The 41,166-nt window shown below is 61.6% G+C and carries 35 protein-coding genes (1 of these 35 only partly in view); 11 read left to right on the top strand and 24 right to left on the bottom strand.

The annotated features are described in order from the left end of the window. Nucleotides 1-145: 145 nt before the first annotated feature. From M0954_RS01595 to M0954_RS01585, 3 genes are all read left to right on the top strand, one after another. Nucleotides 146-439: a hypothetical protein gene (locus M0954_RS01595; RefSeq protein ID WP_297351254.1), complete on the top strand. Its 294-nt coding sequence runs from the start codon at nt 146-148 to the stop codon at nt 437-439. A gap of 143 nt (nt 440-582) precedes the next feature. Next, complete coding sequence (locus M0954_RS01590; protein WP_297351253.1) at nt 583-2,442, top strand: recombinase family protein; 1,860 nt, start codon at nt 583-585, stop codon at nt 2,440-2,442. Nucleotides 2,443-2,813: 371 nt separating this feature from the next. Then, complete coding sequence (locus M0954_RS01585) at nt 2,814-3,758, top strand: cupin domain-containing protein (protein WP_122156372.1); 945 nt, start codon at nt 2,814-2,816, stop codon at nt 3,756-3,758. Here M0954_RS01585 and M0954_RS01580 read toward each other — a convergent pair. The 7 genes from M0954_RS01580 to M0954_RS01550 all read right to left on the bottom strand — a co-directional run bounded on the left by M0954_RS01580 (nt 3,755) and on the right by M0954_RS01550 (nt 12,450). After that, nucleotides 3,755-4,708, bottom strand: a complete 954-nt coding sequence (locus tag M0954_RS01580; protein WP_297351250.1) for a LysR family transcriptional regulator — start codon at nt 4,706-4,708, stop codon at nt 3,755-3,757. The two genes, M0954_RS01585 and M0954_RS01580, sit on opposite strands and share 4 nt — an antisense overlap. A 123-nt stretch (nt 4,709-4,831) precedes the next feature. Then, entirely contained in the window at nt 4,832-5,446 is a 615-nt protein-coding gene (locus M0954_RS01575; protein WP_122156371.1) for an ankyrin repeat domain-containing protein, read from the bottom strand. 63 nt (nt 5,447-5,509) lie between these two features. After that, nucleotides 5,510-6,964 (bottom strand): catalase, encoded by a 1,455-nt coding sequence (locus tag M0954_RS01570; protein WP_297351258.1) that lies wholly within the window; start codon nt 6,962-6,964, stop codon nt 5,510-5,512. Between the two features lie 315 nt (nt 6,965-7,279). Beyond that, nucleotides 7,280-8,503, bottom strand: coding sequence for an MFS transporter (locus M0954_RS01565; protein ID WP_297351249.1), 1,224 nt, complete (start codon nt 8,501-8,503; stop codon nt 7,280-7,282). A 20-nt stretch (nt 8,504-8,523) separates the two neighbouring features. Next, a complete protein-coding gene (locus tag M0954_RS01560) occupies nt 8,524-9,837 on the bottom strand; it encodes an MFS transporter (RefSeq protein ID WP_297351247.1) in 1,314 nt (437 codons plus the stop codon). A gap of 189 nt (nt 9,838-10,026) precedes the next feature. Next, nucleotides 10,027-11,274: an MFS transporter gene (locus M0954_RS01555; protein ID WP_297351245.1), complete on the bottom strand. Its 1,248-nt coding sequence runs from the start codon at nt 11,272-11,274 to the stop codon at nt 10,027-10,029. A 195-nt stretch (nt 11,275-11,469) separates the two neighbouring features. Continuing rightward, the gene (locus M0954_RS01550) at nt 11,470-12,450 is read right to left on the bottom strand and encodes an oxidoreductase (protein WP_297351243.1); all 981 of its coding nucleotides are present in this window, start codon (nt 12,448-12,450) and stop codon (nt 11,470-11,472) included. Between the two features lie 166 nt (nt 12,451-12,616). Here M0954_RS01550 and M0954_RS01545 point away from each other — a divergent pair, with 166 nt between their 5' ends. Beyond that, nucleotides 12,617-12,925 (top strand): putative quinol monooxygenase, encoded by a 309-nt coding sequence (locus tag M0954_RS01545; protein WP_123385993.1) that lies wholly within the window; start codon nt 12,617-12,619, stop codon nt 12,923-12,925. A gap of 19 nt (nt 12,926-12,944) precedes the next feature. Here M0954_RS01545 and M0954_RS01540 read toward each other — a convergent pair whose 3' ends face one another. From M0954_RS01540 to M0954_RS01530, 3 genes are read right to left on the bottom strand one after another with little or no spacing between them, the layout of a single operon-like run. Next, a complete protein-coding gene (locus M0954_RS01540) occupies nt 12,945-13,637 on the bottom strand; it encodes a c-type cytochrome (RefSeq protein ID WP_297351241.1) in 693 nt (230 codons plus the stop codon). Nucleotides 13,638-13,658: 21 nt separating this feature from the next. Then, nucleotides 13,659-14,378 carry a ribonuclease activity regulator RraA gene (locus M0954_RS01535; RefSeq protein ID WP_123385992.1) on the bottom strand — a complete coding sequence of 240 codons (720 nt, stop codon included), beginning with the start codon at nt 14,376-14,378 and terminating at the stop codon, nt 13,659-13,661. Nucleotides 14,379-14,412: 34 nt separating this feature from the next. After that, nucleotides 14,413-15,198, bottom strand: a complete 786-nt coding sequence (locus M0954_RS01530; RefSeq protein ID WP_122156364.1) for an SDR family oxidoreductase — start codon at nt 15,196-15,198, stop codon at nt 14,413-14,415. 136 nt (nt 15,199-15,334) lie between these two features. Between M0954_RS01530 and M0954_RS01525 the strand changes: the two genes are divergently transcribed. After that, complete coding sequence (locus M0954_RS01525; RefSeq protein ID WP_122156363.1) at nt 15,335-16,216, top strand: LysR family transcriptional regulator; 882 nt, start codon at nt 15,335-15,337, stop codon at nt 16,214-16,216. Nucleotides 16,217-16,273: 57 nt separating this feature from the next. Here the strand turns inward: M0954_RS01525 and M0954_RS01520 are convergent, their stop codons facing one another. From M0954_RS01520 to M0954_RS01505, 4 genes are all read right to left on the bottom strand, one after another. After that, nucleotides 16,274-17,782: an efflux transporter outer membrane subunit gene (locus M0954_RS01520; RefSeq protein ID WP_297351239.1), complete on the bottom strand. Its 1,509-nt coding sequence runs from the start codon at nt 17,780-17,782 to the stop codon at nt 16,274-16,276. After that, nucleotides 17,775-18,962 carry an efflux RND transporter periplasmic adaptor subunit gene (locus tag M0954_RS01515; protein ID WP_133894563.1) on the bottom strand — a complete coding sequence of 396 codons (1,188 nt, stop codon included), beginning with the start codon at nt 18,960-18,962 and terminating at the stop codon, nt 17,775-17,777. The genes M0954_RS01520 and M0954_RS01515 overlap by 8 nt, the downstream gene beginning before the upstream one ends. Next, on the bottom strand, nt 18,952-22,143 hold the full coding sequence (locus M0954_RS01510; protein ID WP_297351238.1) for an efflux RND transporter permease subunit: 3,192 nt from the start codon (nt 22,141-22,143) through the stop codon (nt 18,952-18,954). The genes M0954_RS01515 and M0954_RS01510 overlap by 11 nt, the downstream gene beginning before the upstream one ends. A gap of 314 nt (nt 22,144-22,457) precedes the next feature. After that, on the bottom strand, nt 22,458-23,234 hold the full coding sequence (locus tag M0954_RS01505; protein ID WP_122156359.1) for a DeoR/GlpR family DNA-binding transcription regulator: 777 nt from the start codon (nt 23,232-23,234) through the stop codon (nt 22,458-22,460). Nucleotides 23,235-23,428: 194 nt separating this feature from the next. Between M0954_RS01505 and M0954_RS01500 the strand changes: the two genes are divergently transcribed. The 4 genes from M0954_RS01500 to M0954_RS01485 all read left to right on the top strand — a co-directional run bounded on the left by M0954_RS01500 (nt 23,429) and on the right by M0954_RS01485 (nt 29,361). Continuing rightward, the gene (locus M0954_RS01500) at nt 23,429-24,433 is read left to right on the top strand and encodes a 2-keto-3-deoxygluconate permease (RefSeq protein ID WP_297351236.1); all 1,005 of its coding nucleotides are present in this window, start codon (nt 23,429-23,431) and stop codon (nt 24,431-24,433) included. After that, a complete protein-coding gene (locus M0954_RS01495; RefSeq protein ID WP_297351234.1) occupies nt 24,430-25,692 on the top strand; it encodes a four-carbon acid sugar kinase family protein in 1,263 nt (420 codons plus the stop codon). Before M0954_RS01500 ends, M0954_RS01495 begins: the two co-directional genes overlap by 4 nt. 53 nt (nt 25,693-25,745) lie before the next feature. Then, a complete protein-coding gene (gene pdxA, locus M0954_RS01490; protein WP_122156356.1) occupies nt 25,746-26,747 on the top strand; it encodes a 4-hydroxythreonine-4-phosphate dehydrogenase PdxA in 1,002 nt (333 codons plus the stop codon). Nucleotides 26,748-27,072: 325 nt separating this feature from the next. Then, nucleotides 27,073-29,361, top strand: coding sequence for an LPS-assembly protein LptD (locus M0954_RS01485; protein ID WP_297351256.1), 2,289 nt, complete (start codon nt 27,073-27,075; stop codon nt 29,359-29,361). 111 nt (nt 29,362-29,472) lie between these two features. Here the strand turns inward: M0954_RS01485 and M0954_RS01480 are convergent, their stop codons facing one another. The 3 genes from M0954_RS01480 to M0954_RS01470 form a co-directional block, all read right to left on the bottom strand. Further along, complete coding sequence (locus M0954_RS01480) at nt 29,473-30,099, bottom strand: LysE family transporter (protein WP_297351232.1); 627 nt, start codon at nt 30,097-30,099, stop codon at nt 29,473-29,475. A 111-nt stretch (nt 30,100-30,210) separates the two neighbouring features. After that, on the bottom strand, nt 30,211-31,413 hold the full coding sequence (locus M0954_RS01475; RefSeq protein WP_123388356.1) for an EAL domain-containing protein: 1,203 nt from the start codon (nt 31,411-31,413) through the stop codon (nt 30,211-30,213). A gap of 85 nt (nt 31,414-31,498) precedes the next feature. Continuing rightward, the gene (locus M0954_RS01470; RefSeq protein WP_297351230.1) at nt 31,499-32,986 is read right to left on the bottom strand and encodes a diguanylate cyclase; all 1,488 of its coding nucleotides are present in this window, start codon (nt 32,984-32,986) and stop codon (nt 31,499-31,501) included. A 500-nt stretch (nt 32,987-33,486) separates the two neighbouring features. Here M0954_RS01470 and M0954_RS01465 point away from each other — a divergent pair, with 500 nt between their 5' ends. Together M0954_RS01465 and M0954_RS01460 are read left to right on the top strand one after the other, a co-directional pair. Next, nucleotides 33,487-34,008, top strand: a complete 522-nt coding sequence (locus M0954_RS01465) for a dihydrofolate reductase family protein (RefSeq protein WP_297351228.1) — start codon at nt 33,487-33,489, stop codon at nt 34,006-34,008. Nucleotides 34,009-34,179: 171 nt separating this feature from the next. After that, nucleotides 34,180-35,379 (top strand): MFS transporter, encoded by a 1,200-nt coding sequence (locus M0954_RS01460; protein WP_297351226.1) that lies wholly within the window; start codon nt 34,180-34,182, stop codon nt 35,377-35,379. Here M0954_RS01460 and M0954_RS01455 read toward each other — a convergent pair. The 7 genes from M0954_RS01455 to M0954_RS01425 form a co-directional block, all read right to left on the bottom strand. Then, nucleotides 35,376-36,701: a type II toxin-antitoxin system HipA family toxin gene (locus M0954_RS01455; RefSeq protein WP_297351224.1), complete on the bottom strand. Its 1,326-nt coding sequence runs from the start codon at nt 36,699-36,701 to the stop codon at nt 35,376-35,378. The two genes, M0954_RS01460 and M0954_RS01455, sit on opposite strands and share 4 nt — an antisense overlap. A gap of 2 nt (nt 36,702-36,703) precedes the next feature. After that, nucleotides 36,704-37,141 carry a helix-turn-helix transcriptional regulator gene (locus M0954_RS01450; protein WP_297351222.1) on the bottom strand — a complete coding sequence of 146 codons (438 nt, stop codon included), beginning with the start codon at nt 37,139-37,141 and terminating at the stop codon, nt 36,704-36,706. Nucleotides 37,142-37,290: 149 nt separating this feature from the next. Further along, a complete protein-coding gene (locus M0954_RS01445) occupies nt 37,291-38,547 on the bottom strand; it encodes an MFS transporter (RefSeq protein WP_133894567.1) in 1,257 nt (418 codons plus the stop codon). 135 nt (nt 38,548-38,682) lie between these two features. Beyond that, a complete protein-coding gene (locus M0954_RS01440; RefSeq protein WP_122156348.1) occupies nt 38,683-39,609 on the bottom strand; it encodes a LysR family transcriptional regulator in 927 nt (308 codons plus the stop codon). Between the two features lie 65 nt (nt 39,610-39,674). After that, on the bottom strand, nt 39,675-39,905 hold the full coding sequence (locus M0954_RS01435; RefSeq protein ID WP_122156347.1) for a 4-oxalocrotonate tautomerase family protein: 231 nt from the start codon (nt 39,903-39,905) through the stop codon (nt 39,675-39,677). 76 nt (nt 39,906-39,981) lie between these two features. Continuing rightward, a complete protein-coding gene (locus tag M0954_RS01430; protein WP_074268093.1) occupies nt 39,982-40,692 on the bottom strand; it encodes an SDR family NAD(P)-dependent oxidoreductase in 711 nt (236 codons plus the stop codon). A 171-nt stretch (nt 40,693-40,863) separates the two neighbouring features. Beyond that, nucleotides 40,864-41,166: the 3' portion of a LysR family transcriptional regulator gene (locus M0954_RS01425; RefSeq protein WP_297351220.1), read on the bottom strand. Its footprint extends 639 nt past the window's final position; 303 of the gene's 942 nt are visible here — the last part of the coding sequence; its start codon lies beyond the right edge, outside the window; the stop codon is at nt 40,864-40,866.

Raw genomic sequence — 41,166 nt, 5'->3', positions numbered from 1 at the left:
CTCACGCCATGGACGCAAAAGATAACTTTGAGTTTGAGCGGCAGATTCCGTTGTGCCGCTCCGATTCAGTCCTTGATTTGCGTCACAAGAAGTAATATAAAAATGTCATATGTCGCGCTCAACTCTCTCCGAAAGGGCTCAGCGTTTGAATGCCGCCTTTCATCTGCTTGCCGACGGTCGCAGCCTCAACGAGGCCGCCGAAGCCATGGCCGGGCAGCACAGGATTTCGCGGCGCCAGGCCTACCGTTACCTGCGAGAGGCGCAGCACATGTCGTCTCCGGTAGCCGTGGCGGAGCCCACCATTCCCATCACGCTCAAGGTTCCTGCGGCCGTTGCTGTCACATTGCGGGCGTACGCGCAGGCCCATGACTTAACCATGGGCGAGACGCTCACGCGTGCCGTCTGTGCTTTGCTAGCGACGGCAGGCGGGCGTGGCTGATCGACGTCCACGCAGTCGGCACGTTGACCTGGAATATACGTTTGACCGCCTGCTGGCAAGGAAGCTCGAGCAGGCCTATGACATCCTGGTGCCGGATCGCGTCCGCCGCGCGGGCGAGCAAACTGGACTGAGTGGAGAGACTGATGAAGGTTGCCGCGATCTACGCCCGGGTGTCGTCCGATCAACAGAGGGAGGAGAAGACCATCGCCAGTCAGACGGCGGCGCTGGTGGAGTTTGCCCGAAGCGAAGGCTACAGCGTTCCGGATGAGTGGGTCTTCCAGGACGAAGGCTACAGCGGCGCAAGCCTGGTGAGGCCCGGACTGGAGCGGGTGCGTGACCTGGCGGCGGGCGGTGAGATTCAGGCGGTGCTGGCGCTCGCCCCCGATCGCCTGAGCCGCAAATATGCTTACCAGGTTCTGCTCATTGAGGAATTGGCCCGCCACGGTGTGGCGATGGTATTCATCAAGGCGCCGCACTCGGGTACGCCGGAAGATCAATTGCTGTTGCAGTTCCAGGGCATGATCGCCGAGTACGAACGGGCCCAGATCCTCGAGCGCTCGCGGCGAGGCAAGCGGCACCGTGCGAAGCAAGGCGAGGTCAGCGTGCTGAGTGGCGCGCCCTACGGTTACCGCTACGAACGCAAGAGTGACGAGCAGGCAGCGGGCTATGCGGTGATCGACGCTGAGGCGCAGGTAGTCCGCCAGGTCTACGAGCTGTACACGGTGGCCGGTTTAAGCATCAATGCGATCGCCCGCCGGTTGAGCGAACTGGGCGTTCCCACCAGGAAGGGTGCGGCATGCTGGGAGCACTCCACTGTCTGGGCCATCCTTCGCAATCCTGCCTATCGAGGTATCGCCTGCTTCGGCAAGACCCAACTGGCCACGCGGGAACGCACCAACAACCGGACGTTGCGCCAGCGCGGCGGCCTGCCGGCCCGCAACAGTGCCAGTCACGAACTGCCGCGTGATCAATGGATCGAAATTCCGGTTCCTGCCTTGATCGACCCGGATACGTTCGCCCTGGCGCAGGAGCGCCTGGAAAGCAACAGGAAGCACGCTTCGCGTCGAACGCTCGAACCCAGCATTCTCCAGGGCCTGGTGCACTGCCGCCAGTGCGGCTACGCCTTGTACCGGACCTCGACACGCAGTAGCGCGCGCAAGATCTCCTACTACCGCTGCCTGGGCGCTGACGCCTGGCGCTACGACGGCCACGCCAGGTGTGAGCAGCGCCCCATCCGGCTGGATCTGCTGGAGCACATCGTGTGGTCCGAAGTTGTGCGCCTGCTGGAGGATCCCGCGCTCATCCAGACCGAATTGGACCGGCGCCTTGAGACAGCGCGTAATTCAAGTCCGGCCAGGCGGCAGCAGGACCGCGTCACGCAGGATCTGGCGCAAGCGCAGAAACGTATGGACCGGTTGCTCACCGCTTACCAGGAGGACCTGCTTTCTCTGAACGAGTTGCGGCGGCGCATGCCTGCGCTGCGGCAACGCGAGCAGAGTCTTCAGGAGGAGTTGCGCGGGCTCAGTGCCCGGTTGGTCGACCAGGCGGCTTACCTACGCCTGGCGGAAACGCTAACGGCGTTCCTGGGGCGCTTGCATAGCAGTGCCGCGACCCTCGATGTTCAGGACCGCCAGCGCATCACGAGACTGCTCGTGAAGGAGGTGGTGGTCGCCGATGACCGCATCACCATTCGCCATTCGATTCCCACCGCCACGCGACCAGCCGGCGGAAGCGGAGGGCCGCCCCGCCTGCCCGGATCCCCGCAAACCGCTCACGCTGACCAAAGTTATCTTTTGCGTCCATGGCGTGATCTCGCCGCTGTGTGGCGGGCCGGCTGTCCACGGCTTGAAAGTGATCTGTTCTCGCGGCAGCACGAATGTCTCATGGGCGTCGATCGGACTGGCATGCGCCATCTCAGGTGCGAATGCGCTGACCATGGACGTCAGCAGAATCAGGCGGCGGTTCAGATCAATGGGTTCCATGGAGAACTTTTCCTTGAGTAGTGATTTGTCACGGACGTTATGAGCGTCGCGGAACGGACAGGGCTAACCGATTCGTCGACATCCGAGGGATGTCCAATCACACTAAAGGATCCTAAGAAGGGGATGAAGATCCCGATGCGCAAAAGATCGTTTCTAAAAAGGGGATGTGCCGCCCGCGATTCGGCTCCCCGTTTCCGCCGTGCACCACGGACGGGTCGCAGGTGTATCGCGGAAGCGGACGCAGGGCACACCCTTTTGTGCAAAGGTGATATCGATGCCGGGCACTTCTGCCGTCAGCGCCCCGCACCTATAGTCAGACCAGCTCTCGAACGCACGTCACATCGCTTCGATCGGACCTGCGCGAAGCTTCCCTCACTTTTTAGGAGCAGACCATGTTAACCAAAACGCTCTCACCGGACCTTGTCGAAACCGCAGCCGCAAACCAGGACGCCGAATACTTCGAGTACACGTCATCAGCCAATCCGATTGGCGCGAAGCTGATCTCGCGCGTGCCATTCCGCAATTTCCCGCCTTCGCTGTACGCAGAGGGCGCCACTCGAGTCGTGCCGCTCGACCTTTCCGCGGAACTGGGTTGCCCCAGTCCTGCGACCGGTCCAGGCTTGAGCGCCAATTTCCTGCGCATCAACGCAGGCGACGCATTGACGCTCGCCCCGAACGCCACCTCGCAGCTTTGCTACGTCATCAGCGGGACGGGCAGCGTGACGCAGGGCGAGACCCGCTTCCCGTTTGCGAAGGGCGATTTCTTCACGCTGCCGGGTGGCGATGACACTGTGCTGTCCGCCAACGCGACGGCCACGCTCTATTACGTCAACGACGCCCCGCTGCTCACCTATCTGGGTACGACCGGCGTCCAGGCGCGCTTTGCGCCGACGCTCTATCCGGCCGCCCAGGCGCAGGCGGAATTGCGCAAGGTCGCAGAAGAAGCCAATGCGGGGCGCCGCAACCGCATCAGCGTGCTGATGGGCAATGTCAACTTCCCGCAAACGCGGACGGTCACGCACGTGCTGTGGGCCATGTTCGGCATAGTTCCGCCCAACTCGATTCAGAAGCCGCACCGCCACCAGTCGATCGCACTCGACTTCATCGCTGGGGGCGCCCCCGGCGTCTATACGCTGGTGGGTACCGAACTGGACGAGAACGGCAATATCGCGGATCCGACACGCGTCGATTGGGAAGCGGGGATGGCGTTTGTCACGCCGCCGGGATACTGGCATGCGCATTTCAATGAAACGAACGAAAACGCTTATGTGATTCCGATCCAGGATGCCGGCTTGCAGACCTGGCTGCGCACGCTCGACATCCGCTTCGCGCGTTAAGGCTGAAGCTCCAGTGCGAGTCCGTCGTCCCAGTACGGCGGCTCGCCGATCACCTCTGCATAGAAGTCGACAAACGAACGCACCTTCGACGACACGATCTTCTTCGGCGGATAAACCGCCCAGATAGCTGGTTCGGCCTTGCCTGTGCGTGCTTCCCATTCGGGGAGGGCGTGGATCAGGTGCCCTTCGCGTAGGGCTGTGCCCGCGAGCCAGGTCGGCAGGAGGGCGATACCGCATCCCGAAAGCGCGAGGTCGAGCACAGCCTCGGAGTCGTTTCCACGCAACCGGCCTTTCAATCCGATGAGTGTCTGCTCCAAGGCAGCTTTGGGATTTCCCGCGCGGGTGAGAAACCACTTGTCAGCGGGCGGCAGCGACAGGCGCAGTGATTCATGAGCCTCAAGATCAGCAGGGACAGACGGCATACCGTTTCGATCGAAATATTTCGGACTGCCGCAGACGATGCGCCGATGGGGTGCGAGACGTCTGGCCATTAATGATGAGTCGGACAAGACGCCGATGCGAATGGCTAAGTCAATCCCAGCATCAATCATGTTCAGGGTCTCGCCGGTCAGCACGAGGTCGAGGTCAATGTCCGGGTACCGGGTCATGAATGCTGGAAGGTGCGGCACGACGTGCCGGCGCCCGAATGCGGATGGCATCGTCACGCGCAGCAGGCCCTGCGGCGTGCTATTCAGGGACGACGTGGCCTGCCTGGCGTCATCGAGTGCCTCGAGTGCCAGGATCGCGCGCTCACGAAACACCCTGCCGCCCTCTGTCAGCACGAGACCCCGTGTCGAGCGATTGAAGAGGGCGATGCCAAGATCTTTTTCAAGGTCGCTCACATACCGCGAGATGGTTGAGGTCTTGACCGTCATCTCACGTGCAGCTTTGCTGAAGCTCTGCAGTTCCGCTGCACGAACGAAAGCGTGTACCGCCGAAAAATAGTCCATTGTTTCTGGTGCAAATCTAATTTGCTGAAACGGGCTCGGTTCGCTGCCACTGCGCGGCGCGAAGAAACGGGCGCGGTTCGCTGGCACTGCGCCACGCGACGCGCTCCGGTACGGCAAGTGCGTTCATTGTATCGCGCCCGCCAGGCGTAGTGCGTCCGCTGCAGACGTGTTGCGTTGCGCGAGGGCCATTTGCAGCGCGGTCCCTCCGCGCGCATCGACGTGGTTGACGTTCGCGCCGTGTGCCACGAGCACCGGAATCATATCGAGGCGGCCGAACAGCGCGGCAAACGAAAGTGCCGTTTCCCCTGCGTTGTTGGTTTGATCGATATTGCAATGCGTGTCGATCAGCATGTTCGCAATGTTCGTCTCCCCTTTAAAAAGCGCGCCCATGAGAGCCGTATTGCCGTGCTGATCGGCAGCGCATGCATTGGCACCCGCAGCGAGCAGCGCCTTTAGCGTGTCCGGATGATTGTCATAAGCGCTGAGAATGAGCGCCGTGTAGCCCTCAGACGTCTTCGTCTCGAGGGGAAAATGGGCGTCGACCAACAACTGCACGATATCGGTACGCCCGGCACGCGCAGCGGCAAACCAGTCGTCGGTATACCTTGGCGCGTCAGCTGCGCCCGAGTACGTTCCCGACAGATACATGTGCTGCGCACAACTGGCCATCAACAGCACGGCTATGGCTGCAACCGCTGCGGTGCGAACCATCCGCTGCACGGTAGAAAAACCTCGCATTGCATTCTCCATCGGGAATCATATTCAGGAAGCGGAAGCCTGCTCGCGCAGGCCCGGTACGCCTCAGTTATCGCTCAGATGGGACGCGAGATCGCGCACGCGGGCCACGTCCGCGTTCGTTGCGCGCGCAAGGCGAGCACCGTAGTCCGAATCGGCCTTATAGAAGTACGACAGCATCGTGTACTTGTTCGTGTCGTTGGTCACGCGGCCAAGGTCGCCCGACAATGCAGTGATCAGGTCCGCCTTGTCGGTGTCGGACAAGCTCCGGTAGTACTCTCCAGCCTGACGGAAATCGAGTGTCTTGTGGATCGCCGTTTGCTGGGTCGTGCCACTGACCGGCGTCTGCACGTACTTGTACCTGGCCTGCTGGGAGATTTCGCCGACGCTGGAGGGCTCGTAGTTCACTTCACCCTTGCGATCGCCGTAGTTCATCTTGCCGTCCTGGTTGTTGTTGTTCACCGGGGCGAGCGGACGGTTAATCGGCAGATCGTTGTAGTTCGCTCCCAGGCGATACATTTGCGTGTCGGCGTAGGCAAACAGGCGTCCCTGCAGCATCTTGTCCTCGGAAGGCTCGATTCCTGGCACGAGGCGCGACGGTGCGAACGCCGACTCTTCCGTGGATTCGAAGTAGTTGTCCGGAATGCGGTTGAGCGTCATGGTTCCGACCTTCTCCTCTGGGATCGTCGACGGCCATTCCTTCGTGTCATCAAGTGGATCGAAGTCGAACTTGTTCAGATCCTTCGGCGAAAGCACCTGGATGTAGAGGTCCCACTGAGGATACGAATGTGCCTTCACTGAGTTATACAGATCGTCCGTCATCAGATTCCAGTCCGCACCGATTGAATGCGGAATATCCTGGGGGCGAATGCCTTCAATACCCTGACGGCTCTTCCAATGGAATTTCACGTAGTGAACTTCCCCTTGGGCATTGACGAACTTAAACGCATGCACGCCAAAGCCGTCCATGTGGCGGTATGAATCAGGCATCCCCTCATCGGTGTAGAGGTGCGTCAACATGTTCGTTGCTTCCGGCGTGTGGGCGAAGAAGTCAAAGGCCAGGTTCGGATCCTGCACACCTGTCACAGCTGACGGCTTGTTCGCATGCACGAAGTCCGGGAACTTGATCGCGTCGCGGATGAAGAAGACCGGCCAGTTGATACCGACCATGTCCCAGTTACCTTGCTGCGTGTAGAACTTGATGGCGAAACCGCGGGGGTCGCGGGCTTGCTCGGGCGATCCGCGATAACCCATCACGGTCGAGAAGCGAACAAAGACCGGGGTCTTTGTCCCTGGCGTGAACACCTTCGCGGTGGTCAGCGAACTGATGTCGGTGGTGGGAACGAACTCGCCGAAGAGGCCGGTGCCGCGTGCATGGACGACGCGCTCCGGAATGCGCTCGCGATCGAAGCGCTGCAGTTTCTCGATGAGATTCGAGTCCTGCAGAAGGACGGGTCCGTCAGGACCCGCGGTCTGGGAATTCTGGTTGTCGCCGATAGGCGCGCCACTGTCCCGCGACATGTCTTCGGCATGTCCAGGTTGAGCGATACCGATGGCCGAAACGATGGAGAAAATGCCCGCTGCGATCTTTGTCTTCAGTAATTTCATGTCGTAAGCCTGAGTCAGGAGGAAACCGTCGTTATCCTATGGTTCAGGCGTTGAAATCACCAATCTCCATTTTCTATCATTTCGATAGACGTGGAATTTAGTTCAGTAATCCTATGTGATTAAAGAAATGAAATGAACTTGGCGAGAAGAACGTGATATACATGGCGCGAGAGGCGACGTGCTTGATGGTGCGGTCCATCCGTTGGGCTGGGCGCCTTGCTATCGGCTTCACGGCTGACCGCCCACTGTGCCGGTCTTTGGAATCCCGCGAGGCTCGCCTCGCACGAGGAGAAACAGCGCGATCAGGACAAGCGGGATTGTCAAGCCGGCGAAGAGCAGGGTGGCGCGTTGAATGCCGGCGACCTGCACAGCGACGCCTAGCCCGATCACCGGAAGCGAGATTGCGACATAAAGCACGACGAAAAAGCTCGATATCACCTCGGCACGGCGTTGTGGGGGGCTCTTTGTCGTCAGTTCGCCCAGTCCCGCACGGAGGCTGATTCCTTGTCCGATTCCAGCCAGCGCCGTACCCATCAGCAGCGCGGCCAGCGAGCGTTCCGGGACGCACAGTGCAACGCCCAGCAAGCCGGCAAGCAACCCGATACAGCCGAGCGGCTGCCGCCAGTGGGCCGCAATGTGCGTCTCTACGATTTGCCCAAGCGCCGAACATGCAAACAGCAAAAACACAATCGCGCCGATCACCACGCCACTGTGATAGCCGAGCACGACCCGGATCAGTTGCGGCGCGACGGCCGCAAAGAAGCCCACCACGACGAAACCTGCAAAGCCGGCTAACGCGGCTGGCATGAATACGCCGCGTACCTCGGCGGGCAACGAGATTCTTTGAACTCTGAGTTTCACCCGTTCCGGAAGCTTTGCTGTTTCTGGCGCACTCCATACGCCGAGCATCGCAAGCACCACGAGCAGCAGATGCGCGACGTAAGGGGTTTGCATTGGATGTGGCAGAAGCTCGACGAGTACGCCGCTCAACAATGGGCCGCTGCCCAAACCCAGCATGTTGGAGGCGGTCGCCGCGAGGGTGGCGTGCTTGCGCCACGCCGGAGGCGCCAGTTCAATCACCGCGACGGTCGCAGTTCCGGTAAAGATCCCCGCCGAGACGCCCGATAGCAGTCGAGCCAGCATGAGACCGGACAGCCCGTTGCTCAGCAGGAACGTGACCGCCGCCGCCGCCGATGCACATAAGCCGGCCAACAGCATGCGCCGGCGGCCAAGTTGATCCGACCAGTTGCCGACGATTAGCAGCGCACCGAGCACACCAATCGCATAGCAGGCGTAGATCACCGTGATGACGGTTGCCGTGAAGCCGTACTGCAGTTGATAGTATCGATAGACCGCTGTCGGTAAGGTGGTCCCCATCATGTTGATCAGGAACGCCATGACGACCGCCAGGAAGGCGGTAACCGATTGCTGCCCGGGGGTGTGCGTTTTCATCGAACTGTCCATTCTGGCGCTTAACGGTTGACCATCCGCTTAGGCAGCGTCAGGGCAAGCGCGCCTACTACAAACATGCTGATTGCGAGTGCCACTACGGCCAGCAGCGTCGAATGAGTCGCGTCGATGATCCCACCGATCAGGTACGGACTGACAAACCCGGCAAGATTGCCCACCGAATTGATCACTGCGATTCCTGAAGCGGCCGCGGCACCGGTCAGCATTGCGGTCGGCAGCACCCAGAACTGTGTCATGGTGACTAGCACAGCTGCCGTCGCTACCGCAAGCGCGATTGTGGCGAGCATTGCCTCGTGCATGAATACGGCGCTTGCGATCCAGCCTAGCGTGCCTGCCAATGCCGGGATCGTGATATGCCAACGCCGTTCCTGGTGTGCATCGGAGTGGCGGCTCACAAGCAGCATGGCAACCACCGCAACGGCATAGGGCAGCGCGGTAAGCAGCCCTACGCTGAGTGGATTGCTGACGCCGGTGTTCCTGATCAGCGTCGGCAAATAGAACCCCACGCCGTATAAGCCCATCATGATGAAAAAATACAGCACGCACATCAACCAGACACGCGGGTTGGTGAAGCCGTCGCGCATCCGGTGCGACTGTGCGCCTTGGCGGTCGTCTGCCAGGTTGCGCGCAAGCAGCGCTTTTTCATTGGCGCTGAGCCAGCGTGCGCTCTCGACGTTGTTATCCAGAAAGAGAAGCACGACAATCCCCATCACCAGTGATGGAATCGCTTCTATCAGGAACAGCCACTGCCAGCCGGCCAGATTGTGTGCGCCGGAAACTGAATTCATGATCCAGCCGGACAGGGGAGCACCCACCACTCCAGCAATGGGGATTCCGGTGATGAATAGCGCGAGGATGTTTGCACGCCGGCGCGCCGGGTACCAGTACGTCAGATACAGGATCACGCCAGGGAACAGCCCCGCTTCAGCGAGACCCAACACGAAGCGCAGCGCGTAGAACATCGTCGGCGTTTTGACGAACAGGGTCACTGCCGAGACGATCGACCAGGTGATCATCACACGCGCAATCCAGAGTCGCGCGCCGACGCGATGCAACAGTATGTTGCTCGGCACCTCGAAAAGGAAATATCCGAGAAAGAAAATTCCGGCGCCCAGCCCATAAACCGTTTCGCTAAACTTCAGATCCGCGAGCATCTGGATCTTCGCAAAGCCGACGTTGACGCGGTCGAGATAGGCAACCACATAGCACATGAACAATAACGGTACGATACGCCGCGTCACCTTTTCGTATATCGAATCGTCACCCACGGCCGAAGATGCTGCGTCTGACGCGAGTATCCCGTTAGCCCGTACCATGCTGTTTCCTTGAACCGAGTAATGCCATTGATAGGTATAGATGCTCCGACCGAATTGCCAAGCATGCACCGCGCTAAAACAAAGCAGAGTAGCGGTTGACGAAGCATTGCGAAAGTTACTCGTTACGCAAAACAGTTGTGCGTAAAGGGGTTCGCGTCATTTCGATCAACCTCGGATAGCGACGCGGGATCATTCAGGCGTCGCCTGACTTGCGATGCAATCGTTGCCAGCATCGGCGGTGCTTCGCCCAAAGCTTGCAAGCGCGGCCAGACCGAGCAGGGCGAGTGCACTGCCAAGCAGGAAATCGTCCGGGACACCGACCGAGTCGACGATGGTCCCACCCACCAGAGAACCCACCGCAATGGCGACCTGAATGATGCTGACAAATAGCGCCGAGCCCGCCTCCGGCAGATCGGGGGTCGCGCGCTGAATCCACACGCTGAAACAAAGCGGCAGCGCGCCGAATGAAATTCCCCACGCGAGCACGTCAACCGTTATCGCCAGTTGCGAGTGCCTTAGCAAAGGCATCGACAAAAGCGCGAACATCAACAGTGACACCATGGTCGCGAGAGATGCCTTCAGACTTCGGTTAACCGTGCTCGAAACGACGAAGTTGGAGAAGAAGCCAATGATGCCGAAACCCAGCAGCAACCAGGTAATGGTCGACATGCTGAAACTGGCGTTATGCAGCAGAAACGGCGTGATGTAGGTATAAGAGCAGAAGTGAGCGCCGAACACGAGCGCCACCATCAGCATGCTTCTACGCGGATAAGGGCGCCGTATCAGCGAGACCAGGTCTGCAAACCGCAGCGCCGCACCCGAGGGCAAGGACGGTACCAGCAACAGTTGTGCGACGAACGCGACGGCAACCAGCACACCGGTGGCCATGAAGGAAAAACGCCAGGAGGAGAAGCCGGCGATGAACGTGCCAAGAGGCACGCCAATCACCGTAGCGCACGTCACGCCGGTCAATATCATCGCGGTTGCCCTGGCCGCGTCTTTGGGCTGTACGAGCCGCCCAGCAGCGGCAATCGCCAGCGTCCAGAAGCCTCCCAATGCTGCCCCCAGCAGCGCGCGACCTACCAGCATGACGGCGAAATTGGGTGCGAACGCCGATAACAGATTGGACGCCAGCAACAGTCCCGTTAGCAACAGGAAGACATGACGACGGTCCATACGTCCCGCTCCCAGCATGAGTCCCGGCGCGGACACCGCAGCAATGACACCAGGTACGGTGACCATCAGGCCAGCGGTGCCTGGCAGGACGTCCATTTCCTTGGCGACGTGCGGCAATAACCCGACCGGCAGAAACTCCGTAGTCACAAACGCAAATGCACCAAGCGCTACTGCACCGACGGAAAGCCATTGGCGTAAAGACGACGAATCACCGTTCTCTGGCGCAGGCGTGCCCGCCGGCAGATTGCTTTCTACCAACATAGTATTGTTTGTCCCTTGCGGACACTGATTGAAGTGATGCGGATTTGCGGTGCAAATTCAACCGCATCATCGGGTTGGTGATGAAAACGCCTGGCGTCAAGCGTCTGCGGTGCTGTCTTGAACGACACACCACCATACCATTGCATTATTTCCCTTGCCGACGCGCTGCCAAAGGCATGGCTTGGCGTAGGGGTACTAGAGGGTGAAGCGAGTGTGGGTGAGGTCCTCGCAGACCTGCCACAAGCGCGCGGCGTTGGCGGTATCTCTCGCCTGGCCGGCAACGTTCGCTTCGCCGACGCTGCTGCCGCGTGCTTCCAGCCATCCTTGCGGACCATAGTAGCCGCCGTCGCGGACATCGGCTGAAGTGGCTGCATAGAGAGTTGGCAGGGCGCCTGCGTCATCGGTGTTGAACATGGCGCCGATGACTACCCCCAAAAGGTCTCGCGCCGCTCTCGAGATGGCGGAGCGATCGCCGCCGCGAAACAGATTCGTCTTCGCGACGCCAGGATGAGCGGCAACCGACATCACACGCGAGTTTGCCGCGCGCAAACGGCGGTCGAGTTCAAAAGCAAACATCAGATCCGCGAGCTTGGACTGCCGATAGGCCCGCATCGGCGAGTACTGCCTTGTGGATTGCAGGTCATTGAAGTCGATCTGCCCTTGTTTGTGCGCGATCGAAGCGATCGTGACCACGCGCGGCCGCTCGGTCGATCCGGTCGCCGCACGTTCCAGCGCCGGCATCAGGAACGCGGTCAACGCGAAGTGGCCGAGCACATTGGTGCCAAACTGCAGCTCGAAACCGTCGGCGGTTTCGAGGCGTTTTGGCGGCGCCATGACCCCCGCGTTGTTGACGAGAATATGAAGCGGGCGTTGCGCGGCGAGTTCCTGCTGCGCGAACTGATGCACGGACGCGAGGCTGGCGAGATCGACAAGCGCCAGTTCGGCGTGCGTTCCGGGTGCGTCGGCGTTCAGACGGGATAACGCATCCTCGCCGCGCTGTTTGTCGCGGCATGCCAATATCACTTGCGCGCCTTTGCGTGCCAGCATCAATGCTGCGTGGTAGCCAACTCCACTGTTGGCTCCAGTGATGAGAATTCGTTTGCCGGCCTGCGATGCAATGTCGGCGGTGGTCCACGGTGTGTTCATGTCGATCCGGCGCAGGGTAGTGGGACTCAAGATTGAGACTACCACTAGTCGGACATAAAGAAGTCCCGCGTAAGACGGGCGGGGTAAATCGATACCAAGGCACTCTGCACGATGCACGTGTGCCGGCAAATCTCGCCAATCGCGGCTATGATTTGATGCGGCGATCGGCGCCGAAACCCTCCAGGAGACTACCCACATGATCCATGTCTTTGCTACGATCACCGCCCAGCCTGGCCAGCGCGAAGCCGTGCTGGCACTCTTCAACGCGAACCGTCCGGCGGTGCTGGCGGAAGCAGGATGCATCAGTTACGAGGCGGTCGTCGACGTCCCGGAATTCGGCGGATTTCAGACGCCGCTCGGCGCCGACACGTTTGCTGTCGTCGAACGATGGGAAAGCGCCGAAGCGTTGAAGGCGCACGCAGCCGCCCCGCACATGGCCGAATATGCAGGCAAGACTCGCTCGCTGCTCGCGAGCCGCGTTATCAACGTGCTGCACGCGTATTGATTGCACGGTTGACCTGCACTTAACGAGGCAGCGTCGACAGATAGGCGGCTGCGGCTTCGATTTGCGTATCGGTCAATTGCGCCGCGACCGCAGTCATTGACCCAGGCTTGACGGCGCCGCTCTTCGCGCGCGCCTGAAACTCATGCAACCGCGCTACTGTGAAACTCGCAGGCTGACCCGCAATGCTGGGAAAGCGCGCGCCATTGCCGGTTCCGCCGGCTGCGTGGCAAGAGAAACAGGCGGCGAGGCCAGTGCCGCTACCCATTTGCGCGAGTTGCCGTCCAGCTTCCACCTGCGCGGCTTGTGGAGGCTCTGCAGCATGCGCGAGTGGTGGCTTCTGTGTGGCAAAGTATTGGGCCAGGTCGTGTATGTCGCTGTCGGACAGATTGTGTGCGACCGCTTGCATGACCGGGCTTGCACGGGTGCCATCCTTGAACATCGATAACGCGTGCGCCATGTAGTCGGCGTTCTGTCCTGCGAGCCTGGGGATCGCAGATGCGGGCGAGCCTTCTCCCGCGGCGCCGTGGCACGCGGCACATGTCGCTACGAGGCCGCTGTGGGGATCGGAAGGGGGCGGAGATGCTGCGAAGGCGCGTGAGGCGCCGAGCAGATTCAGGCCTGCGACTAGCGTGATCGCAGCAAACGCGCGAGCGGATACTGCACGTGTCTTGCGGATTGACCGGGCATGCGGCCGGATAGTATGAGAAAGCACTTTTGATTGAATCTCAGTGTGTCACTGTCCGGCGATTTCCGCTTCGTAGCGCGCCTTCGTTTCGACGTTGGGCGGATAGAGGCCGGGTAGCGTGGCGCCGCTTTTGACTTCTTGCAGCACCCATTCCTCAAAGCGTTCCTTGCGCGCAGCGAGTTCGACGACTTCTTCGAGCAATGCCGCGGGAATCAGAACGGCGCCGTCGGTATCGGCCACCACGACGTCATTGGGAAATACCGCTACGCCGCCGCAAGCGACCGGGTCTTGCCAGCCGACAAAGGTCAGCGCGGCTACCGACGCAGGGGCCGCCGTGCCGCGACACCAGACCGGCAGGCCGGTGTCGATCACGCCGACCACGTCGCGCACCACGCCATCTGTGATCAGCGCCGCGACCCCGCGCTTGTGCATCCGGGCGCACAGGATGTCGCCAAAAATTCCCGCATCCGTGACGCCCATTGCGTCGACGACGGTAATGCACCCCGCCGGCATCGCTTCAATGGCGGCACGCGTCGAAATCGGCGAGGCCCACGATGCGGGTGTCGCGAGGTCTTCGCGCGCCGGCACGAAACGCAGCGTGAACGCGCGTCCCACCTGGCGCTGCTGGTTGCCGGTCAGCGGTGCGGGACCGCGCATCCAGATCTTGCGTATGCCTTTTTCCAGCAGGACCGTCGACAGGGTCGCGGTGGTGATGCCGGCTAGCGCGCTGGCAATGTCGGGATGTAGAGGGAGTGTTTCGGTAGTCATGGAAACTAGTCCTTAATCAGGTTCGTGAGGCGGGTTAGATGCTGGCGATCAGGCCACCATCGACGCGAATCACCGAACCGGTGACGTAAGCGGCTTGCACGCTCGCGAGAAACGTCACTACCGCGGCATACTCGCGGGGATCGCCGTAGCGTCCAACGGGGATCGATGCCACGCTCTCGGCACTCACTTCGTCGACGCTGCGGCCTTCGCGCTTCGCTTTCTGCTCGTCGAGGAAGGTGATGCGCGGCGTGGCGATACGGCCCGGCAACACGATGTTCGTGGTGATGCCGTCGCGGCCCACTTCGCGTGCCAGCGTCTTCGACCAGCCCACCAGCGACATGCGCAGCGCGTTCGAAATACCAAGCCCGGCAATCGGTGCAACCACGCCGGACGAAGTGCTGGTGATCACGCGTCCCCATTTGCGATGGCGCATGCCGGGCAACACCTTGTCCGTGATCGCGATCACCGACAGCACCATCGATTCGAAGCTTTTGCTCCACAACTCCACCGGCTGTCCGGCCGCCGGCGTGGGCGGCGGCCCGCCGGTGTTGTTGACGAGAATGTCGACGCCGCCAAACGTGTCGTCAATGGCCTGCATCCGGCTCTCGATGACGCTCAGGTCGGACAGGTCCCATTGCAGGGGCAGTGCCGTGGCGCCTGCCGCCTCGATGTCCGCCACGGTTTGCGACAACGCGTCTGCATTGATATCGGCGACGGCGATACGGGCGCCTTCAGCGGCAAGCGCTCGCGCAATGCCGCCACCCAACCCACCTGCCGCGCCGAACACGAGCGCGGTTTTTCCAGCAATTCCCAGATCCAAAATTCGACTCCAAAAGAGAGGCAGTGATGGAGCAGTCGGCTTGAGAGCGGACAGCCCGATGTCGGGTTAGTATAGGTAACTAGAAGTTCGATATGAAACGGAGAATTTTTGACCTGAGCATGGAAAAGTTTGATACATGATTCGCTACCTCCGAACCTTCGTTGTTGCGGCGGAAACCGAATCGTTTTCGGCGGCCGGCAACCGGCTTGGCCTGACGCAATCGGCTGTCAGCACGCAGATCCGGCGCCTCGAGGAGGAGCTGGGCTATGCGCTGTTCGATCGCACGGGCAAGTCGGTCACGCTTAGCAACGAGGGCCGCGAGGTGCTCGAACAGGCAGCGCACATTCTTGAATCGTTCGAGGGCCTGAAGCAGAACCCGCGCAGTGCGGGAAGAGGGGCCGTCAGCCTTGGGGCGATCGCTACGGTTCAACACAGCTTCCTGCCGAAGGCCTTGCTGCGTTTCCGACACGAGCAACCGGTGGCTCAGATCAATATCATTCCCGGCACCTCGATCCAGTTGCTGACGCGGATCGACTCGCACGAACTGGATGTCGCGGTGATGGTCAAGCCCCGGCTCGGCTTGCCCGCTGACCTGAAGTGGCTTCCGTTGATACAGGAGCGCTACGTGGGCGTGGCGCCAGAAGGCTCGCCGGACGACCTGGCCAAGCTCTTTCGCGAACGGCCCTTCATCCGCTATGACCGCCGTTCGCACGGCGGCCATCTGGTGGACCAGTTTCTGAAGCGTCACGGTTTGTGGACCATGGACAGCATGGAAGTGGATGAACCAGCCGCAATCCTGAAGATGGTGAGCGAAGGATTGGGGTGCTCGATCATTCCGGGCGAACTGGTCCCCGTGGCGCACACCGCCGGGATCATGGTGATTCCCCTGCCGGGCAAGCCGCTCGCGCGCGAGATTGGCATTCTCGTCAGGCTGGCGGCGATGAGCCGACAGGCGACCGCGACGCTGATCGACAGCCTGGCTGCCGAAGCGCAGGCTATCGAGCGGGATCGGGGCTGATCACAGCGGTGCGACGCGGCATCGAAGCAGCAAGGGGCTGCCGTTGGTCCGCGGTTTTTACTGCGTTTTGCCGGGTTGCCCTGTCGTTGCGACGAGTTCCGGCGTAGCAGCCACTTGAGCGAGTTCATCACTCGTCCATCCGCCGCCGAGCGCGTCGAGCAGTTGCACGTTGGCGCTTAGCTGGCGCGTCTGGATGTCGAGCACGCTGCTCTGTGCGTCGAGCTGAACCGTCTGTGCCTGCACCACGTCCAGGTAGCCGACGGTGCCCTGCTTGTACTGTTGCAGTGCGAGGTCGACCGAGGTCTGCGCGGCAGCCGCGGCGTCCCGTTGCTGGCCGAGCGCCGTACCCAGATACGACAGCAGCGCCAGGTTGTCCTCGACCTGCTGGAAGGCGGTCAGCACGACGCCGCGATAACGGTCTCCGGCCTCATCGGTGGCGGCCTTGGCGGCATCCAGTTGCGCACGGCGCAAGCCGCCGTCGAAGACGTATTGCACGAGCTGCGGACCGATGGCCCAGAACAGATTCGGTGCACTAACCAGCCCCGAGTAGGCGGCACTTTGTACACCGCCCTGCAGGGTCAGCCCGATGTTCGGGAAGTAGGCCGCACGCGCGACGCCAATTTTCGCGTTGGCCTCGGCGACCCGGCGTTCTGCGGCGGCCACATCGGGGCGCCGCTGCAACAGCGTGGAGGGCAGGTCGGTTGGGATTGCCGGCAAGGCAATGGCGGTGGTCTCTTGCGGCAGGCTGAATTCGGCCGCGGAGGTGCCCACCAGCACCGCGATCGCATGCTCCATCAGCGCCCGTTGGGCGAGGTTCTGCGATAACTGCGACTGTGCTGAGGACAACTGCGTTTGCGCGCGCGAAACATCGAGACCCGAGACAATGCCGTGGCTGTGCAAGGTCTGCGTGAGCTGCAGGGCCTTCGCGAAAGCCGTCTCGGTGGCGTTCAGCAGATCGGTTTGCTGGTCGAGACCACGCAGGCGGATAAAGCTATCCGCCAGTTCGACCTCGAGGCTCAGCTTCACCGACGCCAGATCGGCCTTGGTCGCCTGCGCCTCGTCCTTGCCGGCCAGCACGGAGTCGCGCACACGGCCCCAGAGATCGAGGTTGTAGTTGACCTGCGCACCAAGCGTCACAGAGTTGTAGTCAGCGGGCCCGTTGCCGCGCAATGGCGCGGTGTTGGACTGGCGTTCGCGCAACGGTACGGCGCTCGCGCTGACGGTCGGGTACAGCCCGGACTCGACTTGCGCCACGAATGCCTGCGCCTGCGCGTAGTGCGCGTACGCAGCGCGCAAGTCCGTGTTGTTGGCGAGCAGGCGCGTTTCCAGATCGTCGAGCTGCGTGTCGCCGTACATCTTCCACCAGCCGTTGCGGTCTATCTGGTCGGCGGGCTGCGCACTGGTCCACGGCCCATACGTCTTGTACTGCGCGGCGACCGGGGTGGCTGGAACATCGTACTTCGGCGCGAGCGAGCAGGCGGCGAGCGCGGCGACGCTCGCCAGTACCGCGGGAAGACGCATCGGAGGAAGCGCTGAAAGCCGGACGCTGCGTCGAACCTTAACCATGTGCTGCCGCCTTCTTGTCCGCGACCGTCACGACCTGCACGCTGTCGCCGTCGCTGAGGCCGTCGGGCGGGGTATCGATGATGCGGTCGGTCGCCGCGAGACCCGAGCCGATTTCTACGGAGTCGCCCAGATCGCGGGCGATCTTCACCGGCTTGAAGTGCACGTGATTGTCCTGGTCGAGCGTAGCGATAACTACACCGCGGCTATCGAAGACCACTGCGCTGGCCGGTACGCGGACCGAGTCCGAAGCAACCGGCAAAGTGAATTTGAGGCTGGCGAACCCGCCCGGCAGCAGCTTGCCGCCGGAATTGTCGACCAGCAGCTGAACCAGCGTCGTGCCGGAAGTCGAGTTGACTGAGTCCGCCGCGGCGATCACGCGCGCGGTGAACTGCTGGTCCGGATATTCGGGAACGGTCAGCGTTGCAGTGGTGCCGTTGTGGATGGCGGGTGCATAGTTCTGCGGCACCTGCACATACACGCGCAACTGCTTGACTTCGGAAACCTCGAACAGCTCCTGGCCCACGCCGCTGCTGCCCGCATTGATCAGCGCGCCGACGTCGGTGTCGCGCGCGGTCACCACGCCGTCGAACGGCGCCACGATGCGTCCGAAGGCCTTGGTGGCGACTAGGCGATCGACGTTGGCCTTCGCCGCGGCGACAATCGCTGCTTTCGCCGTGTAGTCGGCCGTGCGTTGATCGACGTCCTGTTGCGCAACGGAATCCGTGCCGCGCAGCGCTTCCCAGCGCTTCGCCGTGGTGCCGGCTACGACGGCATTCGCTTGCGCGCTTTGCAGATCCGCACGCGCCTGCAGCAACTGCTGATCGAGCTCAGGCGTTTCGATTTCGGCGAGCTGTTGGCCCGCTTTGACCGGTGTGCCGATATCGGCATTCCACGACTTCAGATAGCCGCTCACCTGCGCGAAAATCGGCGCCCGAGTAAACGCTTCGAGGCGCGAGGGCAGTTGCAGCGACGGACCGCTGGCATCGCGGATTGGCTGGATGACGCTCACGCTCGGCACGGCCTGGGCATCGGTCCAGGTTTTCAGCTTGTGAGCGTCGTCCGCTCTCAGCACGAGACCTGCGGCGACAATACCGACGGCAATTAGCAGCGCTACCACACCGGCTATGCGCAGCGGACGACGCGACGGCGGAGTAACGGGGAAAGCGGATTCAGACGACATGAGCAGGATCTCCCGAGGCGGGTGCCGGGTTGGACGCACGCCCAGGGCGTGCGTGCACGATACAAAAAATGACGGGGACGAGGAACAGCGATGCGGTGGTGGCGAACAGCAGCCCGCCGATCACAGCGCGGCCAAGCGGTGCGTTTTGTTCGCCGCCTTCGCCGAGTGCGAGTGCCATCGGCGCCATGCCGATGATCATCGAGAGTGCGGTCATCAGCACCGGACGGAAACGCGTGAAGCCTGCTTCAAGCGCAGCCTTGAACGGATCGCCGTGCTCGGCGAGACGTTCGCGGCAGAAACTGACCACGAGAATCGAGTTGGCTGTTGCCACCCCCATACACATGATGGCGCCGGTCAGGGCGGGCACCGAGAGCGTGGTGTGGGTCGCAAACAGCATCCAGACAATGCCGGCCAGTGCGGCCGGCAATGCGGTCACGATCACGAACGGATCGGCCCACGACTGGAAGTTGACGACGATCAGCAGGTAGATCAGCACCACCGCCCCCAGCAGGCCGAACAGCATGCCGGTGAAGGCGCTGTTCATGGTCTGCACCTGACCGAGTAGCGCGACCGTCGAGCCCTTGGGCAGGGTGCTGGCGTTGTCGTGCACGATCTTCTGGATGTCGGCGGCCACCGCGCCGAGATCGCGGTCCTGGGTGGTCGCAAAGATCTCGACCATCGGCTGGATGTTGTACTGGCTGACTACTTCGTTGGTGCTGGTGCGCTGCACCGTCGCCAGGCCGCCAAGGATCTGCGAGGTGCTGCCGCCGCGCGCGGTGATCGGCAGGTTTTGCAGCGCGGCGAGCGAATCGAGGCTGTATTGCGGCGTTTGCATCACGATCGGATACGAAATCCCGTTCGCATTGTTCAACCAGAACGTCGGCGCCACCTGGCTCGAACCGGCGAGGTTCACCACCATGCTGTTAGTTACGTCGCTTTCGCTGATGCCGACCAGTTGCGCGCGCGTGCGGTCCACGTCGACATTGAAGGTCGGATTGGCATGCGACTGCGCAATGTGTGCATCGACCACGCCCGGCACGTCGCGAACCAGGCGCAGCAGATGGTCCGCGTACGCGAAGTTGGCGTCCAGGTTGTTGCCGCGGACCTGCAGATCGATCGGCGCGGGCGAGCCGAAGTTCAGAATCTGGCTGATGATGTCGGCCGGCGGGAACGAGAACGTCACGCCGGGAAATTCGCGCGGCAGGCGCTCGCGCATGAGGCGGACATACTCGGCGGTCGGCGCGTGGCCTTCGTTGAGCGCGATCTGGATGTCGCCGTCCTGCGAGCCGACCGTGCCGGTGTTGTTGTACGCGGTATTGATACCGCTCACCGGCAGGCCCATGTTGTCGACGACGGCGCCGAGGTCAGCCGGCGGAATGATCTGGCGGACGGCCCCTTCGACATTGGCAAAGATCTGCGCGGTCTTCTCGACCCGAACCCCGACCGGCGCGCGCACGTGCATCAGGATCTGTCCGGCATCCACCGACGGGAAAAAATTGCGGCCGAGAAACGGCACCAGCGCGAACGACACCAGCACAAAGCCAAGGAAGCCGATGACGAACGGACGCCGATGGTTCAGCGCGAGTTCGAGCAGGCCGTGATAACCGGAACGCACCTTTTCGAAGCGTGCTTCGAAGCCGCGCTGGAAACGTCCGAGTGGGCCCGGACTCTTCGACTCATGGCCATGCTCGCCTTGCACGTGCTGCTTGAGCAGGTACTTGGCCATGGTGGGCACCAGCGTTCTCGACAGGATGAACGACGAGATCATCGCGAAGATCACTGCTTCGGCCATCGGCACGAACAGGAAGCGTGCGACACCATCGAGGAAGAACATCGGCACGAACACAATGCAGATACACAGCAGCGAGACGAACGCCGGCGTCACGATCTGCGCGGCGCCGTCGAGAATCGCGGTCTCTACCTCCTTGCCATGCTCGAGGTGCCAGTTGATGTTTTCGATGGTGACGGTCGCATCGTCGACCAGAATCCCCACCGCGAGCGCGAGGCCGCCGAGCGTCATGATGTTCAGCGTCTCGCCGAGCGCGGACAGGGTGGCGATGGAACCGAGAATGGCGAGCGGAATCGAGGTCGCGATGATGATCGTGGAGCGCCAGCTGCCGAGAAACAGCAGAATCATCAGGCTCGTCAGCACGGCGGCAATCACGCCTTCGCGCGCCACGCCGCTGATGGCGGCGCGCACGAAGATCGACTGGTCGCCGATCGCATCGATCTGCAGGTTGTCGGGCCACGAGGCCTTGCCGGCGGCGACCTGCGCCTTGATGCCGGAGATGATCCCGAGCGTCGACACCGAGCCGTTCTTGAGCACCGACATCAGCACCGAACGCTTGCCGTTCACGTGCACGATGTTGGTCTGCGGCGGGCTGCCGTCGCGCACGTTCGCCACATCGCGGATATAGACGGTCGTGCCGTTGACGGCCTTGATCGGCAAATCGCCCAGGGCCTTGATTTGCGATGGGGCATCGTTCAGTTGCAGCGTGTATTCGTAGTCGCCGATTTTCTCCGTGCCAACCGGCGTGATCAGATTCTGGCCAGCGAGCGCATTGGCGACGTCCTGGGCAGACAGGCCGCGCGCCTGCATGGCGGCCGGGTCGACGTCGATCTGCACCTCACGTGTCTTGCCGCCGAACGGGTAGGGGATGGCGGCCCCTGCAACGGTGGTGAGAACCGGACGCACCGCGTTCAAACCGAGGTCGCCGAGGTTCTGTTCGGTCAGTCCTTTACCGGACAGCGCGAGCTGGATGATCGGCACCGTCGAGGCGTTGTAGTTCAGGATCAGTGGTGGCGTGGTGCCTGGCGGCAGCTGCCGCAACTGGGTTTGCGCAACCGCGGTCACCTGCGCATTTGCCGTACTGATATTGACGCCCGGCTGGAAGAAGATCTTGATGATCTCGAAGCCTGCGACCGATTCCGCCTCGATATGCTGGACGTCGTTCACGGTGGTCGTCAGCGTGCGTTCGAATGGCGAGGTGATGCGGCCGACCATCTGGTCCGGCGGCAGGCCCGTGTATTGCCACACCACGCTGATGACCGGAATTCTGATGTCGGGGAAGATGTCGGTTGGCGTTCTGACGGCCGACAAGGGGCCGATGATCAGGATGAAGATCGCGAGTACGACGAAAGTGTAGGGTCGCCTAAGGGCAATGCGGACTAGGCCGAGCATGACAATTCCAGGGCTTGGAAAAACGTAGAGGTGGTTTGCAATTTATTAAGCGCTTGCGCAATGAAACCCAAAGCGCGAATGTACACAAGGCCCGGAAATTCTGCTGAACGTCAAAAACGCTTTGCAGGTTTCTGAATGCTGCTAACCGGCAATTGCTCTCGCCGGCCTCTCGCGCAAAAATGCCACGATGACCGGCGCAAACCGGCACCTTTCCCCCTGCGCGCCGGAGAGCCGACGCAGAGTACCGGTCGAGAGGGCGTTATATAAGGGATGGTTTGCGCAAAACAGTCATGCACAAAACGGCAAGAAAACGCTTACCGTTTTTGCTGTGTCACTGTTTCGATGGTCACTTCGCCGCGTAACGCGAACTGTTCCATCGCCGGTGCGTCGAGCAGGGCGTCGGTGACGAGCGTCCAGTCGCGCTCGAGCGGAGTCCAGTGCTGTTGGTTCGCGCGGTCCAGTTTGTTCGACGTCACCAGCACGAAGACATGGGCGGCCTGCCTGATGATGCACTCCTTCAGATAAGCCTGCTCGGCGCTCGCCTCGCACAGGCCGCGACCGGCGACCACGCCGTCGGCTCCGAGAAACGCTTTGTCTACCGAGACGCGGCTCAAGGCGAGCTGCGCAAGCGGCCCTAGCGTGCTCATGCTGGTGGGACGCAGATCGCCGCCGATCAGCGTGACAGACACTTCGCTTGACGCCAGCAGGTTGACCGCCAGCAGGTTATTGGTCACGACGCGGATGTTGCGGCGGCCGGCCAGCAGCCGTGCCACTTCGGCGGTGGTGGTGCCGCCGTCGAGAAAAATCGTGTCGCCGTCGTGGACGTGGCTCGCCGCGAGCTGGGCGATCGCGGCCTTTTGCTCGCGGAAACTCTCGCGCCGGCTGTCGAGCGATTCCTCCGGCTCGTGCATGCCAATCGATGCGGCAGCCCCGCCGTACGTCCGCACGATGCGCCGCTCCTCCGCAAGCGCGCGCAGGTCGCGTCGCACCGTTGCTTCGGACATCCCGAAGTGTTCGCACAGCGCGCCGACATCGGTCATGCCGGACAGGACGGCCTGCAGCATCGCCTCGCGGCGGTTGGTAACTTTCATGTTTTAGCCACAAAATTGATCGATTCGGTCATTCTAGTCTTTGCCCGATCATACGGGCGCATCAGCAAAATATTACTGAATTGAAGGGTTATTTGCATCCGGATTGCAGACGATGGAGCTGTGCCGTACACTCTGACTGATCGATGTAGTCAAAATAAATGATTGAATCGGTCAAAAACGGACAGGAGACACCCATGGCCCAGATACCTATCAAGCGCGCAATTGAACGCGTCCCCGGCGGGATGATGATCGTCCCGCTGCTGCTCGGCGCAGTCGTCGCGACCTTTATGCCAGGCATGCCGAAGTTCTTCGGCTCGTTCACCAATGCCTTGTTTACCGGTGCGTTGCCTATCCTTGCAGTGTTCTACGTGTGCATGGGCGCCGCGATCGACATCAAGGCGACACCCTACCTGCTCAAGAAGGGCGGTGCGCTATTTGTGGCGAAGGTGGGGTCGGCGATCGTGGTAGGTATGGTACTGGGGCATTTCCTCGGCGAACAGCCGGTGCCGTCCGGATTGTTCGCCGGCATGTCGACTCTTGCCGTGGTCGCGGCAATGAACGACACGAACGGCGGCCTCTATATGGCGCTAATGGGCCAATATGGCAAATCTGAAGACGTTGGCGCGTACACCATCATGTCGCTCGAATCGGGGCCGTTCCTCACCATGGTCACCCTGGGCGTGGCGGGACTCGCGGCGTTTCCATGGCAAACGCTGGTGGGCAGCATCCTGCCGCTCGTGGTGGGCATGCTGCTTGGCAATCTCGATCGCGAAATGCGCGAATTTCTCGGGCGTGCGGTGCCGGTCATGATCCCGTTTTTTGCGCTCGCGTTAGGCGCCAGTCTCGATCTGCACAAGGTCTGGCAGGCCGGGTTGCTGGGCCTTGGCCTGGGCGTCGCCGTGGTGGTCGTAACGGGTATTCCGCTGTACCTGACTGACCGTCTGACGGGAGGCACGGGTGTGGCGGGCGTCGCGGCTGCGAATACGGCCGGCAATGGCGCGGCGGTGCCGGCCTTGATCGCCGCGGCCAATCCGGTCTACGCGGAGGCCGCAAAAAGCGCGACGCTGCTGGTTGCTGCCTGCGTGGTGGTGACGGCCATCCTCTCGCCGATCCTGACCGCGGCGGTCGCCAAGCGCGTGGCAAAGCGCACGAGCGAGAGCAAGGACACGAGCCATGCGAAAGCAGGAGCCAGGCAGTGAGTCATACGAGTCTTCTGATCCTTGCTGATGACCTGTCAGGCGCCGCTGACTGCGCGATCGCCTTTGCGGGCGCAGGAAGGCACACGGCTGTCACGCTGACGGCCACGCGTGCGATGAACGGCGCGGACGTGATCGCGGTGGACACCGACACGCGCCGGATGTCGCCGGCTGAGGCCGCGCGTTGCGCCGGCGCGGCCTGGCAGGCGCAGCGCGCGCCGGGGCGACGTTTGTACAAGAAGATCGATTCGACCTTGCGCGGCAACTGGGCCGCCGAAGTCGCGGCCTTGCAGCCGCTCGCCGGTCTCGCGATCGTCGCGCCGGCTTTTCCGGCCACCGGCCGCACAGTAGACGATGGAAGAGTTTTCGTGCGCGGCGTGCCGCTCGGCGACACCGAGACGTGGAAACTCGAACACGCCGGCCAGTCGGCGGATCTATGGGTGATGCTGGAGTCGGCGGGCCTCACTACCGCATTGCTAGGCGTCGATGGGCTGCGCGGTGAGCAGGAGTCGTTGCGTACTGCGATCGCCAGTGTGGCGCAGAGTGGCACGAAGGCGCTCATCGTCGATGCGCATACCGAAGCGGACCTGAGGGCGCTTGCGCAAGCAACGCTCGCGCTGGAAGCACCATGCTTCTGGGTTGGCTCAGGTGGTCTTGCGCGTGAGCTTGCCGCATTAGACGAGCTGTTCTCTGCTGTACCCCTTGGCGGCGCCGAGGCGCGCCCCGCGCACGCTCATGATGGCGCCGTGCTGATTCTGGTCGGCAGCCTGTCGGCGGTGTCCGCGCAACAGTGCGCGATGTTGCGCGAACGCGCGGGCGTCGACGAGGTGATCGTGCCGCCCGCGGTGTTGCGCGATGGCGCGCTTCATCCGCAGTGGGCCGCCTGGCAGAGCCGGATTGCCGGATACCTCGCGGGCCGCACTGATCTGCTGGCGCGAATCGGCCGCGACGACGCGTTTGATCCGGCCGAAGGCGCGCAGTTGTCCGCGGCCCTCGCGGCACTCGTCGCTCCGTGCTTCGAGCATCTCGGCGGACTGATCGTCACCGGCGGCGAGACGGCGCGCGCCATGCTCGGCGCGGCCGGTATCGAAAGCCTTCGCTTGCTGTCGGAAATCGAGCCCGGTGTTGCGGTCGCGCGTCCGCATGGACATGAGCATCTCACGGTCGTCACCAAGGCCGGCGCGTTTGGCACCGAACATGCGCTGTATGGCGCGTACCTTCACCTTCGAGGCCTCGCGGAAGTCGCGCGCACGGACTCATGAATCATGGGCCTGGCGGCCCACCAACGAACCCACTGAAATTCAGGCGGAACATGATGAGCAACTACCTTCCAGTCATCGGCATCACGATGGGCGATGCAGCCGGCGTGGGCCCAGAAGTCGTCGTCAAGAGCTTGACGCACGAGTCGCTCTACCGGCAGTGCCGACCGCTTGTGATCGGCGATGCGGGACGCCTCGAAGAGGCCAACCGGATTGTCGGTGGCACGGCAAGCGTGCACCGCATCGAGAAGGCGTCGGAGGCGCGCTATGAGCCTGGCATCATCAACTGCATCGATCTCGGCCTGATTCCCGCCGGCCTGCCGTTCGGCATCTTGTCTGCCGTCGCCGGCGACGCGGCCTATCGATACATTGCGCGCGCCGTCGAGCTGGCCAAAAGCGGTGAGATCGACGCGATCTGCACGGCGCCGCTGAACAAGGAGGCCTTGCACGCCGGCGGTCACAAGTATCCTGGTCACACGGAGATGCTTGCGCATCTCACCGGCATCGACGAAGTGTCGATGATGCTCGTCGCGCCGCAATTGCGGGTGATTCACGTGACGACGCATATCGGCATCATCGACGCGATTCGCAAGATCGAACCGGGCCTTGTACAGCGCACGATCGAGCGGGGTCATGCCACGCTCGTCAAGGCGGGCATCGCCAATCCACGCATTGCCGTGTGCGGCATCAATCCGCATGCCGGAGAGAACGGCCTGTTTGGCTACGGCGAGGAAGAAGAAAAGATTGTCCCCGCAGTGCAGCTTCTGCGCGAGCGCGGCTGGGACATCGAAGGACCGCTGCCTGCGGATACGCTGTTTTACCGCGCCGGCCGCGGCGACTTCGATCTGGTGGTCGCGATGTACCACGACCAGGGGCATGGTCCGGTGAAGGTGCTGGGTCTCGAGGCGGGCGTCAACGTGACGGTTGGCCTCGATGTGATACGTACTTCGGTCGATCACGGCACCGCGTTCGATATTGCCGGTAAAGGCATCGCAGACGAACGCAGTCTGCTCGAAGCATTGCGCCAGGGAGCAGAACTGGCTACCCGGCGCGGCTGAGATGACAGGCAGGATGAACGGTCGGCTCAATCGAGCGCTGTAGCGCAGATAAGGATCTGTATCGAACCGGTAACCTGTGAAAGGGTGGTGCACGCTAACGTGATTATCTACGCAGCGCGTCGCGCCCCCACGGACTTTTAGGCCCGCGAGGGGGACCGCGCGTATGCGACGGATAAACCCTTGAGCGAAGCCAGAATCATTGTCTGATAGCAGGAAGTTGATCTACCGGCCGCGTATCCGGCCCGGCAGGGCGGCGCGGTTGCTGCGAAAGTGTCTGCGACGTGCGTCGATCGTCTGGGTGGAGCGTGCGCCGCGGCTTGCGGCCATCGCCGCGGCGGTAGCCAGTCTTACCTGGTCCCAAGCACACGCCCAGTTGAGGGGGGCAGCCGCCCAACCTCAATCGCTCGATGGCCCTTGGGGCCTGCACTTTGCGCCGCAACTCGAAGAGCATCTGCTGCGGGTCGGCCAGGCGGCGGTCGAATTCGGTCTTGGCGATATGGTCTACGGCGTGTCGGCCACCGGCATTGCGCTAAAGGGCCACGGCGAAATACGCCTGAACGCCACCGTCGTGAAGGGCGATGCCATCTATTACGACGAGGACACGGACGTGGCCGATGCATACGGCAACGTACATGTCGTAAGGAATGGCGATGTGTTAGTCGGCCCCGAGGCACATCTGAGGATCGATGCGTCGGAGGGTTACATGACGGCGCCGAAATATCGCTTCAACCTGACGAACGGTTCCGGTAGCGCGGAGCGTATCGACATTGTCGACAACGATCGCTCCGTGATTCACCGCGGTACTTATACGGGCTGCCAGTGCGTTGACGATCCCGCCTGGTACGTCAAAGCCTCACGCTTCGATATCGACAATGCGACGAACGTAGGCGTAGCACGAAACGGCGTGATTTTTTTCGAGGGCGTGCCCATCTTCGCCAGCCCGTGGTTATCGTTTCCGCTCAACAACGACCGCCGCAGCGGCGTGCTTCCGCCCACCTTCTCGGTGAGCTCGACGAATGGCGAGGATATCGAGCTTCCGTATTATTTCAACCTCGCACCGAACTACGATTTGACGCTGACACCGCGCTTTCTCTCGAAGCGCGGCGACATGCTGTCCGAGAACTTTCGCTATCTTTCGCCCGACTACTCGGGAAGCCTGAGCGCTTCGTTTCTGCCGGACGATGCGATCACCAAAACCAATCGTTACGCGATCACCTTCATCCACAACCAGAATCTTGCCAACGGTTTTGGCGCGTATGTGAACTACAACCGTGTGTCGGATTCGAACGTGACCACCGACCTTGCCGAAGGCAGTGCAGTTCCGCTCGCGGCTACTACGGAGTTCCAGCAGGAAGCGGGCTTGACCTATAACGACGGACCGTGGTCGATGCTGTTCCGCGATCAGCACTGGCAGTCGTTTACGGCCAGTCCGTCGTACAACCGCGAACCGGAAATCGACGTCAAGTACGCGAAATACAATGTCGCCGGCTTCGATTTCGGCGCTGAGGCCGACGCGACGCGCTTTACCATTGACACTGCGGGCGCCACGGAGGGCAGCCGTTTTGTGTTCGACCCGTACGTCAGCTACCCGATCGTGCATCCGGGGTGGTTTTTTACGCCGAAGCTGCAATGGCATTTCGCGGCTTACGATCTGTCTTCGATCAGCAGCTCCGCGCCGACCGGTCAACCCAAGACCTTTAGCTATAACGTACCCACGCTCACGCTTGATTCGGGAATGGTCTTCGAGCGCAGCGTCAATCTGTTCGGCACGGACTACATCCAGACGCTGGAACCACGGTTCTATTACGTCTACACACCGTATCGCAACCAGACATTCGCGCCGATCTTCGATACCGCTCAGGCGGACTTTGGTCTCGCGGAGATTTTCACCAGCAACACGTTTATTGGCGGCGATCGTGTGGCCGATCTGAATCGCCTGACCAGCGGCTTGACGACGCGGTTTATCGACCCTTCGACGGGCGACGAACGGGCCCGCTTCACCATCGCGCAGGAATACTATTTCACCAATCCCGAGGTGACGTTAGTGGAGGATGAACCGGAAACCGATCTGCGCGGCGCTTCCGTGGCGATGGGGACTTCGTTCAAGGTGGGGCGTGATGTCTCGGCAGAGCAGTCGATGGAATACGACGAACGGTACAACCGCATCGACGCCGCGACCGTGGGTTTTACATGGAAGCCCGCGGACGGTGAAATCGTGAATTTTGGGTATCGCTACATTCGCGATAACACGACAATCGACGATGAACCGGAAAATCAGGTGATCCTGTCGGCGCAATGGCCTTTGACTCGCAACTTCTCCACCGTTGGCCGCTTCAATTACGACATGCTGTCGCATCACCTGATTGCCGGTTTGCTTGGCGTTCAGTATGACGCGCAGTGCTGGTCGCTGAGTCTGGCGGTACAGAAATACAGCGAAGAGGATGACACGACAGGGGAACCCACCAGCGGAACACGGGTATTGCTGCAACTGCAGCTCAAGGGATTCTCCAGGATCGACAACGGCCTGCTTCAGCAGTTTCAGTCGAGCGTGCCTGGCTATACGGCGCTACCATCTACGGTGCCTGCGGATTCGCGCTTCAGCGACTACCAGTAGGGGAGGCCTCGAGAAGCGTATTGCGCAGGGTGCGATACACGAGAGGATCGCTGGGGTCTTAAGGGCTCGGAAGATCTGGGTGACGGACTGAACAGGCGAGCGGCTTGATGCTTACGCTGAACCTGAAAGCCGCACCACCTGATGCAACGCTGCCCACGCAAGTGACAGAGAGAACGCAGCCAGGATGATCGACGCGCAACGTTGCACGTGCACGGGATTAACCCGCTTCAGGCGGCCGCTGCCGAGTCCCGCGCCAAAGGTAATCCACAGCAGGCCAATGGGGACGAGCAGGGCGGTAAAGATTGCCATGGCTTCAAGATAGGCGCCAGGGCTTTGGAACACTGCTGCCGGAAAGATGGTGCCGGCAAACAGGATGGCTTTCGGATTGAGCAAGGTGGCGACGAACAGCGTACGCAGGCCGATTGTCGCGTGTGTCGACGAAGAAAACGAGTTCGCCGACTGCCACATGCGAACCGACAGGTACGCAAGATACAGGCTGCTCGCGAGACGCAGTAGCGTAGGCAGCCAGGTGAGCGACGTCGCCGCATGCGAAAGAAAAAATCCCCACGCCGAAATCGACACGAGGTAGCCGGCAAATTCGCCGCCCGTCAGATGCGCCGAGCGCCTCATACCGCGCCGCAGGCCGGCAGTGGCGAGCAAGGTGTTGGTTGGACCGGGCACGACCAGCACGATAGCGCTGCCTAAAGCCAGCAATGCGGCACTTGAAGTTGGAAGCATGGATTGACGCGACGAGAGATAGATCCAGATTATGTGCGATTGTCGGCGATCTGGAGCGCGATGTCGAACCGTTGAATTGTCCAGGCGTCGAATGCGAGCTTCGGCAAAGCCTCAATGGCTTCCCAATTCCTCGAAGAGGACGTCGCCGCAAAGGACGTACCTGACCCCGCCGCTTTCGACGCACGCAGCGAGTGTCAAGCAAAGATTCATCGATCCCGAGGTGACATAAGGTTCGCTGACGACGGTCTCGCCGGGATGGCTCATCGCGTCTCTGAAGTATGGCCGTTTCGACCAGTTGGCATCCTTGCGCCTCCCGAGCATGGGGAAGCGCGATTGCTTGCGCATCGGGTGATCCGTCGATTCGACCTGCCTGTCTATCTGCGCACCGTGCTGATCCAGCAGGAACATGCGAATCGACAGCGGAAGGGCAAGGAAGCGCGGCGCGATATCGGCAAAACTCTCCCCCATGCAGAAGGCGTGCGTGACATCACGGAACGCCTCCCGGTAGGGTTGCAATGCCACCAGGTCGGCAATCGGCTTGATCCGCTCGGCGCTGTGAAAGTCTTCTAGCAGGTGTTCGGTACCTGTCACGATCAACTCGCCATTCTCGGGCAACGGCGCTGGCCTGCCGAAGTAGTAGCCTTGTGCGAAGTCAGCATCGCAATCAAGGCACAACAACGCTTCCGTCTCCGTTTCCACACCCTCGATGGCAACGAGGGTGCCAATTTCGTGCAAGAGGCCAACCAGCCGCCGCAGACTGCGGGCCTTGCGATGGCTCGTTGCGGCCTGTCTGATCAGCTCGCGATCGAGCTTGACCACGTCAGGCCGCAGATCCCAGACCCGGCTCAGGTTGGTTTCGCCGGCGCCAAAATCGTCGAGTGCGATGAGCAGGCCATGTTGCCGTAACTGGTTGGCCACATCGACGAGCGTTTGACTTCTTGGCAGCGGGGTTTCGAGCACTTCGATCGCGAGGCGTGCGCAAGGGATGCCGCAACTGAGGATGTCCGCAATGAGGCCCGGTCCGTGAACCGGATGAATCAGTACTTCGGGCTGTACATTGATGAACAGAACGCTTTCGTGGTCGGCGCGGCGCGCGAACTGAGCCGTGTGACAACGCACGCACTCGCGCTCGAATTCGCCGGTGCGATCGACAAGCGCTGCGCGGCGGAACGCTTCGATCGGTGAACAGGGCCTGCCGTTAATCGATGAACGCAGCAACGCCTCATATCCCAGGGGCGTCAGATGGGCAAGAGACACAATGGGCTGAAACGCACTGTTTACGCTGGGTAGAAGATAAGAATACGCTTCGCTCATCGTATAGCGGTACCCATGGTGAATTCGATATGCTGTGGCATCAGCGGTCTGTACCGCGCCAGCATGACAAGCACACTATGTCCATCTAACCAATCCTTTCTCGCAAGTACTCGCGTTGTGGCATCGCCTCGACCCGGTTGCGGCCACTTTCTTTCGCGCGATACAGCGCCTGGTCCGCCGCCTCGACGATCTCGGCGGCTTCGGCGTATGACGATTCGAAAACGGTAATGCCAATGCTGACCGTGACGAGCGCCCCCGTCGGCGTCTCGTTGTGGATATTAAGCGAACGGACCGCTTCCTGCATCCGTTTCGCCACGAGGCGTGCGCCGTCTTCGTCGGTCGACGGAAGGATAGCAGCGAACTCTTCGCCGCCATAGCGCGCGAGCAGGTCGCCACCGCGCGGCAACATCGATTGCAGCGCGGCCGCAATCGAAATGAGGCATCTGTCGCCGGCCGGATGACCATAGCGGTCGTTGAGTCTCTTGAAGTAGTCGATATCTACGAGGAGCAACGCAAGCGGTTCCTGATTGCGGACCGCGCGGTTCCACTCGATGATGAGCGTTTGATCGAAATGGCGGCGATTGGCGGCGTTGGTGAGGCCATCGGTCAACGCCATCGCTTCGAGCCGGTCCCGGGCCTCGTGCAACTCGTGCTGCACCCGCAAATGACGGCCTTGCAAAGTCGTCATGCGGATGCCGTAGACAACCAGCGCAGTGAACACCCCGACCATGCCTTCGTAGAAATGCCGGCGTATCACGGACATGCTGAGCGCCAGAAGGGCGACAGTATAGAAAATGGGGCTGACGTTTTCGATGAAGAGCGCAAGTCTCTTTCTCTGCGCGGGCTGCACCAGCTGAAATCGCGGCGAGGTGGGTATCACGGCCACCACAGCCAGAAACAGAAACGGCAGATCGGCCATCAGGTCGATCAGATTGTGGGTGTCGGTCGATACGGCCAGATCGTTATAGACCCATGCCATGATCCCGTAGACCCAAAGGAAGGCGCAGAGGACTTCGTAGAAGCGCCGCTCGTGTCCGCGCGGCTGTGCCACCAGGCGCAACGTGGATGCCACGATGAGAATTACGTTCTCGGCCTTGTAGGTCAAAAGCAGTACCGAGATCGAAACGGGCTGCAGCTGGGCACCCGACAAGGGCGTCACGGAAAAGATGGTGACGTAGGTCAGGTAACCGGTCAGCAGTGCCTGGAATCCGTCGAGCCAGACAAAGAACGGAATGGACTGTTCTGCCGAGACCGATGAAATTGCCAGCAGGATCGGCACATCGAAGAGAAAGAAGCAGACATCCGAAAAGTAGGCGACGCTGACCGGAATGTGCTGGAAGATGTCCTCCCACGCGCTGAGCAGCATGCCGCACAACCAGAGGAACATGCCGGCGCCGAGCAGGATCCACGCCGAGCGGGATTTGCGCTCGACAGTTGCCACGCGCCAGCCGCAGGCCGCGATGACGAGCGTCGGGCAGAGCAGCAGAAAGGGGTAGGTAAGAACGGCCGCCTGGGAGCGAAAGACGAGCAGCACCAGTGCGTGCAGACAGACGAACGCACACGCGAGCGGCAAGAGAACTTTCAGTGATGGCGACGGGCGGCGCAAGGTTGAACCCCAAGGGCTGAGGAAAGCAGGCGAAAGTCCCCAGTAAGGCGGACGCGGCTCGATGCGGTTCTGTCCTGCACAATCGCCGCATTCCGCATAGGCAAACTTACGGCACACGTGGAGAAAACTTGAGCGCGATTATTCAGTTGATCTATGCGATCGCACGGGGGTATCCAGTAGGGGCTCGCCAAACGTTTGCGCCTCTTGCTGGCTATGCGGTTCGATGGGATTGGAGCACGTGTCGGGCTTCCACTCATCTGCGGATGTGGGTCGATATTGTTTGAATGAGTTGCAGGCGCAATGCGTCCCCCGCCTGTATTTCGCTCGCGATTTTATCCTGAGAATTGTCTGACCAATAATAATCTGCATGACCGTTGATGACAGCGCGGTTCGTTGTTTGCGTAAGCTTCGCGTAAAACTGGCAGCGCAGACTTTGCCGTGACGCACTGCACATCGAGGGCTTTGCCATGAAAGCATCCGTCTTTGTCGGAACCAGTCTTGATGGCTTCATCGCAAGGGTCGATGGCTCGCTTGATTTTCTTCCGGCGGGTGGTGGTGAGCCCCACGGCTACGATGAATTCATGGCCACGGTGGATGCGCTCGTCATTGGCCGCAACACATACGAAACGGTATTGGGCTTCGATGCGTGGCCCTATGCGCGAAAGCCAGTATTCGTCCTGAGTACTCGCCCATTGGCCAAAGCGCCCACCGGTGCGCTTGTCGAGCACATCGAAGGGGCGCCAGCGGATGTGGTGTCTCTGCTCGAGCGTCGCGGTGTCCAGCATATTTACGTGGATGGCGGGATCACCATTCAGGCATTTCTGCGCGCGGGTCTCATACAGCATCTGACCGTTACGCGCGTGCCCGTTCTTATCGGCACTGGAATACCGCTGTTTGGCGACCTGCTGCGCGACATTCCTCTCACGCATATCGCGACACATCAGTACGCAAGCGGGCTCGTCAAGAGCGAGTATCAACTGGGCGTTTGATGTGGCGATGGGTGTGGACGACTCCGCATGGCAATGATGTTCTCTTCCCTTCCGACGTCCGCCGCGCCTCGCAACGCTTTTTGAGCGTTCGGCGCTATTTCCCGGAATGCGCTAAAGTGCAGGCCGAATTGTGCGCAGCAGCATACGGCGCGGTCGGCTTAAGGACAGGTAATGAGCAATACCGGCAACAAAAAACTGCATCCAGGTTGGGTGATCTTCGCGCTCGCCATGGGGGGATTTGCGATCGGCACGACCGAGTTCGCGACGATGAGCCTGTTGCCATTTTTCTCTCGCGGCCTAGGGATCGACGCGCCCACGGCAGGGCATGTGATCAGCGCCTATGCACTGGGCGTGGTCGTTGGCGCGCCGGTGTTCGCCGTACTGGGAGCGCGGCTGCCGCGCCGCACGCTGCTGATCTCGCTGATGGGAGTCTTTGCGCTCGGCAACGGCTTGAGCGCGGTGGCCCCCAACTACCATTGGATGCTGGTGTTCCGCTTCCTGAGCGGGCTGCCGCACGGCGCCTATTTCGGTGTCGCGGCGCTCGTGGCAACCTCGCTGGTGCCGGAAAACCGCCGCACAACCGCGGTCGGGCGCATGTTCCTCGGCCTGACGCTCGCGACCATCGTTGGCGTTCCGATGGCGAACTGGCTAGGCCAGGCGATTGGCTGGCGCTGGAGTTTTGGCCTCGTGGCCCTGATGGGCGTCGTGACGATGACCTTTGTATGGCGACTGGCGCCGTACGAGCCGGCGCATCCGGAATCGAGCCCGCTGCGTGAACTCGGCGCGCTCAGGCACACGCAGGTGTGGTTGACGCTTGGCATCGGCGCGATCGGCTTTGGCGGCATGTTCGCGGTGTACACCTACCTGGCCGACGTGCTGGGTGAGGTCACGGGTGTCTCGGCGCATGTCGTGCCGATCGTGCTGAGTATCTTCGGCGTGGGGCTGACGCTAGGCAATCTGCTGGTGCCGATTCTTGCCGACCGCGCCCTGATGCGCACAGCCGGTGGGATTCTGGTGTGGAGCGCGGTCGCGCTCGCGGTATTTCCGCTGGTAGCCGGCAATGTCTGGCTGCTCACGCTGGATGTGTTTCTGATCGGGCTGGGCGGCGCGCTTGGCACGGTGCTGCAGACCCGCCTGATGGACGTCGCGGAAGACGCTCAAGGTCTCGCAGCCGCGTTGAATCACTCCGCGTTTAACACGGCTAACGCGCTCGGACCGTTTCTTGGCGGCCTCGCTATCGCAGCGGGGTACGGATGGACTTCGCCGGGATGGGTGGGCAGCCTGCTCGCCCTATGCGGCCTGGTTCTCTGGTTCGCTTCGGTGATGGTGGATCGTAGCCGGGTGCGCAAGCTGTCGCCAGATTACCGCTAGCCCAGTTTTTTGCCCAGCCGCCGCATGCCATCGAAAACCGCCTCGGCAAGGTCCAACGGGAAATCCCGGGGTAGCAGGGCGGCTACCTCGTCGATCACGCCGGGCGTTTGCGCTGCGAGCTCGCCGATCATCTCCTCGACCTCTGCCGGCGAAAATCCGACGCGTTGCCCCTGAGCAATCCACTGGCGGCGCTGGATCTGGTTGATCAGATAGTGGACGTTTTTGCTGCGCACGGCCATCGCCAGTTTCACCCGCTGTGCGGCAATGTGATTCGCGCCGCGACCGATGATCGGGTGGGCCGAGAGGATGTCGTAAAGGGGTGTGGACTCGTAACGGTTGCCCGGCAGGTGCGCGATGCTGAAGTTCTTGGCGTGTCCGTCGGTGGCGGCGAGCAGCCAGAACAGGATCTGCGTCAGGAAGAAGTTGCGCCGGTCTTGCATCGAGCGCTCGGAACCGGCGAGCACTTCCATGATTTCCTCGATACCCGGTCCGCCGTCCGCCTGGTACTTGCGAAGCGCGGGCGTGCCGGTTGCCTGACACATATCTTCCTGAGGTAAGCGCAAAATCCAGCGTGCGCCGGTGGATGGCCTGCGATCGAAACGTTCGACGATGAGTACCTTCTGTTCTTCGAACGTGGCGATTTCACATTGGGCGACTGGTAATCCATAAGCCGCGACGATTTTCGCGCAGAGCCACTCGTTTTCCACGGAGGTCCGCATGTCGGCGCGCATGTTGCCGACGAGCCCCAGGGGTAGCTTGAAAATATGCGTTGTCGGCGTGCTGTCCTTGGGTAACAGCCATTGGCCGTTGTGCCACAGAAGGGCGGTTTTTTCCTGCGCACCGGCAATCGACAGGCGCAGATCGTCCGCGGGTTCGTGCTGACCCAGTTGCGGCGCTGAGGTTGTGTCGCGGAGAAAGCGGGCGATCTCGGCGTCGTTGAGCGGGCGCCCCCTGATGCTCTGGAGCCCGACGGGCTCTTCGTCCGGCAGTAGCATCTGGATAGCCCCGACACAGTCCCGGCCGAGCGTGGCGAGAAGCTGGAACGGTGCGGTACCGCCGGTCTGATAACGCCGGGCAATGCGGCGGCGAATGGGCTCGCTATCGGGGAGCAGGTTGTCGAAATAGTCTGCGACGACTTCGCCTCGATAGGCCTGATTCCCCGGCGTAAACGGAAGCGACAGCGAAAGCGGGCGACCCTGCGGATGTTCGATCCAGTCGTCCCGATACGCGAGACGCTCGCCGCTGCGGGTTGTCTCCCAATAGCCAACCGGTAACCCGTTCATCCACAGGTTCAAGCGGTTCGTTTGCGTGCCGCGCGGCATGGTTACCAGTTTTCCTTTGCCTTGCTGGTTTTACTGACCTGGCGCTTCGGTCCGGCGTCTTGTTGGGTCAGTGGCGAGGCCTTCGGGGCCGCTTTACGGGGCCCGGCGGCGCCGCGCTGTTTGGCCAGACTCGTGCCGTGCGCGGGTGTTCCCGGCGTTTTAGCCTTCGTGGGCCGGGATGGAACCGTACGTTTTTCGCTGACGGCCGGTTCGGCTGCGCTGGCGGCCGTTTGGGCCAGCACCACGTCGACTTCGAGCACGCGCAGCACCTTGAACAGCCGTTCAACGCTGACGGCCGATGGATCAGCCTCGAGTTGCGCGTAGGTTTGTTGTGTCACGCCGAGGCGACTGGCAAGCATGGCCTGGGTGAGCCCGGCGGCCTTGCGGAATCCCTGCAGGAGGGGCCGCAACTGGGCAACGGTTTTGACGGGATAATTCACGGGAGGCTCCGTTCCGTATCTGAACGCTCATACAGGTTAAAGACTGTAAATCGAACTAACAGTTTATCCTCTGTATTTTGCAAATACAAGCTAAAGGCTGTTAATACAAAATACAGCCGTAAGCCTGTATTCGGCCCGAGCGCCGCCTCCTAGGACTTACGCGCCCAAAGCGCGAGCCCGGCACATGCCACCAGCAAGGAGCCGGTGACGAAAAACACCGAGTGCAGCCCAAGCGCCACGCCGATCTGGCCGCCAATCACCGGGCCGATCACTTGGCCACTAAACTGCGCTGACTGCAGATACCCGAGCATTTGCCCCGTCTTGCTCTCGTCGACTGAGTTTCTGGCCAGCTTGGCGATAGACGGCAGCAGACCGGCGAGCGTCATGCCCATCAGCATGCGCAATCCGGCCAGTTGCCACCATTCGGTGACGAAGGCCTGCGGGATCATCACGAGACCGGTGAGCACCAGACACCCGATAATCACATTCCAGCCGCCGATGCGATCGGCCAGTGCGCCAAGCCGGGCCGCCGTCAACATGCTGCCCAACGCGGAACACGCCATGACCAGGCCCGCGACCCGGGCCAGATGATCCGCCTGCACACCCAGGCCGCCGATATACACGGTGATGATCGGCTCGATCGACATGTTCGCAAGCAGCACCATCATCGCGGTGACAAGGAGCGCGGCCACTACGACATAGTTGGTCCGGCGACCCGGCGTCGCGGTCTTGCTGGCAGCACGGTTGCTCACGTGGTCGGCCGGATTGAAGTCCTCTTTCACCAGAAAGATCGTGAGCAACGCCGCCACTGCGATCATCGCGCCGCCGGCGAAGAAGGTGCCGCGAATCCCGATCCATTCGGGCAACAGGCCGCCGACCAGCGGTCCCACCAGATTGCCCGCCAGCGCTCCTGTCGACAGTATCCCCAATGCCCAGCCGGCGCGCGCCTTGGGCGCCTGCGAGCCCACCATCACGGTAGAGGCCGACGAGTAGCCGCCCACCAGACCGGCGATCAGACGCAGCGCGACCAGTTCGTGGACCGAATGGACCACCCCGATCAGCGACATCACGATGGCCATGCCGATCGCCGCGCGCACCAGCATCGGCTTGCGGCCGTAGCGATCGGCAAGGCGTCCCCACAGCGGCGCGGTCACCGCTGTGCCAAGAAACGTCGCGCCGAAAGCAATGCCTGACCATTGGATCACGGCGGACGTCGATTCGACGCCGAGCTGCCGCACGTATAACGGCAGGAACGGCAACAGCATGCTCAGGCTGACGAGCGTGGTGAACGAACCGAATACGCAGACCGCAAGATTGCGTTTCCAGTGATTCTCGTTGCGCTCGGCATAACCGCGCGACGCCGGTTGCTGAACCGGATGCAACAGCGATTGGGCAGTTTGATTCATGTCGTCCTCAGTGCGGCAGCCAGGATGCGAGCGCCAGCGATGCGGCGCCCATCTGTCACTCATGGGAACAGTCTAGATTGAACCATATAAGGAGAGAATCCATTCGACACGGAAGACATTCTTCCGCCGCACGGTTTAATCAGCGTCTGTAACCGGCTGCATCTGCTTGAAATGACGGCGCAGCCGCGGCGTCGCGAAGTCGACAAACGCGCGCACTTTCGGGACCGAGAGGCGTCCCTGTGGCGTCAGAAGATGAATGGGGAGGGGCGCGTGTTCGGCATCGCGCAGGACGAGCTTGAGCGTGCCTTCTTTGACTTCCTGCGCCACGTGGTAGGAAAACATGCGCGTGACGCCGCGACCGGCTACCGCCGAGTCGACCGCGGCCTGGATGGTGTTGACGATAAAGCGTGGTGTGAATGCCACCACGAGCGGAATAGTGGAGCGGCCCGCGGGTGGAAAGCTCCACGAATCCAGCCCGAAATGCGTCATCGAAATGATCTGATGGAGAGCGAGGTCAGCCGGCTCATTGATGCGCGGATGTTTGGCGAGGTACTGTGGAGAGGCCGCCACCACTCGCCGGACTTCGCCAATCGGTATCGCGATCAGCGTCGAGTCCGGCAGATGCGCAATGCGCAACGCCACGTCGACACCCTCGTCGATCAGGCTCACCGGACGGTCGAGCAGTTGCAGGCGTACCGAGACGTCCGGGTAGCGGTCGATGAAGTCGTCCACGATGCCGCGCAGCACATCCTCGCCGGCCGCAACCGGCGCGGTTATCGTCAGCAGTCCGCGGGGCGCCGAGCGCTCATCCGCAACCAGCAGATCGGCTTCTTCGAGTTCAGTCAGGATGCGACGGCAGGCGGACGCATAGCGTTCGCCCGCTTCGCTTAACTTGATCGTTCTGGTGGTCCGGTGCAGCAGGGCCGCGCCGGTGTGTTCTTCGAGAAAGGCGATCGCCCGGCTCACCGCCGCCGGAGACCGGCCAAGGCGGCGCGCCGCGCCCGCCAGACTGCCTTCGTCCAGCGTGGCGATAAACACTTTCATCGCGTCGATACGGTCCATGTTGCATCAGAGGGTCGGCGGCGAGATTGCCTCCCCAAGTGTACCGTGCGACGCGGGCGCTCCTGCTACTTCTGGCTGCGCTGCTTTCGATACGCCTCGACCGGCAGTCCCCCCCAGCCCCAGTTCTCGGTTTCAACCTCCTCGATGACCACGAAGGTCGCTTCGAGCGGCTTGTTCAGCACGTCGAGCAGGAGCTGGCTCGCGCCCTTGATCAGTTGCGCCTTTTCTTCCGCGGTGACGGAGTCGTTGCCCGGCTTGCTGCCTTCGCGGGTGACCTGGATCGTGACGATTGGCATGCTGTTCTCCTTGAAAGTATCGGACGGCTGGGCGCTCGCGGCCAGGACCTACCCGGCGGCGAGCGCCCGTTTGCGCTTAGTGGCCGGCGCTCTGGCCACCGTCGACGTGCAGGATTTCGCCTGTGACGAACGGAGCGGAATCCAGATACAGGATGGCGTTCACGATATCGCTCATTTCGCCCATATGCCCGACCGGATGGAGGGCGCCGAGCGCAGCATGCGTTTCAGGTGCGTGCATCGGCGATTTGATGATGCCGGGCGCAACAGCATTGGCGCGAATACCGCGTTTTGCGTATTCGATCGCGAGTGACCGGGTCGCCGCATTCAGACCCCCCTTAGTCAGCGAAGCGAGCACCGAAGGCACACCTTCAATGGCCTGGTCGGCGAGCGTGGTGCTGAGGTTGACGATATGGCCGCTTGAATTTTTTTCCATCTCGGCGATGGCCAGTTGCGTAATGTAGAAGAAGCCGCCCAGATTCACGCCGGTGATCGCTGCATAGTCTTCCGGCGTGTAGCTGGTAAAGGGCTTGGCGATAAAGATACCGGCGTTGTTGACCAGCGTATCGATGCGGCCAAAGCGCGCCACGGCTTCGCTGATCAGGCGACGGCCGGTTTCGGGATCGGCGATGTCGCCTGCGACGGTCAGAAGATCTGGATCGTCCGACGGCTTGATGCTGCGCGCCGTGGCGGCCACGCGATAGCCGAGTTGACGGAATGCTTTAACCACTTCTGCGCCGATGCCTTGCGACGCACCTGTAACGACGACGACCTTTTGTGAAGTGCTCATGATAATCCTCAGTGTGTATTTGACCCGGCTCTTGCGCCGGTCGGGCCGGTGGCTCCGATAGGTGTTCAATCTAGGCGCGTTGGCGCAAAGTTCGAATACCCGCCATGGTCAAACACTTGTGACTCCGAGGAATAAATGCGGCGCGGTGGGTCCCGCGCTAAACCGTCCGTCCTAAAGCGGGAAGCCGCCGGCCAAGCTCTCTCGCAGATAGCTGACGAACAGGCTCACGGCGCGAGGCACATGGGACGCGTAGGGCCGTAGCACGTAAAGCTGGTCCGCAAATGCACCAGTGACGCGCCACTCGGGCAACAGCACAACGAGCTTGCCGGCGCGTACGGCGGCCTGTGCCGTGAAATCGGGTAGCAGCGCGATGCCCAGGTCTTCGAGCGCCGCATCGCGCAGGTCTTCGCTGTTGTTGGCGGAAAACGGTCCGCTCACCGGCAGCGTGACGGGCGCGGTGGCCGTCTTGCGCGC

This window comes from Paraburkholderia sp. (assembly GCF_026225065.1).
Lineage (GTDB): Bacteria > Pseudomonadota > Gammaproteobacteria > Burkholderiales > Burkholderiaceae > Paraburkholderia.
Note: the sequence above shows the minus strand (reverse complement) of the source record. Positions and strands in the feature narration are given on the sequence as shown.

Bases quoted from the DNA above. Each gene is read 5' to 3' on its own strand.
- M0954_RS01430 (WP_074268093.1), bottom strand. From the start codon at position 40,692: ATGAGCACTTCACAAAAGGTCGTCGTCGTTACAGGTGCGTCGCAAGGC.
- M0954_RS01555 (WP_297351245.1), bottom strand. From the start codon at position 11,274: ATGTTGGTAGAAAGCAATCTGCCGGCGGGCACGCCTGCGCCAGAGAAC.
- M0954_RS01515 (WP_133894563.1), bottom strand. From the start codon at position 18,962: ATGTCGTCTGAATCCGCTTTCCCCGTTACTCCGCCGTCGCGTCGTCCG.
- M0954_RS01520 (WP_297351239.1), bottom strand. From the start codon at position 17,782: ATGGTTAAGGTTCGACGCAGCGTCCGGCTTTCAGCGCTTCCTCCGATG.
- M0954_RS01500 (WP_297351236.1), top strand. From the start codon at position 23,429: ATGGCCCAGATACCTATCAAGCGCGCAATTGAACGCGTCCCCGGCGGG.
- M0954_RS01510 (WP_297351238.1), bottom strand. From the start codon at position 22,143: ATGCTCGGCCTAGTCCGCATTGCCCTTAGGCGACCCTACACTTTCGTC.
- M0954_RS01545 (WP_123385993.1), top strand. From the start codon at position 12,617: ATGATCCATGTCTTTGCTACGATCACCGCCCAGCCTGGCCAGCGCGAA.
- M0954_RS01570 (WP_297351258.1), bottom strand. From the start codon at position 6,964: ATGTCGCGGGACAGTGGCGCGCCTATCGGCGACAACCAGAATTCCCAG.
- M0954_RS01445 (WP_133894567.1), bottom strand. From the start codon at position 38,547: ATGAATCAAACTGCCCAATCGCTGTTGCATCCGGTTCAGCAACCGGCG.
- M0954_RS01465 (WP_297351228.1), top strand. From the start codon at position 33,487: ATGAAAGCATCCGTCTTTGTCGGAACCAGTCTTGATGGCTTCATCGCA.
- M0954_RS01575 (WP_122156371.1), bottom strand. From the start codon at position 5,446: ATGCGAGGTTTTTCTACCGTGCAGCGGATGGTTCGCACCGCAGCGGTT.
- M0954_RS01505 (WP_122156359.1), bottom strand. From the start codon at position 23,234: ATGAAAGTTACCAACCGCCGCGAGGCGATGCTGCAGGCCGTCCTGTCC.
- M0954_RS01585 (WP_122156372.1), top strand. From the start codon at position 2,814: ATGTTAACCAAAACGCTCTCACCGGACCTTGTCGAAACCGCAGCCGCA.
- M0954_RS01560 (WP_297351247.1), bottom strand. From the start codon at position 9,837: ATGGTACGGGCTAACGGGATACTCGCGTCAGACGCAGCATCTTCGGCC.
- M0954_RS01455 (WP_297351224.1), bottom strand. From the start codon at position 36,701: ATGCCGCGCGGCACGCAAACGAACCGCTTGAACCTGTGGATGAACGGG.
- M0954_RS01440 (WP_122156348.1), bottom strand. From the start codon at position 39,609: ATGGACCGTATCGACGCGATGAAAGTGTTTATCGCCACGCTGGACGAA.
- M0954_RS01580 (WP_297351250.1), bottom strand. From the start codon at position 4,708: ATGGACTATTTTTCGGCGGTACACGCTTTCGTTCGTGCAGCGGAACTG.
- M0954_RS01435 (WP_122156347.1), bottom strand. From the start codon at position 39,905: ATGCCAATCGTCACGATCCAGGTCACCCGCGAAGGCAGCAAGCCGGGC.
- M0954_RS01475 (WP_123388356.1), bottom strand. From the start codon at position 31,413: ATGAGCGAAGCGTATTCTTATCTTCTACCCAGCGTAAACAGTGCGTTT.
- M0954_RS01590 (WP_297351253.1), top strand. From the start codon at position 583: ATGAAGGTTGCCGCGATCTACGCCCGGGTGTCGTCCGATCAACAGAGG.
- pdxA (WP_122156356.1), top strand. From the start codon at position 25,746: ATGAGCAACTACCTTCCAGTCATCGGCATCACGATGGGCGATGCAGCC.
- M0954_RS01525 (WP_122156363.1), top strand. From the start codon at position 15,335: ATGATTCGCTACCTCCGAACCTTCGTTGTTGCGGCGGAAACCGAATCG.
- M0954_RS01535 (WP_123385992.1), bottom strand. From the start codon at position 14,378: ATGACTACCGAAACACTCCCTCTACATCCCGACATTGCCAGCGCGCTA.
- M0954_RS01480 (WP_297351232.1), bottom strand. From the start codon at position 30,099: ATGCTTCCAACTTCAAGTGCCGCATTGCTGGCTTTAGGCAGCGCTATC.
- M0954_RS01460 (WP_297351226.1), top strand. From the start codon at position 34,180: ATGAGCAATACCGGCAACAAAAAACTGCATCCAGGTTGGGTGATCTTC.
- M0954_RS01565 (WP_297351249.1), bottom strand. From the start codon at position 8,503: ATGAAAACGCACACCCCCGGGCAGCAATCGGTTACCGCCTTCCTGGCG.